The organism is Mesorhizobium sp. M0296 (assembly GCF_040321675.1).
In the GTDB taxonomy this organism is placed as follows: Bacteria; Pseudomonadota; Alphaproteobacteria; order Rhizobiales; family Rhizobiaceae; genus Mesorhizobium.
In genome coordinates, this window is the sequence record NZ_JAMYRZ010000016.1 from 1 (window position 1) to 57,671 (window position 57,671).

Sequence of the window (57,671 nt, forward strand, 5' to 3'; positions counted from 1 at the left end):
CGACCAGCATCCACGCCAGACGTGGATCGTACAATGTCCATCCCTTGGGCATGCGAATCCGGAGGATTTCGCCGTCTTCGCGACCATTGTCGGCACCCGCGGAAAGCCTGCTGCAACGGTGGTCTAGGACATTTTCTCCAGAGTTCCTCTGTTCCCCGACGCGTGTCCACGCCATTCGTCCGTGCCTACCTCAACATGCGGCAGAATAATATCAGCGGTCATGATGATTGACCGACGACATGCGCCCACCGCCTCATTCCGATTGACGTGATGGTTTCTGGATTGGCGAGGAGTTTCTGCCAGACGCTCGCACGCCGCGTCGATGATGGCGTCGTAGGTTTCGAAGACTCGGTTTGAGAGCCAGTTGGAGCGCAGGTATTGCCAGACGTTTTCCACCGGGGGATCGCGACGGCAGGAGGATCGGCGTGATGTTCTCCGGCACGTCGAGATTTGCCGTTGTATGCCATCCAGAGCGATCCATGAGCAGCACGGCATGCGCGCCCTTGGCGACATGGCGGCTGATCTCGTCGAGGTGGAGTTGCATGGCTTCGGTGTCGGCATGCGGCAAGGCCAGGGCAGCACCTTTGCCGCGTGTCGGGCAGATGGCTCCGAACAGGTAGGCGTTCTTGTAGCGCTGGTCGGCGGGCTGTCGGGGACGCGTGCGACGTCTTGCCCATTGACGGACCAAGCAGTTCTTCTGGCTGATGCGGGCTTCGTCTTGAAACCATATCTCCACCCCTGTGCCTTTCGGCAGGTGGACCAGATGGGCCTTCAGCGTGCGCGGGAGATTTTTTAAATGCTTCGACGGTGTCGGCATCCTGCGCACGCGGCCGGGCGCTCATGTGCGAGAAGCCCAGCTTCTTCAGCAGCGTCGACACATGGCGCTCGTGATACTCGACGCCGAAGCGCTCCTTGAGGACCTGCTGGAGATCGACGCGGCGCCACCGCACCACGCCGTCAACGGCAGGATCAGGGCCTGTTTCGACAATCTCGGCCAGCTCTGCCAGTCGCTTGGGCGAAAGCCGTGATGTGGGATGTGGGGCCATTCGACCACGAATCCAGAAGCCCATCCGGACCGGCTTCGTTGACCGGTGTGCCCAGTCCCGCAAGGTCTGGCAGTCCATCCCGCCGATCCTGGCGGCATCCGCACGGATCATACCGTCAAGCACCGCCGCTAAGCGAAAGCAAACGGCTGCTCTGCCGCGCGTCCTTCGAGGCCCGTGCCAACCGGCGAAGCTCCGAAGCCGAATAGTCTGTCCGCAACTGAACCGCTGATCCGATAAACGAGTCCCCCTTCGCCCCGAAAGAATCATAAATCGGGTCGCGGAGGAATCCGGGGAGCGAGTCAGAAATCGGCACCGCTGGTATAACAACCTCGCCGCGCTACCCGAGAGTCACGTTCGGCCCTGGGGGGTAGCGGTTCCGAAATACCGCGTGTGGGCGACATCCAGGATGCGATTGATCAAGCTCGAGTAGCTGTGTCCGGCCGTGTTCGCAGCCACGCAATATGACGAGGCCTTTGTGAGGGACGGATTGGCATTGATCTCTAGCACAAAAGGCTGGCCGGAGCGGTCGATCCGGACGTCGACGCGGGCATAGTCCCGGCACTGGCAAGCGCGGAATGTCGTGATCGAAATATCCCGCAGCATTGCCGCAAGCCTACTGTCGAGATGCGCCGGGCTAATCATCTGGGGCGCTCCGACGCCCATGTACTTCGCTTCATAAGTGAACAGCGAATTGCTATTGCCAAAGTCCTGCTCCACCAAAGGCAATACGTCTATTTCTCCGTTTCCAAGCAGCGGAACGCTGATTTCCCGCCCCTCGATGTATTCTTCAACGAGCGCGTCCTGCGCATACTGCTCGACAATCACTTCTACGGCCCGCTTTAGCTCAGAAGGTTCATGTACGAGCTGCAGTCCGAGGCTATCACCCTCACGGGGCGGCTTCACTACTACTGGAAATCTCAGGTCGCCAGTATTTTCAGTGCCTCGACGCATCACCAGAAAGTTCGGCGTCGGCACACCGCGGTCGCGGATGAGTATCTTGGTGACGATCTTGTCGTTGGCAAGCTCATGTCCGAGCGGGCTCGCTCCTATGTATGGAACGCCGGCCATCTCGAGCATGGCAGGAATCTGGGAGAAACGGGACTCGCCCTGAATTCCACTCGCCAAGTTGAAGACGAATCCTGAAGGGCGGGCTTGCGAATCGGGCGGCATGAACCGCTCAAGCGTAGTTAGCATGCCTTTATCGCCCTCACACAGCAGCACCTCGTGGCCGCCCTCTTGCAGGGCCGCCACCACACTTTCCCAGTCCCAGTCTGGCCAAGGCTGCGGCGGCTGCGGAAAGGGCTGGCCGAACCGGTTAATCACGCCAGTAAGATCTCTGTTCACAACAACAGCTACTCGCATGAGCTACTCCTTTGATCTTTGATAGGTGTGATGGTCAGTTTCTCGGATTTGCGCCGGTCCCCTCGAATCCCAGCACAAGCACTAGAGACCAGCCTGTCAGAAGGCTGATGAACAGTGTCATTAGCACTATGTGCAACGCGGACTGTACGTAGCTGCCGGTATAGTGCTGCGCAACATGTCGCCGGTCCCCAGGCAGCTCCAGCACCGCTGGCGCGTGCCAACGGATGGGCAGCCAGTACCGCGTGGGCGAGTGTCATGTGAACTCCTGGGTTGAAGACAGCGCGATGGCAATGTCGGAACCGCACCTGGCGACACACTCGCAATTGGCATGCCACGAAAGGTGTTGCGAGCAGGGGCACAAAGATCAGGGGGGCACCCTTTAAATGCTAGACCAAGACTAGTGGCCAGCCGCTCACATCTAGCGCGTAGGATGTCTGGTTCTGAACACGGAATGTCGTCAATCGGTACTGTTAAGAATTGCGCAGGTTGGGCGATGGGCGATCGGCGGAGCTGGTCGGGGTCACGCAGCCATGCATCCGTTGCTGCTAGGGTGCCGGCATAGGCCGCAGGTGTGAGATTGCCGAGCGCCGAACGCTGAATGCTGGCGCCGTTCGTTGTATCCGGCGACCAATCTAGAGATTACTGATCGCGCGTGATCGAGGTGGTAGAAGAGTGTCTCGTTCAATAGCTCGTCGCGCATGCGGCCGTTGAAGGCTTCGCAGATTCGGTTCTGCATTGACTTGTCTCGAGCGATAAAAAGTTCCGTTCGACGCTGACCTCCTGCCGTCCAGGCGAGCATGGCGTTCGAGATGAACCCGCTTCCGTTACGGCGCGGCGATCAAGGTGAGATCCTCCCAGGTTGATTGCCGCACCGCATGTTGCGGCGGTAGGCATAACAAACCTCTTCTCAGCGGCATGGTTAGACAGTTGTGTCGAGCCGCCTTCGCGCACGAACTGTCGGAAATCCGGCTCCAGCACCTTAGTCCGTTGGCACGAATCCGCGTGTAGCGCGACAATCAGGGAGAGAACGGAATACGAGGCAGGACTTCGTCATCGTGGCAGTTTGACCCTGTGGGTGACGCCGGAAGCCCTGTCCAGGTGGCAAGTGCCAAGACGCAAGAAGTGGCGGCCAGCACCGCTATTTTGATCTGGCGATCGACACCATCTTGACGCTGGGTCTTGTCTTTGGGCCTGCGGCTGCGCCGGGCAGCAGGCTTGCTGGAAATCGGTGCTGCAGCTGATGGGCTGGCGCTCGCTGTCCCCGGTCACACCACCCTGAGCCGTCGGGCGCGGACATGGCAATCACCCAACGGCATGATCGCCAGGTTCCGCCGGACGGATCAGTCATATTCTTGTCGACAGCACCGGTCTCCACGTCTACGCAGCGGGCAAGTGGCTGGAGGACAGTCACGGCGCCAGATCCCGTCGCAGTTGGCACAAGCTTGATCTGGCACTGGATGCCGACAGCGGCGAGATCATTGCCCATACCCTGACTGATCAGGACACTGGCAATGTCTCTCAAGTTGAGCCACTGCTCGACCACTTGGCGGTCCGATCGGACGGTTTACTGCCGATGGTGCCTATGATGGAAAGCCAACTTATAATTGCGACGCAGTCATCAATCACAGCGCGTCTGTCGCCACTTCATTCCCCCTCGCGTCAACGCGGAACCGATCGACCTTCCGACAAAAGGATTGCATATCACCGCAATCAACAGAGACGGCCGGATGAAATTGGCAGGTCTCCAAGTACGGCCAACGCTCGCTGGTTGAGACCGCCAATAGGGCAATAAAGTCCATCGTCGGGCGACGTTTGCGGGCACGCTCGCTTCCCGTTCAGCAGACCGAAGTCGCCATCGGCTGCGCCGTCCTCAACCGCATCCTTGCCCGCGCACGCCCGCAATCCGTTCAGGGGCGAAGCACAAGCTGGATATAGTTATAGATCAGTCTAGCGGACAGATGATGGCCAAGGCGCATGCCTGTTTATAAACGATCTGCGTTCATATGTTCATATGTTCATACTACGCCCCTTTCATCTTCAGCTGAGCCGGCATTTTGCACGCGTGCGGCTGCCCGATCAACGAGACGGTTCCATCGGCTGCATTGCCTTTGCGGCAGATCTGAATAATTGAGCCGCGCGGCCGCTTCCTGTTTTGTCAGCATTCCACGTTCCCGCAGGCGGTCATATCGAGAGTTACTGGTGAACGAGATTGGCCACTCGCAAGGCCGCGAAGCGGGTGTCGTGGCGACCGCGGCGCGTCGCCCCGCCCGGGGCGATATCCTTGTTGGTTGAGGAGTTCGGCGATCTCGGAATAGATGTCGTCGTCGAGGAGTTTGTCGATCAGTTCGACACTGCCGGGCTGCGTCTTGATCTGTTGCGCGGAAGATTTTGGGCTCATGGTCGTGCGTATTCCAATGATCCGGACGGAATCGCGTCCGGTTTTTGATCGGAATGCCGTCCGGTAAATCGTCGGAATCCGCATGGTCGTGAGCCTCTGGATTTTGCAGCCTTGAATCGCACGTGAACCTCGGTGGTTGCTTCCGCCGGCAGCTTGACGAGGGTGACATCCTCGACGAAGCAGTCGCTGCGTTCGCGGTTTGGTATCCGGATCTGCCCAGAGCTGGCTGAAATCCACCGTCATTGCCACCAGCCGCTCGCGGACAGCTTTGTCGAGGATGAATTGATCGGGCTTTCGGCCGCGCTCGCGCCCTTCGCGGGCATTGGCCAACATGCGGAGCTTCTCGTTCCATTCGCCCTCGAGCGTGTCGGCAAATGAGGCGGAGACGTATGCCCTTCTTCGCCGAATTTGCCCGGATTGCCATACGTTCCGACCGGTCAAGGGCTACACCACACGCTGGATCCGACCCGTCTTCGGCACGTTGAGGTTCGCAATCCCCGATGGATGCTGTGCCGGGAATGCCATCCAGGGATGGTCGGTGCCTTCGCGCCGCTGAAGGAAATTTGTCCCGATCGAGCGACACCGGAGCTGATGGAACTGACGGCGCGGCTAGGAAGCATGCTGCCCTACCGGCAGGCGGCGAAGGTGCTGGCCGATTTCCCTGCCCACTGAACCGACTGAGACGCATGCGACCGTACGCAAGCGTACCATCAGGATCGGCAAGCGGCTCGACGATCAGGTCATACAGGAAACTTGGCGCGCGAGGTCCCAAACGGATGACCGATGCAAGCTTGAGATGCAGCTGCCCGAAGATCGGCGCAAAGAGTTCGTTATTAGCATCGATACTGCTCATGTTCGCAGCGCCGAGACCAATTCAGTGCGAAACTCGACCTCGTCGTGGCCAGATGCGGTCGCGGCGGACGGGGCGAACCAGATGGCCGCTATTTCGTCACCGGCAGCAGCGGGCAGCATGCAATTCGCGATCGTGCTCTTCACGCCCCTCCAAGACGTCAGATGTCGCGGCTTCGGCGATGTGACGGTGATCTCGGACAGCGCCGAAATCCTGAAGCGGCTGCCCCGCGCCCATGCCGAAACCGACGACCCACATCATCGACTGGTTTCACATCGCCATGAAGATCCAGCCCATGCACCAGATCGCCGATTACATCGTACGATCCCAGTCCGGTCCATTGAAGCGCTTTCGACCATCGGCAGGGACATCAGAGCCGTGAAGTGGCGCCTGTGGCAATGACGTGTCGATCGTGCGATCCGCGACTTAGAGAGGCTCGTGGAAAGCGAGTTCTCGATCGCGCGGCTGCACAGCCCTCGGCGTGCAGCTCCTGACCTATATACGTTCGAACCGCGGTGGGATGGTCAACTATGGAAAGCGCTACCGGTCTGGACTGCGCGTCGCCACCACTCTCGCCGAGTCGGCGGTGAACTCGCCCTTCGGCAAACGGATGGTCAAGAAGCAGCAGATACGCTGGTCCCTCCAAGGTGCGCACATGCTCATGCAGGTCCGTACGGCTGAACTGAACGGCGAGCTTCCCGATCGACTGCGGGCACCATTCTGACAGCCTGCGCCGAACGTGCCGTCACTTTTCAAGTCCAAACCACCCCTCCTACGAGCCGCGTAACCCCAGAGGATTCACCGGTCTCGGACGACATTAACCGCGTATGCACCGATCCGGTGACGGCGCAGGTGACGATGACTTTTCGCGGCGCCATTTTCAGCCTTCGACCGGCAGGTCGAGCTCGCCGGCCAGCACTTGCAGCGAGTCACCGATGATGGCAACGATCTCACCAATCTGTTCTCTGGTGACGATCATAGGCGGCGCCACCATGAAATTGTCGCCGTCGACGCCGCCTTTGACCTTTCGGCCATAGATGATGAGCCCACGTTCATAGGCGAGGTCGAGCAGGCGCTGGGCGGCTTTCTTTGCGGGAGCGATCGGCCTCAGCGTATCAGGGTCGGCGATCATCTCGGCACCTAGGAGCAGCCCCTTGCCACGCACGTCGGCGATAAACGGAAACCGCTTGGCCAATCCCTTCAATTCAGCCATCAAAAGGTCGCCCATCTCAGCCGCATTGGCGATCAGGTCGAGGCGGTCCATCTCGCCGAGCACGGCGAGCCCGGCGGCGCAGGCGAGCGGATTGCCGGCATAGGTGTGGCCATGCTGAAAGCCGCCGGAGGCGAGCAGCGGCTGCACCAGCCGCATCGGTGCCGCCAGCGCGCCGAGCGGCGCATAACCCGAGCCCAGTCCCTTCGACAGCGCGACAATGTCGGGCTTGCAGTTCCAATGGTCACCGCCGAGGAATTTTCCGGTGCGGCCCGCACCACTCATCACTTCGTCGTGGATGAGCAGGATACCGTAGCGGTCGCAGATTTCGCGGATGCGCGGGTAATAGCTGTCCGGCGCCACCAGCGCCGCGGTGGCAGCGCCGCCGACCGGCTCCATGATGAAGGCGAGCACGCTCTGCGGTCCCTCGGCGAGGATCTTCTCCTCCAGCATGTCGGCGTAGCGGATGCCGCGCTGCTCCATTGAGAGGTTGTCGCGGTCGCGCCAGGCGGCCGGCGCCGGCACGGTGGGCATGAGCTGCATCATCGGCGCAAAAGTCTCGGCCAGCGCATCGTCGCCGGTAACGGCGAGCGCCCCGAGCGTGCCGCCATGATAGGAGGGAAAGCGCGTGATCACCTTCCAGCGGCTGGCCTGGCCAGTGGCGACAGCCCATTGCCGCGCCAGCTTGACGCAAGATTCCGTCGCTTCCGAGCCGCCGGAGACGAAAAAGATGCGGTCCATGCCTTCGGGGAGCTTGGCGGCCAGCTGCCGCGCGAACTCCTCTGCCGGCTCGTTCTCGAAATGCAGACGGTAAGCGAAGGTGGCGCGGTCCATCTGCCGTTTCATCGCGTCGAGCACCTTGCGATTGGAGTGGCCGATATTGGCGACCATCGGGCCGCTCGATCCGTCGATGAAGCGGCGGCCATCCTGCGTCCACATGTAGATGCCTTCGGCGCGGTCGATCAGCGGCCGGCGCAGACTGGACAGATAGAACAGATGCGAGGCTTCGCGGGCTTCCGGGGCAGGGGACTTCAGCATGTCATGACTTTCCGAGATAGCGGTCGAGGACATTTCTGGTAACACGCTCGACCATCGCATCCTGCCTTAGCAGGCCGGCAACCCATTCGCAGCTTCCGGCGTGAAACACCTCGCCTTTGCCGCGCGGGAAGTTGACGATCATGCCGTTGCCGCGCTTGACCTTGTCGAGATTGGCGTCGCTCGCCTCGCCGAACAGCGTCTCGGCGGTAAAGCGGCCATCCTCGTCGCCGCAACCGGCATAGACCCCGCGCGTCGCGTTGAGCCCGAGCGTCGCCGAACCTGGCCGGCCGATTTCGGGCCGCCTCCCAGGAAAAATTGGGGGCCCGGGTGATGTTGCCGCCGCGATAGGCTGGGTCCTCGGCACAGCCGCAACCCTCGGCCGAGCACTGATCGGGTGTGCCCCGCCAGCGCGCAGCGATGGACGATTTCTCGAACATCTTTGTCTCGGCGTCGCCGTCACGATAAATATCATGGCGAATGACTGAGCCGTCTGAAAGGCCGCTGGATCGATCGGATTCGGCAGAGCAGAAATGGAGGGCCAGCATTGGTACTGCTCAATCTCCTCGTACTTTGGATTAACTGGAGAGATTTCGCCCGTGAATCCTCCTTTCTCAATCATGCGCAGCATGTCGTTGCGCGGCGTTCCCGCACGAGGGCTCGCACCAACAAGGCAATGGAACGTGGAGCCAGAAGTGGCTCCAACCTGTGTGTCATTGGAAGATACCTCTATATTCTCGCTTTGGTTATGCAACGACATTGGGTGCGGCTTACGACGTGTCCGCTTCCCCAGTCGCGAGCTTAAGATAGTTATAGACAGCGGCGCGGCTGATCCCAAGTCGACCGGCAATTTCTCGCACTGTCCCGCGCATTTGGAACGCGCCCAGATCGTGCAGACGGCGCACAAGTTCAATGCGGTCTTCACGGTCGAGAAGGTGCGCTGGACGATGGCAATCCTCAAGAAAGTTCTCGATTATCTGCCTTAGGGGCAGAGAACTTGGCAAAAAGGTTTCCTGAATCTCTTTCGGATGCGGCTCTGTCCGGGTTAGTTCGGTAATCGCCCTTTGCGCCATAAGCAGGTCACCGGTAGAAAAGTTTACGGCGAGATAAGCAACCGTCTTCCCATCGACGATGATTGGCAGCAAGCTAACCCTCAACTGCCTACCGTCCGGAGCAACCGAGCTATAGTTGAACAGCGGCTCTTGAAGATTCTGCAACTCAGCCTTGCCAATCGCAATGCGGGTCATGAGGTCGCCGACACCACGACGGGTAACATGTCCATTGCCTATAGCCATAATCCGGGGCGGCGAAGCGCGATTGTCGTGCAGCACCACCTCACAATCTTTCGTTATGCTGCGTGCGATCTGAGGCACAAGCTGGGCCAGCGTATCCAGAACATCCTGCACGCGCTGTTCACGATGTCCGCTAGACTGATCCATAATAATATCCAGCTTGTGCTTCGCCCCTGACCTCAATGCCACTAGCAGCGCCGAATGCAAATGGCGATCTGAGGTTTTCCATGTTGACAAAATGGCATGTTTAGACGAAATGTCAACTCATCGCTGTTTGCATAATGGAATCATGTTATCAAAAGACATATGGTTACGAGACGGCGGCTGCTCGATGCGGCGCCGATCGCCTTCTGCCAGTTTGTGTTCGGTGATCGCGGCGAGAAAGCGAGCGGCGGGCCAACCTTCCTTGTCGGCCTGTTCGGCGAACTGCGGCCGCATCCCCTTTATGGCAGGCAGACGCAGTTCGTAGGAGGCTGAGCCTTGCGGCATCGCCGGTGCTGTTCGACTTCAGCGTCTCCCGTCATAGTGAGTTCGTGGCTGGTGCCGATCAGGCCTTCATAGGCGTCGAGCGTGGCCAGATACAGGACGACGTTCGGCAGCCGGGAAGGATCCGGGGCGAACCGTTCGCAACGCAGCCATGTCAGGCAATTGCCGTGCTTCGTTCGCGACGTTCAACTGATCGGCCAGTTCGCTCTCGCAGCCGCGCTCGTGGGCGAGGGCGAGGAGTTCGACCATGGTGCGGCAGGCCTGACGCTCCCGGCAAGCGATCCACGAGCATGTCGAAAGTTCGTCGATACGCCTCGCGGGGAAAGAGCTGGTCGCGGTAGACGAGGTCAGGAGCGCCATCGGCTTCCGGCGCAGTGAATGGATGACATGGCGATAGTTGACGACCTGGTCGTGCTTGCCGGATGGAGAGGCTCGCCCGCGCGTCAGCGTCATGAGCTGGGATGAAGATATCCAGCCGATCGCCGAAGAGCCTCACCCTCAGGCGGTGGCCGATCAGCCGCGAAGGCACGGTGTAGAACACCTTGCGCAGGGTGAAGCCGCCCGAGGAGGTGGCGCGCACGGTGACTTCCTCGTAGTCGGACGTGCGCCGCCTGGGCAGATCCTGGAGTTCTGCGCGCTCGAGGTCGATGCGCTTGGAATTGCTTGCATTACAGCGACCGACGATCTCGTCGACGAAGCGACGATAGGCGGCCAGATCGTCGAAGTCGCTCGACCCTCTCATCAGGAGCGCGTCATGGATCGCACGCTTGAGGTGGCCGTGAGAACCTTCGATGGAGCCGTTCTCGTGCGCGATGCCGGCATTGTTGCGGGTTGCGGTCATGCCGTAGTGGGCGACGAGGTCCTGGTAGCGACGCGTCAGGTCCGCGCGAGCATCCCTGTCCAGGTTGCGAAACGCTGCCGACAGGCTGTCCGAGCGGTGCTCCCGCGGGCATTTCGCCGAGCGACCAGAGCGCGTTCTGCAGGCCTTCGGGCAGCGCCACGAAGCTCTCGCCGCCGAGCACGACATGGGCATGTTCGAAGCCGGAATAGGCGAGTCGGAAATGGAGCGACTGACCGGCTATGGTGACGCCGGCGCCGCTCATGTCGATGAAGTCGACAGGCTGACGCGGCCGGGCTCGTGCACCTGCCGGAAGATCACTTCCTGTTCCTCGCCATGAACCGCGCGCGAGGATCGAACGCGGCGCTCGATCGTGCGGCGAAAGCCGGGGCCCAGTTCGGGATGGCCTCGCAGCATCTCCTCGAGGATGGTGATTGGCCGAATGCCGGGCGCCGCCTTGAGCAGCGGCACGATCTCGGCCTTGAAAATGTCGGCGAGCGGCGGCGATCCCGCGGCACCTTCCTCTGCGAAGGCAGCCTCGAATCCTTCTCCACGCGATACGCCGTGGCCGTGCTGATCGACGTCTTCGCCGCCGCGTCGGCCGTCGTGTGGGTTTGCCGGAACTTCATGAAAAGCCTTCTGTGTTGCCGCCCGTGATGCAAGAATTTTCTGAGGCAATGAGCGTGTGATCGAGTGCGGTCTTCTGTCAGGCTTCGTGTGCGCGTTTCCGAAGCCGCTGGCCGGTATGGTGATCCGCGGACCAGGTCCAAATCTCATCTCCGAGCGCGCTGGCTCTGAACGAAAGTCTTCAACGGCTTACGCCACATCCGCCAACCCACCGCGAATTTTTCGAGCTAGGCGCCAAGACCGAGAGAACGTCCCGGCTCTGTGGAACGCGATGGGCTCGCTTCTTGAACTGGAACTTTCGATCATGTGGGCCCACTCGATGGAAGCTCTGAAGAGGCGCTGCGGGGACGAACGAGCCGGGCGCGGCGAATATTCCTTGCAGGAAAACCGCTGAAAAGGTCGCGTCCCGGGACGCGACCCATCTGAAAGCACAGAGCAAAATTGCAAGGGTACGCTATGGATCCGCCGTGAAGATATCGAGCCAACTCGATATTCCACGCTAGTCTGGAAATCGCATCGTAGCGGAATTCGGATGATACTGCAGCCGCATGCGGCTGGCGATCTGCTGTGATGACCAGCCAATCTGTGATCTGCTGGATGACCGATTCGCGCACATGGGTAAAAACGGGCGGCCTTGCGCAGCTTGGCTCTGCGCCCACGTGCCATCTCATCGGTGGCACACAATGGTAGCCGCTCAGATCTGGCGTCTGGCATACTCAAAAGCATTGCACTTGAGCTCGCGGAAAACGTCGAACGGAGCCGTCCGTCCCCTCAACAGAACTCAGCGCCGATTGACTAACCCACGCACTCTTATGCTCCCTTACAACAACGTCGGGTGCCCGACATCACCTGTCGGGTTCGTCGAGTCTGCGACCCCGGCGGTGCGGCCTGGCGTCCTACCGCACTCTTCACGGAAGAATATTCTTCTTCGTCTCGATCCGCCAAATCGGCACGAGGCTTGCAAACATCGGTGCGAACAGCATGGCTCTCGAAGGCGCGGATGCGGTTCTGCATCTCGCGGCGACGGGAGGTTCGGTGCAAGACCTTGAGCTCAAGCACGTGCCGCCATCAAAGGCAGCTTGAGCTTCAATCAACTTCAGGACGAAACGATGAGCGAGTTCCTTGGCCGTTATGTTGATCACCAGATGACCTCGCCTTTCGCAATGGCGCAGCATTCGGCTAAGATAAAACCAATTGCGAACGATCTTGCAAGACGCGGAGTTCTCCTGGTCGCATCCTGCTTGCGAGTTGAGGTCTATGGTCAGGAGCACGCACTGAGAAATATCGACAGCACGATATTTTCTGGCTTTTCAGCTGAACGAATTGAAGGTGCGCCCACTATTATTAAGCGCCTCGCCGAGATTGCGTCCGGCGCTCGTTCCCAGGTCCTTGGCGATAATTATATCAGCGATCAGCTCGCGAAAGCTATCGAACTTCTTGACCAAAGCCTTCCTATTTTCCAGATGGTACGGTTGGCAATTGATATAGGTCGCGCATCGCGTGAGCGACAGCGGTTTATTGCATCGCTCAACTACTATCACATCGTTCGAGACATCATTGCTCATCGATTTCCGAATGGAGAGCTACCTGATCGCCTTTACCTGATCGGGGCGGATAGGCCGATTTGCGAGCTGATCAGAACTGGTCTTGGAGAGCGATTTCGTTCCACGACAATCGTAACGCGGAACCCCAAGAACCTTCGCAAACGTCTCCGCGCCTGGCCTGACATAGACGTCGCGCTCACGCGCCCGGCAGAGATAGGGCACGCACGCGAACCACGGTCGATCGTCGTAATCGCATGGGCCGATGTCAATGATGAATACCAAGCCATTCTCCAGCGCGCGCTTCTCCGATTAGAGCCGCGCACCATAATAGATATGGCATCAAAGCCGTTACTCTCGAAAGCAGAATTTGTTAAACTCAACTATGTTACCGTGCACGACAAAGAGTTTCTCCTGGCGTTCGAAGGAAACAACAAGAAGCTTGCTCCGAAACTGCCGATCTTGTTGTCGGATATTGACGAAACACTTCGAGCAGCGCAAACCTATCTTTCCGCAAAGGCGCCGTAGCCCCACAACAGCACACGCCGATTCGGGCGATTGGAGAATAATGATGCTCATGGCACTCAAACAGGCGAACCGGTCATGGTGGGACCGCAATGTGCCGGAGGCGCACAGCACTTTGGTGACGGCCACCTTGATGCTTTCGTGGGCGTCGGAGACGATGAGGTTGACGCCGCGCAGGCCGCGGCGGGTCAGCTTGCGCAGGACGGCCCCCGCCTCACATGCACTGGCTGTTCAGCAGGTCGGGAGGAACAAATGAAGGCCGAGGCTTTCGGCAGCCCCATTACATCGTGCAAGAGATTGCAAGTCTTGCCGAGGCCATCGATCTTCTCGATGAATGGCCGCAAGATCGCAGAGATCGTGCCCACGACGATGAGCACAAGCCTGTAGGTACGGCGCGCGACGCGCTTTACGTCTTTGCGAAGCAGGTTGGGATATTGGAGGATGCGACCTCTGCGATGCAGTGGATTGCTGCCTGCAAAGCGGGCACCGCAAAAGTCTAAATGCTATTCGCCGATGCGACTGGAGCGAGGCGCGAGTAACATTCGGTTTAGCTTTCGGCCTGTCGCCGCAGACTGGCTGTCAAGGAGGGGAGATGGCCGGCTTGAGCAAGTTCGAAAGGCCAGTCATTGTGCAGGTCGGCCGCCACGGCTCAGAGCGTATCGTGCTCGACGTCAATGACGCCGTCGCTATCTTGCTGCGGGATATCGGTCGTCAGACCGAGAAGAGTAGGATAGCAATGGACGTATGTCTGCAGGTGCTGCGTGGGAAGGCTCGGTCGCCAGTTGATCGACGCGCTTTCGTCGCGGCCGATGCTGGTTGACCTGCGACAGGCTGATCCGCAATCCCACGCCACTCGCCAATGCGATTCCGCAACTACCTGACAGAATATGGGGCTGATCGCCGCCAAAGAATGTGCAGATCGAACCGCTGCTCGAGCGTATCTTAGCAGATGGACGCTGCCGGATTGGCGGCGGGAGCTGTTCGCGCTTATGCTCAAGAAATATGCGCAGTTTGCAAACACATCTGAAAGATGTCGACGCCAGATTTGAGAGCTTAACATCGGGCCAAGGAGTGCAGACAGCGCCTGGCGCCACTCCCGGTGTCGGCCCCCGATCGGTGCGTCGCTACTGGTGATGAAGACGCCGGCATCTGAGACTTTCGATCGGCCCCCCGAGACTTTGCCGCCTGGCTCGGCCTAACGTCGAAGGATAATTCCAACCCCGGCAGGTCAGGCTCGGCAGATCACGCGTGCCCGCGACGAAGCCCTGCACAGCGCGCTGGTTGGCGCGCGCACCTGGAGATGGCCGCACTCACGGTATTTTGCGGCATTAGCCTGCATGCCTGTCGACGTCATTGAGCCGATGTCCAGCTACGAGTGCTGGCCCCGGCATTCCATCAACAACGGCGAAGCCATCCTGCTCCAAATTGCCTCTAAGCACTTCCTTTGCAGGCGCCAGCGGAGACCCAAAGAACAGGAATGATCTGCTTGTTCGGTGGCGAGGCTGCGCTCCACTAATGGTTTCTTCGAGGTTCCAACGGCTGTAATGAGGCGGATGGTCATTCGTAAAACTGATCAGAGCGTTCCTCGGACTTCGGACAACTTTCTCGCCTGCGGGCAACAACAAAGCCTTTTCGAATGATCCAGCGACCGATTTGCCTGTGCGGGGCTGACGGTAAAAGGGCGCACGAGGCGCCCTTATCTTCAACGACCCGACTTCACCTTCCCATCAGAAACGGTAGGTGATGCCTGCGCCTATCAACCACGGATCGAGCGCGGCCTTTCCCGTCAGCTTCGCGCCGTCCACCGTGACATCGAAGTCTGGCTTGAGGAAAAGCTTCTTCGCGTCGAAGTTGACGCCCCAGTGCTGATCCACCATGTAGTCGAACCCGACCTGCAGCGCGGTGCCGAACGTGTTCTTAACATGGAGAGCATCTGCGCTGCCGACGTCCTGGTTATAAAAGATCGTGTAGTTCACGCCAGCACCGAGATAGGGCTTGAACGCGCCGAAATCGGTAAAATGATACTGCAATGTGAGCGTGGGCGGCAGCAGCCAAACCTTGCCGATATTGCCCAGCGCGCCGATCGCTCCTTGGCCCTCGATGTTCGCATAGGTGGTGCCGAGGATAAGCTCGGCGGCGATGTTGTCCGTGAAGAAATAGGAGATATCGAGTTCCGGCGTCACCGTGTTTGAATAAGAAAGACCGGAGCCGGGCACTGCATTGACGTAGCCCGAATCCTCAGTGACGACCCCCAACGCACGCAGCCGGATCTGCCAAGGGCTTGGCGCTTCCGTGACCGAGGCTCTTGCCTGCGGGACGCACGCGGGGTGCGCAAGGTCCGCCGCGACGGCCTGCTGTCCCACCACCATGAGGATCACGGCCGCTGTTACTCCCGGCGCCACGCCCATTCGCTTTCTCGCCATGATATTCTCTCCTTGCTCTTCAGAAATGATGCGATGCACTATGAAAAATCCTGCTGGAATCGACGGAGCGCTCATGCGCAGTTTGCGTGGGACAGCGCACACATTATTTGCGCCGTGCTCGCAATCATCGACCTGTACTCACTTGTTGAAACGTTGCCCTTTGTCTCCGTTCCACCTATCGAACGCCCTCGGCTTGCCAGCCGATCGCGCTGCGAAGGAAATTGGTGCCCAGGGCAATGAATGCGGCCCGCTCCCGATTGTTCTTGCCGGAGCCATGCCCGCCCGCGCCGGGCTCGTAGAAGTAGGCGGGATAGCCAAGAGCCTGCAGCTTTGCGGCCATCTTACGCGCGTGGCCCGGGTGGACGCGGTCGTCCCGCTTCGTGGTGGCAAGCAGGATCGGCGGGTAGGGCTGTCCAGGTGTCGCGGCGTGATAGGCCGAGATTTCCTTTAGGAAAATCCATTCCTCCGGCTTGTCGGGATCGCCATATTCGTCAATCCAGCTCGCGCCCGCCAATAGCTTGGTGTAGCGGCGCATATCGATAAGCGGGACTGTGCAGAAGAGCGCGCCGAAATGCTCAGGATAGCGGGTAAGCATATTGGCGATCAGAAGGCCGCCATTTGAGCCGCCCTGGGCGGCAATCCGCCTCGGCAGCGTAATGCCTCTTCGCACGAGGTCGGCGGCAACGGCGGCGAAATCGTCATGGGTGAGACGCTTGCCCGCCCTGCGCCCCGCCTCGTGCCAACGGGTGCCGAACTCGCCGCCGCCCCGGATGTTCGCCACCACGCACGTGCCGCCGCGTTCGAGCCACAGTTTGCCGAGCGAGGAGTTGTAGTGGGGCAGGACCGATTTGCGGTACCCGCCGTAGGCGGTGAGGTGAACCGGGGCATCCCCGTTCCTATTCGCCGGACCGACCTGCGTATAAGGGATCATCTCACCATCGGTCGAGACTGCCTCGTGGCGCGTCATCACCAGCCCAGATGCGTCGAAATTCTCCGGGTCGCGCTTCAGGATTACTGGAGCGCCGAGAGGCGCTGCGGCATTGAGGTCTAGTAGGAGACGCTTCGGCGGCGTGATCGGGTCCTGAGCCGAAATGAGGACCTCTCCATTGGTCTCGTGAGGTTCAGCATCGAACGACCAAAGGTGAACAGTCCCTTCGGTGGGCACGGTGTCCAGCGCTCGGCGCGTCCATTCGTGGCCCTGGGGGGTGAACATCTCGAAACGTGGATCGAGGTTGACGAGGTAGGAGATAACGAGCTTCCCGTTATTCCAGAAGAATGATTGCAGGGAGCGCCTGTCGCCTGGTTCAAAGAGGATGGCAAAACTGCGCTCGCCGGCGATGAAGGAGGAAAGCGAGATGCCGATCAGCGCGTCCGCGGCATGGGTCATCCCTCCGACTGTCCAGGGCTTGCGTGGCTTTACCGCCAGCCAGTCGCCGAAGCCGCTCCACCAGGCGTCCCGAGGAAGGTCGATCCGCATCTTCGGCCCGCTCCTGTCGCCGATTCTGACGATCGTCTCAAAGAAGGTCGACCCCTCGATGAACCAGAGGCGCTCGCTCTCAGCGGTGCGGTCCAGATGGCCGGACACGCGAATGGATTCGGAACCGGTTTCGAATATTACCGGCGCGGTGAGCGGATCCGCGCCACGCTTCCACAGCCGCACGGTGCGCGCGTAGCCGGAGCGGGTGGCCATGCCATCACCAAGCGCACTGGAAAGCAGCAGCGTGTCAGGGTCGAGCCAGTTAACCTCGCCCTTGGCCTCCGCGAGGTTGAAACCATCGGCGACAAAGCTAAGAGATCCCAGATCGAGTTCGCGATGCACGACCGCGTCGCTGCCGCCGCGCGACAGGCGCAGAACGGCTCTTTCCCGTCTCTTCGGCTCAACGGACGCGCCGCCCCAGATCCAGTCCTCTCCGTCACTAGCGGCGAGGGCGTCCAGATCGAGCAGTAGCTCCCACTGAGGATCAACTTTCATATAGGCGGCAAGGGTGGTCCGGCGCCACAGTCCGCGCGGATTTCGGGCATCTTGCCAGAAATTGTAGAGGTACTGGCCGCGGCGCCTGCTCAAGGGGATCCGGTCAGGGCGATCGAAAATCGCTGTCAGGGCGTCATGGTCCCGCTCGAATTGCGGTCCACCGAACTGCTCCAGGGTCCTGGCAGACTGGCTGGCGGCCCAGTCAAGTGCCCGTTCGCCTTCTACATCTTCGAGCCAAAGATACGGATCATCGTCGGGACCATTCAGCGTTGGGCGGCAATCGAATGCGGTCATGTCCGGTTAACCCGAAGAGTGAAGTCGCCTGGAAAACAGGCGCAAAGTCTTCCGTCGGCCCGGGAAAGCTCCGCTTTCGCGGCTGCGACCGCATGTTCGGCGCGCATGATCATGTAATGATTTCTCCTCTGTCCGTGCCGCAGCGCGTTTTGCGGACAGCCTCGCAGGAGTCGTGCCAAATAAGAAAATCGTTTCAGAACAATGCGATCACCCTGATGACGCTGTGTCTCATGTCCGACATCGTCGAACATCCGACAACGAATGCAGCCGTGACCGCCTGATAGAACCTCCCGTGCCAGCTCGGTGGGCACTGCGGAATATGCAGTGAAGCTCACCGCGAAACTGGCCGAACTTCGGATCGACATCGGCGACGCGACGACCACTGCGTCGCCGATGTCGGGCGCGGCACGGCCTGAGGACACCGCGGCGCGATCATCGGATAACTGCGTTTACGTTGCCTCTATCCTGGCCCACCGGTGGGCGCGCAAAGGACTGCTTTGCGGCCTCATCCCTCCGCCTGGATTGAGTCGTAGGGACCGAACGGCGCACGTGCTTTTGGAACCGGCAGAGTGGTCATCACGCAATTGTCTTCCGGCTATCTTTCCAGAGATTCGACAATCCAGTTGGTGAAGGTCCCATATCGCCCAATCATTGATGTGCTTAGGTCTGGGCATGCCCCCATCTGCAACCATCTCATCAAGAGCATCGATCCGACACCAACATAGAGAATTGCTTCCCCATGAGAGAGGCGTCGCGGCGGACATGAGAGTGCGCCACGCTTCATGATCGCGGGCTCCGAAGATGTCCGGGATCGAGCCAGTGAACGGCACGATAGGGCGAAGGATCTGGCAGCTCTTGCAACTGCTGACCTCGATGGGAGAAGGAAATTGCGATCTGTCCGGCAGAGACACAAGGTTCTGCACTGTCCGTTCATGAAGACTTCCTGCTGGTCTCCATAAGAGAAGTATTCTGGTGCAGAAGGTGCCCCGATTAGCTATTCGGAAAAAGGCGACATCGACGTGCAAATCGGGCGCCGCAGTGAGGCGTCTCCCTCAATGTCGGATTTCCGACAGGATCGCAAATCCGCCAACCCATTGTTTAATAAAATGTTCCGTCTTTGGCACGGCCGATGCAGGGGACTCTGCATCGAAGAGAGGTCGCCCATGGTCATGTGCACCGAAAATGCCGTCGCCGCAGTGAAAACCGCGCTCTCGCCTACCATCAAGCCGCCGAAAGGCATGATGGTTGAGGCGGGGCGATTGCGCCGGCTTCAACACCTCATGGGCTTGGAAAGCGTCTCGCGTGGCGACGCGGGCATCCAGACGGGCGGATAGGACATACGTCGTTGCCCCACGTCGCCGGCATGACCCCAAACCGGTCGGGACCAAGGCTCGAAAACGTCCGCCAGGGGCCCAAAGGCTATGGCCGATATTCGCCGCGAACAAGCCGGCTAGTGGGAAGACTCTATAGGAGGAAAGCAGTGGAGTTGTCTTGCGTTGGGGTCGGTGCCGGGCCGTCTAATTTGAGCCTTGCGTGTCAGATACACGAGCAAGTTGGGCAGGGGGCACTGTTCCTGGATCGGCAGGTCGACTTCCGCTGGCATCCAGGCATCGCTTTCGATTCCTCGGAGCTCCAGGTCTGCCACTTCAAGGATCTGGTCACGCTGGTGAATCCGCGATCAGCCTACACTTTCGTAAACTTCCTGCACGAGAACGGGCGTCTGTATCACTTCCTGAACGCACAGTTCGAAGCCGTGCTCAGAGTTGAGTTCGAGCAATACCTGAACTGGGTCTTCCACAGGAACCCACTTGTGCGTGGCGGCGAGACGGTGCGTGAAATCCGCTTTGACGGCGAGTTTCGGGTGCGGACGGATAAGGCGGTTCTCGGCGCCAGAAACGTCGTGGTTGGCATTGGCAAGCAGGCGCAAATCCCGCCTCAGTTTCAGGGCTGGACTGGACGCAACCTGTTCCACTCATCTGTTTTGCTGCACATCCATCCTGAGGTGCGGAGAAAGCATGTCTGCGTGGTTGGCGGAGGGCAGTCGGGAGCCGAGGTGATGTTGCACCTTGTCGGCCTGCCGAAAGAACGGCGGCCTGCCTCGATCACTTGGGTCTCGCAGCGCGAGAACTACCTGCCTCTCGACAACAGCCCCTTCACAAACGAGTTGTTCATGCCCTGCTTTTCGGATCGTTTCGCGGCGATGAGCGAGTCGCAGCGTAAGCTGCTCCTGCGGCGTTACGTGCTTGCCTCGGACGGCATTTCGGAAAGCACGTTGCGCGCGATCTATCAGGCGCTGTACCGCCACGCATTTTTCGAGCCAAACCGATGCGACATCACACTGCGGCCGGGCTGCACCGTCTCGCACTGCATCAACGCCGGACCGGGTCACAGGCTGACCCTGCAGCACGGCATGGACGACGTCGAAGAAGTCACGGCTGACATCGTCATCCTGGCCACCGGTTACGAGAACGCGGTGCCAGACTTCTTGGAGCCCATCGCGCACCGGCTGGAGCAGATCGACAATGAATTAGCTATTCGCGAGGATTTTTCGGTGAGCTGGGACGGACCGCGTGACAGACGCATCTTCGTACAAAACGCGAGCCTCGGGCAGCGCGGCCTGGCCGATCCGAACCTAAGCCTGCTGGCCTGGCGCGCGCGCCGCATCCTCGATAGCCTTCTTGGGCGCGCGCCATGCGCGAACCCCGAGCATCCTGGCTTCATCAGCCATACCTCGATCGAGAGCTGGCCCGACCCCGCAGCCGAAGAAATGGGCAGCGGGATATGACTCGTAGACTTTTGATCATCGGCGGTGGCATCCTAGGAATGATGTCCGCCTCCGCTGCGGCGAAGGCCGGAGGCTTCTCCGAAATCATCGTGACCGAACAAGCCCTTGGACCAAGCGGCACATCGCATTATTCTGCGGGCGTGCATTTCCCCTACGGTTGTCAAGACCGTACCAGGTCGCTCACTCGAAAGAGCGCCGTGGTCTTGGCGGCCATGGCTGGGTCGGCGGTCAGCGGATGGTGCCGGCCTTTAGCGATGCGTGTCGTGGCTGGACCGGGTGAAGCGATTGATCCGGCCCAGTTTACGGAACCCCTGGACCCGGCTGAGCCTGACATAGGCAGTCTCGCGCCGAGCTTCTGCGGACAATATCCGCCGGAGCGGAACGCACTTAGCATCGCCGTCCCACATGACGTGAGTCCGTCTCAGTGGACCCCGCAACTTGACCAGCACCCGACTGCCCTAATTGGGATGTCCGACCAACCAGTCTTTCCAACAGGAGGCTTTTCGCATGTTGACTGATGCACAAAGAGAAAAGTGGCAGAAAGACGGATACGTCAGGCTCGAAAGGTTCTTCGCTCCAGCGGCTCAGGAAGATATCTCTACTTTTGTCGAAGATATGTCACGCTGGGATGTCAGCGATGATAAATGGCTCATGTGGTTCGAGAAGACGACGGACAATCGAAAGATCATCTCCAAGATCGAGAATTTTCTCGACTTCCATGATCCATTGCGTCGTTTGCTCTTAGAAGATCAGCGCATAAAGTCAGCGGTCGAGGATTTGCTTGGCGAAGATTCGCGCAGGCTCAAGGAGTTGCTGATTTTCCACTACCCCGACAGCGGCGGCTATCTCCCGCATCAGGACATTTATCACATTCCACACAAACTCCCCGACCGGATGGTCCATGCGGTAGTTGCCATAGGCATCGACGACTCCGACCCGGAAAACGGCGGGCTTTTCTTCAGCCCCGGCAACCACAAGAAGGGGGTGTTTCCCATGGATGCCGGTGGGGTGATCGATCCTCAAGTCGCCGAAATGTTCTCCTGGGAACCCGTAGTATGGAAGGCTGGCGACATCTTCATCTTCGACGATTACGCACCGCACTACTCACGACCGAACAAAAGCAATCGGTCGCGGCGGACACTCTACTTGGTGTTCCAGCGTGCTTCAACCGGTGGCCCGACCCGCGCTGAATATAACGTGCTTAAGCGCGCCCTTAACCCGCCCGAGGGCAAAGTGGCCGATCTCGACAAACTCAAGCCCCCAAATGGCATTTTCTATCGCGATTGAGCTCACGCAGCCAGGCGGAGGCATGCACACGAAACTGATCGACCGCTCAAAAATGCGCGGAGAGTATGGCGTTCTGATTTGCGGGCTCGCGGAGCATCGACCGCAGCCCGTTACGACGGTTCGGCACGTGGATTGTGGAGGTGGTCGCAGGGCGGTCTTCTATGACGCCTACAGCCCGACTGGCGCCCCCCTCGTCGCCCGCCTGGTGGCCCAGAGCTGCATTATCCTGGCCGGGGCCGCCAACGGGTCGGGCCGTTTCTCTCCGCGAATCGCACGGGAGGCTGTTGCGTTGGCAGCCGAAGATCCCACGGCTTCAACAGCTTAGGTTCGTTGTCATGCGCAAACACACGTTTTCTCGAACGGAGCTGTCGCGGGCGTTCGGTATCGACATGGCCACGCTCGGAACGGGAAGCGTCGGCACGGGTTTTTCGTTCGGTAGGCTGGCGCCGGGCGCTACATCCGAGCCCCATCGGCACGACGAAATCGAGGCCTTTGTGGTCCTTTCTGGCGCGGGCAAAGTCACTACCGACCGTGGGGAAATCTCGGTCGAGGCGGGCGATGTCGTTCTGTTCCACCCTTTTGAAGCGCATGTGCTGCGCAACGACGGAAACGAAGACCTAGATTTCGTCGATGTCTACTGGCGAGACGGCGACGCCGCCCTTGATGCCGCTGCAAAGACCACGGCTCCACGCGGGCCGATCTTCGTCTTCTCCACGCCGCCAACGCCAAATGGCGATCTGCATCTGGGGCATCTTTCTGGCCCCTATTTCGGCGCCGACGTCTATACTCGTTTCCTGCGCATGAAAGGAGTCGAAGCATATCACCTCACTGGAAGCGATGACAACCAGAGCTACGTCACGACACGCGCCGATGCCGATCAATCGACGCCTGCAAACGTGGCGCGCTACTACGCCGACGAGATTCGCGCCACGCTTGCACTTCTCGATTGTGACGTCCACAGTTTCCAACCCACAATGGGCGATGACGGTTACGGCGAGTTTCAAGCCGCGTGTTTCCGCAGTCTTCTGAGCAGCACGGCGGTAGATCTGCGCCAGAGCCCTGCGCTTTTCGATGCTGTGACAGGCCACTATCTTTACGAGCCGGATGTTAGCGGCCTCTGCCCCGATTGCGGCGGCTCCGCCGGTGGCAACATCTGCGAGGAATGCGGCGCCCCAAACCTTTGCCACGACTTGGGTGCAGCCCGGTCACGGCAGTCCGCCGAGGCGCCGCTGGTCGGCTCCGTCCGTCGCCCGGAACTTGCCTTGGACCGATGCTACGACAATATCGACCGGCATCTAAGGGCATCGGGCGTCCCGCTACGGATCTTGGATCTCTTCGCGCGCCTACGCCGACGCGGCAACTTTTCAGTGCCCATTACCCACCCCTCGGACTGGGGCCTGCCGGCCGAAGGGTTCCCGGGGCAAGTGATCTGGGTGTGGCCGGAGATGGCATTCGGTTTTCTGTACAACATCCAGGCGCTCGGCCGCTCGATGGGTCGCGACTGGAAGGCGGAGATGCCCGGCAACGACTGGCAGATTGTCCATTTCTTCGGCTTCGACAATTCGTTCTACCACGCGTTACTCTACCCCGCTCTTTACGCCGAGGTCTTCTCCCACTGGACGCCACGCATCCGATATCACCTCAACGAGTTCTACCTGCTCGACGGCAAGAAGTTCTCAACCAGCTGCCGCCATGCAGTCTGGGGCAAGGAGGTTCTGAGCCCAAAGACAGTCGACGTCGTGCGCCTCCATTTGGGCCTGACACGCCCGGAAGGTGAGCGGACCGATTTCACGCTGGACGCGCTGCGCCGCACCGAGAGCGAGGTGTTCCAAGGGATTTGGCTGAACTGGCTTGATGCGTTGAACCAGGAAATCAAGCAGGATTTTAGCGGCCGTGTACCCGATGCAGGCGACTGGAGCCCGGCCGACCGCGCCTTCTTTGCTCGGATAGAGATCTATCGCGCGGCGATGGAGAGCGCCTATTCGGACGAAGGCTTCTCGGTCCGGCGCGCGGCCGCTCAGGTCTGCGATTTCGTGCGCGATTGCGTGATCTACCGTCGGGCGCAAGACTATGCGGCGGCGCGACGTTCCTATCCCGCCCGCAATCGGACTTCGCTAGCCCTTCAGACGACGGCCGCTGCGATCCTGGCGCCGACACTCGCTCCGCTGATGCCCCGATTCGCCAGAACGCTGGCGCGAGGCATCGATGGCGTCTCAATCGAAACATGGCCCCGGTCCGTCCAGCGCCTTGCGCCCGGGACGCGCTTTGATCTCGGACCCGTGTTGGTGTTCTACGCCAAATCCGGCAATCCTCATCTCGATGAGGAGGAAGCACTATGAGCCCAAAGGTGCACCAGTGAGCTATCCCAATCTCGACCAGATCTGCGCGGCAATCAAAGCCGATGATGCCAAATATCTTTACTCGCTGTCACTGGCGACCGAAGCCGCTATCAGACGGTAGAGACCAGATTGGCGGACCTGAACTAACGCATCGTCGACACCCTGGCCCGCGCCTTCGAGGACCGCTCGGCCGATCGCTTCCCAGCCCTTGCTGTTTCGTGCCGCAAATGCCGTGTGGGCTCGACTGCGCTGACCAACCTCTTCGGCATCGCGGGATTTCCGTCCTCCAGCCGGTCAAGACTGTCATGCCGTTCGAGGCGCTTGGTCAACCTGGCGCGCCCTGGATCGTGCGCCGACACCGGAAATCTCGAATGCGAATGCCTGCCTGATGGTATCTTCGATTCTGGCCGAGCCTGTACTGGCGCCGCAGTCGGCCGAAGAACAACTGAGCTACTGACAATCGGAAGGTAGCAGGTTCAAAATTCTGCCCCAGAAACCGGATATTGCGCACAACCAGCGTTCACGATCGCGATGGTGCACAAGCCTCCAACCAGACCCGCGCAAAGACAGCCCGTCGCCTGAAGATAGTCGGCGAGGGTCGCCAAATCCCTCGCAAGCGTAATCCTCCGTCACATGCACGCCGTTTTCGCCGACAATGCAGACGCTTGTCTCGTCGAGAGATAAGTCCAGCCAGGGTGCTCCTTCAGGATTGCGTGTTTGCTTGGGTACGGAGCCGCCCCTCAGTTCCCAATCGAGGAGCGATCAATTCACATATTTGGAGATCGCTCGCTAGGTTACCCGGTCTGTGAACCCTGCAAGCCGAAAATTCAGATGCCGCCTATGCAGAGATATTTCATTTCGAGGTAGTCCTCGAGGCCATGGCGGGATCCCTCCCGCCCGATGCCGGACTGTTTTATCCCACCGAACGGCGCCGCTTCTGAAGACATCCGGCCGGTATTTACCCCGACCATTCCATATTCCAAGGCCTCGGCCACACGCCAGACACGCTTCAGGTTGGAGGCATAAAAGTAGGCCGCGAGGCCGTAGATCGTGTCGTTGGCCTCACGCACGACCTGATCCGCATCTTTGAAGCGAATAATCGGTGCCAGCGGCCCGAATGTCTCTTCTTGCGCGACGGTCATCTCGCTGGAGACACCGGTCAGGACTGTCGGTTGGAAAAACGTGCCATTCGTGCCGATGCGTTTGCCCCCGCATCGAATTGCGCCGCCTTTGGCGAGGCTGCGCGACATAGGCCTTGTCGATCGCAGCGCATGTCTCCTCGACACCCATGTCGGGTAGTTCTGCCAGCACTTCGCCAGTCGACGGGTTGAGGACCTCGAATGTCCGCTCGCTAATCCGCGTGCCAAGTGCCGGCAGGCGATCAATGGGCCCAAACAGATCGGGGGATCTCAGGTGACGGATCATCGGCAGGCACAGGGGCAATACCGGATTCCTCCTCGACGCAGCAGGTATATATAGCAGGTGCGGTGTGTACTCCGCGACGTCCGGGTTCCTTATAGGGCCTCGGCCAGACAGCTGGTAGACCACGGTACCCGACTGGAAAGGGAGAATACCTGAATACCTAGAAGATGCCTCGCGGTTCTACGAGTCGAACGATTGAACAACGGACATCGGCTTCGCCAGCCGCGCGGAGTGGATGCTGGTGGCCTGCGCTTACAATCTGCGGACCACGAATCGGCGACTCTATCCACTCGAAGAGAGGCTGGCCTGAGGAGGAGCGCACCCCAATAATGACGCCTGAACCGGCAAATGCCTGGCAAGGCCCGCGAAAACCGCTCCTCGCGGCTTTAAACAGATCCCGTTTACCCGGCGAGAAAGAGGATGGAGAGGAACAGGGTGGCGAAGGCGCGCCGAGGGAAGACCGGCCGGCGCATTTGCATGGGGATGGAGCTCATGATCAATTCCCCGCCTGTTGCTGCGGCAAAAGATAGCCTGTCGTCGAATGGTCGAGCACCAGATAACGCGCGGCGACCGCCTTGACCTCGTCGGTGGTGACCTTGCGGACGCGGTCCGGCCTCTCGAGCACGTCCTTCACATTGCCACCGGTGGTGAGCGTCTTGCCATAAATGTTGGCGATGTGGTCCAGCTCGTCGTGCGCAAAAATCACCGAGCGGATATAGCGGTCTTTGGCCTTGTCCAGCTCGTCGCTGGTGACGCCATCCTTGGCGATCCGGGCGACTTCGGCAACGGCCGCCGCTTCGAGATCGACGAGCTTTGCATCGCCGCGCGGCGAGCCGGAGATGGTGAAATTGGTGTCGTCTAGCATGGTGCCCTGGAAGGAGGCGCCTGCCGCCGAGGCTATGCCTTGCTTGACGACAAGTTCCTGATATAGCCGGCTGCGGTTACCGCCGCCGAGGATCTCGGCCAGCAGGTCGAGCGCCTCGGCCTCGCCGGGCTCTGCCGTATGATAGGACGGCACCACCCATTGAGTGGAAAAGCTCGGCACCGAAACGCGCGCATCGGTCAGCGTCACTGTGCGCCTGGTGTTCTGCTCCGGCTCGACCGAACGGTTGCGCGGGGGCAGGTCCGGCCCGCGCACAACCTTGCCATAGGTCTTCTCGGCCAGCGCCTTCACCGTCTCAGGCTCTACGTCGCCGGCCACCACCAGCACGGCGTTGTTCGGTCGGTAGTATTTGTTGTAGATGGTGAATGCGTCCGTGCCGTTCAGCTTCTCCATCTCCTGCATCCAGCCGATGACCGGAATGCGGTAGGGCTGGTTCTGCCGCAACGTCGCGTTGACCTCCTCGTCCAGCAGAGCCTGCGGGTTCGTCTCTCTGTGCCAACGGCGCTCCTCCAGGATCACGTCGCGCTCGGTCTTGATATCATCGTCGTTGAGGATGAGGTTGAACATGCGATCGGCCTCGAAGCCCATCATCTCACCCAACGCCGAGGGCGCCACCGTCTCGAGGAAGGTGGTGTAGTCATAGGCGGTGAAGGCGTTATTGTAGCCGCCAATGGCTGAGACGGCTCGGTTGAACTCGCCGGCGGGGTGGTTGATCGTCGCCTTGAACATCAGATGCTTGAGGAAATGGGCAAGGCCGGATTTGCCGGGTGGCTCGTCGGCGCTGCCGATCTTGTACCAGACCATATGAGTGACGATCGGCGCGCGGTGATCGGGGATGACGACCACTTCCATGCCGTTGTCGAGCAGGAAATCGGTCACCTTGCCGCCGTCGGTGGCGGCCAGAGCCGGAGCGGTCGTCACCAGGGCCAGCGCGGTGGCGTTGCGCAGCCAGGCGGACGATCGATGGCTCCGGTTGTGGTGGCTGGTCGAAAGGCAAGGTTCGAGGCAACGTGATTTGTTCCTCATTTTGATGAAGGCGCTGCGTCCCCGTCTCCCTGCGTGGGAGGATCGGCGGGCAGCGCCGAGCCAGATGAATAAGCTCTTCATGGTGCCAGGCCTTACTCGAGCCTCATCTTTGGATAGACCCAGGAGACCTGCGGCCGTATTTCTTGGTGAAGTGATCATTGACGGATTCTCCTTGGTCCGCGACGGCCTTGCGAAGACCAAGCATGCACCGTGCCAGATCAGAAAACCGTTCGAGGCATGTGGACAAATCGGGCTCTGCCATGTTGCGCATCCGACATTGTCGGACATCGGACAGGGCCGAACGCGACGCGCGCGCGGCTGAGAATATCTTCTTCGTTCGGAAGACGATTGGGCGCGCTGCCGGGGGAGGGGTATAGGATGCGCTTCGAATGGCCGCTGCACTGACGGTGAGAATGGAGATGTTGGTCGCCCCAGCGGAACCCTGTCCTCGACAGCCAGACCGGGTCGATGCTGAAGGGCAGAGGCGTGAGCAGCCCAGCCAACTCGAGCGCGGAGCCTGCTCGCGCGCGAAGACGGATCTGATCAAAGATCGGCGAGTTGGGCGATATCCGCGAGGCGCTGGAAAACGAAGATCGTAGGACTCGGGCCGGAAAAAACGATTCGGTTGCGCGCTTCTGGCGTAATGCGCCTGCCGCGAGGCCGTTGAGCCTGATGAGTTGCTGCGTGAAAGGGGAGTGTTTGCGCGGGACCTTGGTCAAACGTAAGAAACAACCGTCGAGCTCGCCGTGGATGGGGGCATGCAGGCACGTTTGTCGCTGGAGGACAGCAGCACGGAAGGTGTCCGCGCTTGCCGTCGTCGCTGGGTACCAAACAGGAGAATTTGGCGGTCGCGATCGAATTCATCTGGGTAAATACCGCCTGGCTGTGCTCGGTTTGCCGGCGAACAGATTTTGCCTTCTTTGCGGCTGCAAACGCATTGCTGGCGGCGTGGTCCCTTAGGTCAAGAGCATCGGGTGAGTAACAGCCTGATCCTGCTCAATCTGATACGCGCCAACCGCCTCGCCGGATTGTGGAACCGCTCGCGGGTAGCTTCTACCACAAACAGCAAGGTCATGAAATCAAGTAGGAAGTCATCGATCGCTTGGGCGATTGTTTCTGACTTGCCCTTGAACTGGTCCAGCAAAACGCGCGCGTTATCGATCGCTTCCACGCTGGTGGCATCGATTAACTCCTCGAACCCTCTTGAAACAATCCAATTCGAAACTCCTTCAAGCGCTTGCCAAGCGGTTATGCACGAAGGTAGCTCCGTGAACCACCCGGCCTTTGACCTGGCGGCACGAGCAGCGGTCGGCCTTACGTCCCGTGCCTCCAAGCACCAGCCATAGACGTGGCGCTGAGGAGCGTTGGAAGGATCGGGCGCTTCCGGCCATGCTCGAGCGGTAGTGAAGGACACTGCTTGCTGGCGACTACGGCCAAAATGGAGTGCGCCAGCTGATCGGGGCTTAACAATTTTTCGCTTTTTGCTGCGCCCAAGTCTCGGCTATGAGTCGGGCAGGCCTAATGGCCTGCCCACGTTGCAATTGTTAAGGAGGAACACGTATATGCCTACTGGAACGGTAAAGTGGTTCAACAGCACCAAGGGGTTTGGATTTATCCAGCCCGACAATGGCGGTCCGGATGTTTTCGTCCACATTTCGGCTGTCGAACGTGCGGGCCTCTCGACCCTCGCTGACGGCCAGAAGATCAACTATGAGATCGAGCAGGATCGCCGCACCGGCAAATCCTCCGCTGGCAGCCTCAGCAAAGCTGGTTGAAACGTCCTGGCAAGAGTGGGCGCGTAGGTCCGGAGGTCCTCACGGCCGATAGGAGCGAGCAAAAACTGAGGGCAGCAGATTGCTGCAGGCGTCGCGAATTCCTCATGAAACAAAGTTGTTTGAAAGGAAGGCGGGGTTGGCCCCGCCTTTTTATATGACGCGCAGATTAAGCCGATGGCTGCAACGCTCCAGAACGAATCTCCATTGCCGAAATCAAGCCGCGACCTTCTTGCGGGTTCGCTTCGTCGGCGCCGGCTCCGGCGCTTCCGGCGCTTTCGGTTTGCGGCCGAGCCCCATTGTCTTGGCCAATGACGAGCGCGCCGCGGCGTAGTTCGGCGCGACCATGGGATAATCCGCCGGTAGGCCCCATTTGGCCCGATATCCATCCGGCGTCAGTCCATAGTGGGTCGACAGATGGCGCTTTAGCGATTTGAATTTCTTCCCGTCTTCAAGGGAGATGATGTAGTCCGGTGTCACCGACTTCCTGATCGGGACTGCAGGCGTAAGGGCAACCGGCTCTTTTGCAGAGACACCTTCCGCCGTCCCTTTCAGAGCCGCGTGCACTTGGCCGATGAGGGCAGGGAGATCCCCCACCGGGATCGGATTGTTGGAGACATAGGCTGAGACGACATCGGCCGTGAGCTCGATGAGGGTGTCGATGTTTTTTTCGGCTTCTTCTGTCATGAAACTCTCCAGGCGGCGTGAAACACAGTCGGCGAAGCGTCGCTTCATAGTGGCGGTCGCCGCTGAAAGCAACCAAGGTCTCGACAGGGTTATTGCGATGCTCGTCCAGCAGCGAGATCTATAGCGCGGTATCGCGCCGTCATGACCGTTGATGCGTTCCGTTGTTGGCGACCTGCCGCGGTGCTTGCGCATTTTCAGGCGCGTCTCGGCCGTAAGCTTTGCGCCAGACGACCAGTAATCTCGAAACGAAGCGGGCTGTTTCTGTTCGCCATCCTCTCTTTGGCTGTGAAATCGGTGGCAGAGCAGTGGCCGCTGATTTTCTCAACGAATTGCCAGAAGATCGCAGAGACCGGATCTACGAAGCCGCCCTCACGGCGTGCTTTGATGCATAGAACGGACGAAAACCTGCGAGCGCAGCGCGCAAGACTCTTTTCCGCTTTGCGAAACAGGTCGTCATATTGGAAGATGCAACCTCCGCGATGCAATGGCTCGCTGCCTGCATGTCGGGCAGTGGAAAAGCGCAAGTATAGGCGTCGCAGTCGTATCTGAAGCCGGAGCGGGAACGCCGACGAGGTTATTGTATCGAGATTTCGCCGGCATCTGGAGCGTACTATAGCGAACAAACAATATTTTGCGCCCTATGGCGATGTTAATCATCTTGTTGTATTTGTAAATCGGCTTCTCGCGGCAGGACTGCAATGTTTCTGATGTGAAACCACTGCCTGGGACTTGGTTCTCTCAAATTCGTGACGGTAAATTGCCGTGTAGTTATTGCAAAGAAGTTGTCCCATTGAAGCAAGATGATAAACGAAGCCAAAATTGTGCTCCGTCGTCTGCCAATATTCGCTCGATGGAGGCTATAGGCCTCACAAGCCAATCAAAACAGCTACTCGGGCGCCCTTTGAAATTTGTGTAATTTGCTCACGCGAAACGGCCCTCTACAGTCGAAATAAGATCGTCCCGCAAAGGTGCTACGAGACACTATCGCGGATCGATTTGGGCCCACGTCGATCTGACGAAGGCAGGCGGAAGTCGAGCAGGACCTGCTGCGGAACAGATAACCGGCCCCAAACCGAATCTGACACGGTGGCGGCCCCGATTTCTTCATAGTTGAAGGCGCAGAGAGAACCGAAGCACGGCTCCGGCGCCGCCGCTTGCCGAGCAGCGATCCTCCGCCTCCCTGAAATCCGGTCGAGAAGAGCGTTCATTCCGGGACGGTCCAAGCTCTGCCGCGAAAACAGGTGTCAGACCACCCGGTCCTCTCCCGCAACTGATTTAGCGCAGGGCGTTCACGAGCCGCATATCCCAGAGTGGCTGCGTGCACGACGCAGCGAGATCATTTATGAAAATCCTATTCAGTACGATGGCTGTCCCCTTGCTGACAGCCACCGCTTTTGCTGCGGATTCGATCCCCGCAGACCTCAGAGAAACGGCACTGGCCACTTTCAAGGCTTTGCCACCCACCACGCGGGCAGTCACCAATAACCCGATCACCCCGGAGAAGATCGCTCTCGGCAAGGCACTGTTCTTCGATCCACGCGTCTCGGCGTCAGGCGTCTTGTCGTGCAACTCGTGCCACAACTTGGCCACCGGCGGCGACGACAATCATGAAACCTCGATCGGCCATGGTTGGCAGAAGGGACAGCGCAACGCGCCGACTGTACTGAACGCTGTCTTCAACATCGCCCAGTTCTGGGATGGTCGTGCCGCAGACCTGAAGGCTCAGGCGAAGGGACCGGTCCAAGCCGGCATCGAAATGGCCAATACACCGGGCCAAGTCATCGCCACGCTCAAGTCCATGCCGCAATATGTCGAGTGGTTCGATGCAGCTTTTCCGGCTGAAGCCGATCGGGTCACCTTCGACAACTTCGCCAAGGCAATCGAAGCCTTCGAGGCGACACTGGTCACGCCGGCCCCCTTCGACAGCTTCCTGAATGGTGATGAGCTTGCCATGACTTCCGAACAGAAACAGGGCCTGGCGCTTTTTATGGACAAAGGTTGCTCGTCCTGCCATGCCGGCATCAACGTTGGTGGGGAAGCCTATTACCCATTCGGCCTCGTGGAACAGCCCAGCGCCGAGGTCCTGCCGGAAAAAGACCAGGGCCGATTTGCGGTCACCAATGCAGCCGACGATTCTTATGTTTTCCGCGTGGCGCCGCTGCGCAACGTTGCACTCACCGCGCCATACTTTCATTCGGGCAAGGTTTGGGATCTGAAACAGGCCGTTGCCATCATGGGAACCACCCAGCTTGGCGTGGTACTGGCGGACGAAGAAGTCGACCTGCTTGTTGCCTTCCTCAACTCGCTGACCGGAAAGGCACCCGAGGTCGCCTATCCCATCTTACCCGCCGAAACAGCGACAACACCCCGGCCTATAACGCAGATCTTAGGAAAATAAACGGCCAGCTGACTGCGGAACATCGCAATTGACAATGATTGCGACTTTTACTGGACGAGACGAGTCGCGACGTCCATGAGAACGCAAATGGCTCGTTTCCAAAGTGCAGACACTGCTTCCGTCACCAGCTCGTTGCGATGGAATCATGTTTGGGATCTGGCGTGCGACATGCCAAGGAAGGCGTCTGACGCATGAGGCTCGCGCGCTGGCGATACCGCGCGGCGGCCGGCCATCGCGCTGGCGGCCGAATTGCCGCGCGCCGAAGTGATCGGCCCCCTTAGGGCGAAGGGGCAGCCACTCCGTCCTCCATGTCCAGCGATTCTTCGACTGCTTCCGGATTCCGGGCGATGGTCCAAAGGAGAGTATTCGCCGCTGCATCCGGTTTCGAGCGACCTTGCTCCCAGTTTCGAAGCGTTGCCAGATCGAGGCCATACCTCACGGAGAATGCCTCCTGAGAGAGCTTCGTGCGATCCCGGACTTCGCGAACACTTATCGGCCGCGGCGCATGAACCTTCGCGATCACGCCTGCGGACGACAGTTCATTCTTCAGTGCCAACAGGTCGTCGACGCAAGGAACCGTCACGAACGCCTTGCCGTGATCGACCACCTCCGTGAGTATCGCGTGGGCCGTCCTGAGCGGCAGCTGTCTCTTAACGAGAATGCGGGCGGCCTCAGGAGTATTCGCGCCGTGAAGAAAACCGAGGCTCAGTCGGACGGGAGAGCCTGACGACACCGGCACGACGTCCCGGGTTCGCACCCGTTGTCCGAACCGCTCCATGAATTTCGATGTAGTCGACATTAAGCTTCTCCGCGATCACTCGACCGAGCTTGCGTAATTTGGACCATCCAACACTGGAGGGCATCGCGATAAAAGTACGCCAAACAACGCTAAGGGAGAACAAGCGGTGATCTGATTTCGTTCGACGCTCGTTTTCGAGAGCCGTTCTGGGTCGTTCGCAATCAACTGTGTAGGCCAGCGGAGCGAGCAAGGAGCGCCAGATCCGGACAGGGCTGAGTGGGGTGTTTCTCCGAAAGGTGGGGCCATGCCCTAAGGAACACGAGATGTAGTGGACTCGTCGATTCGCGCGGTTTCGATTCGCGCACCCGGGCACAACGCTTGGATAAGTCCCATCAAATGCTCTCCGGTGGCCGTCATCTGTTTAGCTGACATTGGGCCGAGGGCTTCCAGCACGAGCCACATGGCGCGGGTATTGACCGTGACATGGTGCGCCGCCCCTGCCGCCAGTTCCAGCGGCGGCACGTGACACCGGCATCATCGCACCAGATGACTTCGCCCGGTTCGGGATGCTCGGTTACCATTTCACCTTGCTGGATCGTGTCGAATGGCTCCGCTCCCTTCGCAATTAAAAGTCCCGGAACCCCCTGGTAGAGATCGAGATCCTCCCCGCCAATCGGAACGCCATACAACACGCTGACGGCATTGTAGGCATCAACCAGTGGGGATATCCGCGGGAGAGAGCCATCTTTCCGCACCCGCTTGAGAAGCGCGGCGGCCGAGCACGGCGTTCGATTGGCCTTTGTGCCGAAAGCCTCGTAGGCAACGGCCCACGCCGCAAGATGCGCGTCCCTTTGGGCGTCATCGCGAAGCGCCGCCTGTTCCGCCGCCGCAATCGTGTCGTTCAACGCCTGTGCATCCGGCACGTCGATTTCGGCGTTCCGCACCACAATGCTGATCAGATGAAAATCCGGGTAGCGGGCCTTGATCTCGGGGGCAATCAATGGCGTGAAAGACATGGATGCTCTTTTCTCATGGGGAGGCTTTGCGCTGCGGGTCGTTCGGGAAATATTTGAAAAAAGGTGCTTGTCGAGCGTCCAGATCTTCTAGCATCGGCGTGGTGCATGCCGCACCATGCGCTGGATAATTCCATCATTCGGCCGTGGAGAGGCCTGATAGAGATCGTCGATTATGTCTTGCGGGTGCTCGAGCCCGCTCGGCCGGCAACAAGCTACGCCTCCGCCAAATCCTCCATTTCATAAAAGGCAGCGGGCGCGATATGGATGTGAAGCAGTTTTCCTTGCCGCATGCATCGCTCTCGGAAATTCGTCTCGCACGAAAATCTGCCGCCAAACTGGCCTGATCAACAGCACCAGTTGCATGGCGTATTCCCAGTCCAGTTGGCTTTGCAACGAAATGCGGTTCAGCCCAAGGGTCGGTTTCCTCGCCAGCACGCCACGTCCCGCCGTTTTAGCCACCGTGTCCCGGCAACGCGTCTTGCACCTGCCTGACAACCGCTCGCAGGATCTCAACGCCCTTCTCGATTTGCCGAATGCTCAAAGCGGCATAGCCCATGACAAGCCCCACGCGATCGATGTGGCCTTCGTCCGACTGCCGCTCGTAAAGGGGCGAGATCAGGTGAAGCCCCAGGCCCGCGCCTCGGGCGGCTTCGACCAGGGTCGTTTCCCGCGATCGCGGCAGTTCGTCGAACCAAACGACGACGTGCAGACCGGCCTCTGCTCCCTGGACAGCGATGCGATCTCCGAAGCTGCGCCGCAAGGCGCCCAACAATGTCCCCCGACGCTCGCCGTTCAGCCTGCGCACGCGCCGCACATGGCTTTCGTAGCCGCCACTCTCGATCAAAGAGGCCAGAGCCTCCTGTTCAGCCACCGGCGAATGCCGGTCCGCGAATTGTTTGGCGGTTGCGAAGACCTCCTGCAATTCCGGCGGGACGACGAGGTAGCCGATACGCAGCATCGGCGAGAGCGTTTTGGAGATCGTGCCGAGGTAGATGACAGCCCCGTGGTCCTGGAGACTGTGCAGCGGAGGGACCGGATTGATGTCGTAGCGATATTCACTGTCGTAGTCGTCCTCGATCACATAGGCGTTGTTGTGCCGCGCCCATTCCAGAAGCTGATGGCGGCGCGCGATCGGCATGACGCCGCCCAGCGGAAACTGATGCGATGGCGTGACATAGGCCAGTCGCGCCCCGATCCCCGCCAGCAACTCTGTCTTCATCCCGTCCTCGTCGACGGTGACGGGGACGGGCAAGGCACCCGTACTGGCAAAGACCTGACGCGCCATCCTGTAGCACGGGTCCTCGATGACGAAGCGGTCGGCACGATCGAGAAGCAGGCGAGCGCACAGATCGAGGCCCTGCTGCGAACCGTTGACGATGATTATCTGCTCGAGGTCGCAGCTCAGGGTTCGGGCGCGCCAGAGATAGCCCTGGAGCGCCTGGCGCAGCCGGCGCGAGCCGCGCGGATCGTCATAGGCAAGACGCAACGGGCGCTGCCCCATCGCCTTGCTCATCGCACGTTTCCAGACCAATGGGGGGAAGTCTGACGGCGCCAGGTCGCCATAGCGGAAATCGACCTTCAGCCCAGTCGGCAGATAATCCGGCCAGGGCCGCGTGACGCGCAGTCGTTCGCCATAGGCGGACAGATGAACCGGGCCGACTCGTTTCGCGACAGTGCGGCTCGTCTCAGGACCGATCAGCGAAGATGCAACGCGAGGTCGTGCGCCTTGACGGACTTCGATGAAACCTTCCGCAGCCAGTTGCTCATAGGCGACCGTCACCGTCGTTCGCGAAACCCCAAGGTCATTTGCGAGGCCTCGGGAGGACGGCAGCTGACTGCCGGTTTCGTAGACACTTCCGAGGATCTGCTCGCGAAGAGCCTCGTAGATCTGGCGTGCACCCATCGCGTGCGTGCGACCTGCAGAACCGGCACTTGAAGACTGGACCATTTCATTCATCGCCAACTGGATATTTCACATTGGCCAGTTTGCCGTCAATCTTTCGGAAACCCAAGAAAGATCTCAGAGGCCGAATGACCCGCTCCTATCAATCGGAAACCGATGCTCTCACGCGGTCGCTCAACGACACCGGTCCCGGATTCGCCACTCGGGCGATCCATCATGGCTACGATCCCGCCGGCTTTTCCAATGCCGTTCAGCCGCCAGTCTTCTTGACCTCGACCTATGGATTCGAAAGCGTGGCAGCGAACGAGGCCGCCGCCGCGCTTGGCGGAAGGCTCTATGCGCGCGAATACAATCCGACGACGGAGATCCTCGAGCAACGGCTCGCCAATCTGGAAGGAGCCGAGGCAGGTTTGGTCGTTGCCTCGGGGATGGCGGCTTTCGGCACACTGATCCTGTCGCTCCTGTCCCAAGGCGATGAACTCATCGTCCACAGGACGCTTTATGCGAACACGCTTGCCATGGTCGAACAGGCGGTCCCCCGCTTCGGCATCAAGGTCGTCGCGGTCGACCTGTCCGATCCTCAAAATCTCGATGCCGCGATTACCGAGCGGACCCGGCTTGTTTTTTTCGAGACGCCGGTGAATCCGCTGAGCCGCATCCTTGATCTCGCTGCCATTGCCGAGCGCGCCCACGCGCGCGGTGTAAAGATTGCAGTCGACAGCACCTTCGCTTCCCCCGCGCTCCAGCGGCCGCTCGAACATGGGGCAGACCTCGTGCTCCACTCGCTGACCAAGTACATCAATGGGCACGGCGATGCCCTTGGGGGCGCGCTTCTGGGCGACGCGCCAACGCTCCGCACGCTGCACGAAACGGGCCTGCGCTACATCACCGGCGCAGCGCTCTCGCCCATGTCAGCCTTCCTGATCCTGCGCGGTCTGAAGACGCTCACGCTGCGCATGGAACGGCACAGCGGCACGGCCCTTGCGGTGGCTCGGGCGCTCGAGGCGCACCCGGCGGTGGCATGGGTGAGTTATCCCTTCCTCGACTCGCACCCTGATCAGGTGACGGCGCGAAAGCAGATGTCCAACGGGTCGGGCATGTTGGCCTTTGGCCTTCGCGCTGGATACGAAGGCGCGTGCCGGATGATGGACCGGCTCAACCTGATCACCCGGGCTGTCAGCCTCGGCGATACCGACAGCCTCATCTATCATCCAGCAAGCCTCACACGTGCTCGGCAGCCGATCCGCAAGGATGCCCATTTGGCCGACGGAGTCGGCGAGGACCTCATGCGTCTCTCGGTGGGGCTCGAAGACGCCGATGACCTGATCGCCGATCTGCGGCGGGCTTTGGACGTCTTGTGATGACTTGGCGTGCGGCCACCTCTGCGCTCACACATAGATCTGGAGCCTTGCCATGGCATTCCTGAGCGGTCTTTCCGCGTTCCCCATCACCCCGAGCAATCGTGACGGCCGCGTCGATAACGTTGCCCTGCGCAGGCTGATTGCTCGGCTTGGCACCGCTCAGGTCGATTCCATCGGTCTTCTCGGCAGCACCGGCACCTACATGTATCTGTCGCGCGAGGAACGGCGACGGACGCTCGCCGAGACCTTGGACGAAACCGCGGGGCGAATGCCGGTCCTGGTGGGTGTAGGCGGGCTGCGCACCGATGAAGCCGTGGGGCTCGCGCAAGACGCCAAGGCCCTTGGAGCTGCTGCGGGTTTGCTTGCCGCCGCCTCCTACACCCCGCTTACTGATGACGAGGTGTTCGAACATTTCTCCACTGTGGCGCGCGAAAGTGGCCTGCCGATCGTCGTCTACGACAATCCAGGAACGACGCATTTCCATTTCAGTCCACCCCTTGTCAGCCGCCTGGCAAAGGTGGCTGGGATTGTCGCCATCAAGAATCCGACAGACAAGGGCGATGCGATCAAGAGCCATCTGGCCGACCAGAGGCGCACTGTGCCGGAAGGGTTCTCGATCGGCTACAGCGGCGACTGGAACGCCGCAGAGGCCATGATCGCCGGGGCCGACACATGGTACAGCGTCCTCGCCGGCATCCTGCCCGAGGTCTGCGTGAAGATCGTCACGGCGGCGCAACAGGGCGATGCGGCCGAAGCGCGACGGATCGATGCCACGCTTGCGCCGCTCTGGAGCCTCTTCAAGGAGTTCTCGAGCCTTCGCGTCGTCTATGCACTTGCCGAATTGCTCGACATTTGCCGTGCCGACCCCCCGCGTCCCATCCTGCCTCTGCCCTCAGCAGCGAAGCGCCAGATCGCCGCCGCGTTGGAACGCTTGCCATCGGATGTCAACCGGTGAATAGCGAACCCGGCGGCCAGTGAAGGAACCTGTCATGTATGTACCCGCGCATTTCGATGAACCGAGCCGAGAAGTCCGCTACGAACTGATCGAGAACAGTGCACTTGGCATGCTGGTCTCGACGCCAATCACATCCCCTTCGAACTCGACACGTCACAGGGAGAAAACGGTACCCTTTACTCCTGCGCGATTAATACACGTGCCGAAGGAAAGTGCACATTTCGCTCGAGTGACTTATTTCAAAGGATGTGATCGCGTTTTGGCACATTCACAGCCGACATGCGGCAGCTGGCAACTCACCACATGGTGAGCAACCAGGAAACCCTCAGGCCTACACTTTCTCCCGGAGCGCACGTGCTGCAGCGACCATGTTCATGAGGGCAGGGCGGACCTCCTCCCATTTGCGTGTTTTGAGGCCACAGTCCGGGTTTACCCACAGTTGGGCATCCGACAGTCGGTCGCGGGCAAGCATGACGAGGTCCGAAATCTCCCCGACTTCCGGGACACGTGGTGAGTGAATGTCGTAGACTCCGGGCCCGATTTCGTTCGGATATTTGGAGCTCGTGAAGGCGTCCAGCAGTTCCATTTTCGAGCGCGACGTCTCAATCGAAATGACATCCGCATCCATTTCAGCGATCGCGTCGATGATCTCGTTGAACTCCGAGTAGCACATGTGGGTATGGATTTGAGTCGCGTCCTTTACACCCGTTGAAGCGATCCGGAAGCATTCGACAGCCCAGTCGAGATAGTCGTTCCAATCAGACTGGCGCAGTGGCAATCCTTCGCGAAACGCGGCCTCATCGATCTGGATCATCCTTGCGCCGGACCATTCGAGATCCGTCACCTCGTCGCGGATGGCGAGCGCGATCTGGCGGCATGCTTCGGAGCGGGGTACGTCGTCGCGAACAAAAGACCAGTTGAGAATGGTCACCGGGCCTGTGAGCATTGCCTTCACAGGGTTTTCCGTAAGCGACTGGGCGAATTGCCACCAGCGCAGCGTGATCGGATTGGGCCTCGATACGTCGCCGAAGATGATGGGGGGGCGCACGTAACGCGACCCATAGCTCTGCACCCAGGCATGCTGGGTGAAGGCGAAGCCGGACAGCTGCTCGCCGAAATGCTGTACCATGTCGTTTCGTTCGAACTCACCGTGCACCAGCACGTCCAGCCCGATCTCTTCCTGCCAGCGAATTGCAGCCTCGATCTCCTTCTTCAGGAAGGTCTCGTAGTCGACATAGCTCAGCTGGCCCTTCGCATGAGCGGCCCGCGCCCTGCGTACCTGCGGCGTCTGCGGGAAGGACCCGATGGTCGTCGTCGGGAACGGCGGCAGCCCGAGCGTGCCGGCCTGGACTCTGGAGCGCTCGGCAAAAGCGCTCTCTCGTCGCTTCATGCTGTCGTCAATGCTGGCGATCCGCCCCTCAACAAGCGGGTCATGGATCTTCGTGGATGTCACGCGAGTGGCGGCAGCCTCGGCAGACGCTTTCAACGCGCCTGCCACCGCATCCCTGCCTTGGGACAGGGCCCGGGCAAGCAACACCAACTCGTCGGTCTTCTGGGCCGCGAAGGCGAGCCACGACCTGATGTCGGCGTCGAGTTCTGTCTCCATGCGCAGGTCGATCGGCACATGCAGCATCGAGCACGAAGGCGCGATCTCGACGCGGTCCAAGGGCCAGCCGGCGACGATCGGTTTGATGCGGTCGAGAATGGCGGGCAGGTTCGCACGCCAGACGTTGCGGCCATCGATCAAGCCAAGCGAGAGCACCAGATCCTTCGGTGCGAGCCGACCCACCGTTTCCAGCTGCTCGGGAGCGCGCACGAGATCAATATGCAGCCCGGCCAGGGGCAGAGAAACCGCGGTTTCGAGATTGTCTCCCAGGGGCCCGAAATAGGTAGCCAGCATGATTTTCAACTCGGGCGCGGCTTTTGACAGGTGGCCATAGGCGAATTCGAACGCAGCTCGTTCGTTCGGGTTCAGATCGAGGACAAGCGCTGGCTCATCGATCTGCACCCAATCGGCACCCGACAGCTTCAAGCTCCGCAGGAGTTGCTCGTAGACGGGCAGAAGCCGTGGTAGGAGCGCGATGGGATCGAAGCCTTCGGCAGGCGATTTCGCCAGCTTGAGGAAGGTGACCGGTCCAAGGATGACTGGGCGTGTGTGAATGCCCAGGGCTTTAGCCTCGAGGAAGTAATCAACCGGCTTCGTCGACGAAAGGGCGAGCGTCTGATCATCGTCTAGTTCCGGCACAATGTAATGATAGTTGGTGTCAAACCACTTGGTCATTTCCATCGCGGTTACACCAGGCCGATAAGCCGCATGCTGGTGACCACCGTGCCCGCAATCCTCCGTCTGACCTTGGTTGCCGCGCGCCATGGCGAAGTAGATGTCGAGTGGGATCTCGCCGCCATTCCAGGCGTAACGGGACGGAAGGGCGCCGACCATGGCTGCGGTGTCGAGCACATGGTCGTAAAGCGAGAAGTCGTTCGACGGGATTTTCGACACGCCGCGATCGCGCTGCTCCTCCCAGCTAGCGGCACGGAGCGCCTTCGCCGTCGTGAGAAGGTCGGCAGCGGACGATTTTCCGGACCAGTAGCTTTCAAGCGCGAATTTCAGTTCTCGCCGACGACCGAAGCGCGGCACGCCGAGCGTTGCTACAGGAATTTGCTGAGAGACAGTCATGCCATACCCCGATGGTTGGGGCGTCGGTGACAAGGAAGGCGCTAGCAGGTCGGCACGAACGCCAGGCTGCAGCGGCCACCGAGACACCCCGCCCGTGGACGTAATTCGCCGTGGCAGGTCTCCTGGCTCGCGGGGTCATAGCCTCTACCCGTCTTCCCAAGGCTATTCGCCTCAGTGACATGAGTGGGGTTGGCTTGCCGCTAACAGTTGCGGGGGCAGCGCCGGCATCGCACCGGCTTCCCTCTTAGCTCCGCTGCGGCAGCGCCGTACGGAGAACCACGACACGGGAGACAATTACAGCAGTTCGCTTCTTAGTCAATGCCGCATAAAGAAATGTTTATGTCGTTATGTTAAATTTCCGTTGGTATGTTCCCAAAAGTCGCCTCGAAAGCGAAAACTGTGGAAGCCTTGAGCGGCCGGTAAATCAAAGCAATGACGCACAGCGGTCCAGGAGGATAGGAGTTCGTCGGCTGCCGGCGGCAAACATACCGGCAAGGCCGTGGTGCTGCTTGCCGCATCATGCGAACGCCATCTCGGCATCGAACTTCGGCTCCAAGGTTCCGACCGCCTCTTTGGTGATCTGCTCGCGACCACATTCGACTCAATGGCGAGGCTGTTGCCCATTTGGAACGGGTTGGCCGTAATGCCCTCGGTGACACGACACAACGATTTTGAGGGGAGCACCCGAGGCCCGGTGCAGCGCCGTGTTGCGGAGGATCGAGGCCGACGTCTCGAACTGCTCGTTCGCAGCCACCGGCTCAAGGTAACCGCGCGCAAACCATCGGGCCAGCTCAAGTCCTGTCCCGAGTGAGGCCTGAGCGGCAAATCGTCGTGCACGCGCACGGTTTGGCGTTCGATCTTGTAATGCGTCTTGGGCGGGCAATCGCCACGGTGCAGCGCTTCCAGGCGCGCAACGATTTCGGCGTCATCCTGGGTCTGCCTGTTGTTGTGGCGAACATATTCGACCCAGGTTGGCACGTGATAACACTCGGTCCATAGTTCGGGCTTTTCCAGGTCACGCAGCAACGCCCATTGTCTGGTGCCATCTCGCAGCCGGGCTTTTCGCCACGATGTCATCACACCGAGAAGTTTCAATCCTCTCCCGCAACACCAGCTTACTCCCTTTGATAGGGAACAACTATCTGACTTTCTTGGTCTTTTTGCCGCCTGTCTGGTACACAGGGGTGGTACACATGAGCTTGAGAATGCCCGGACCTTGGCAGCATAAGAAGACTGGCTTGTATTACTCTTCGGCAACGCGCGCCTGCCGATTTGAAGGATATTCCACTCGATGGAAGGGTGACAATTCCCGTTGGCGGCACCATCAGAACGGTGAAAGCGGTCACAACCGTCAAGGTCAGCCTCGATACCAAAGACCCCGCGAGGCCAAGAGGCGGCATCGCGAGACGGACGCTGCGCTCCATGAGTTCTGGCAGCGGTTCAGGCAAGGCCCTCAGCCGCTCACCAACAAGCATTTCCAGGCCCTCGCGGGCATCCTCTACGCTCGCTTGGTCGGCATGATGGACAGCGAACCGGGGGGAAGGCATCTGGAAAGCGGTCCAGCGGCTAAACAAGGGCAAAGAGGAGGGCTTGACCGCTGGTTCGGTCCTACAGTCGATGAACTGTTCGTTGAGCGGGGCGTGAACACCGATCCCCTCACGAACCGGCGTGTTCACGCTGCCTTCAAGGCAATCCAGCTTGCGGCTGAAACGAATCTCAGGAAGCCGGAGGCGACTATTCACCCGATGAGGCGCAGAAGCGGTTCCCAATTGGGAAGCCGAGGGCGGTGAGGGCAAGCCAGCGCCACGGGCGGAGGGGGACTTGGACCTGTTTGCCCTGCTGGACCACAAGTTCGCGACACAGGGCCTCGAGGAGAAGACCAAGAGTGATTATGCGCGGGACCTCGCCAATTTCATCAAAAGCAGCGGGCAGTCAAAGTTCGGCGCCGATTGACATGGAGATAACCATCGCGGCGGACCGCCCAGGCGGACCGCAAGCCGGAATACAAGCGGGTGCAGGCGGCCAAGCTCGTCCACAAGATGGCGTCGGGCACACACCGGCGATGGGAGAGCGGACCGTGGAGTGCAGGAACTTCACGTCTATCCACGCTCCCGTGGGCGTGTCCTGCGGCACATCGGCAGCGATATTGAGGAGGCAGTTGAGCTTCTGGTCGAGCACTCTTACCTGCCACTACCTACGATTAACGTCATCTCGTACTGAAAACGCAGCACGCAAGGTCGATATGTAACATGCGCCCTTCGTGGATGATTCTAAGCTTCCTCGGGCGCGGTCAATCTGTGATAACGGTCGCTTGGAACCTCCATCACCGCGACGCGATCAAGGTTGGCGTATCGCGCTCGGTAGTAACCTTCTTCCTCCACTTCGGCGAAACTACACTGGGGAACGTCAAAGGTCGCAGCTTCCAATCCGAAGAAAGTCGTAGTGGTTTCTTCATCCAAGAAGTTCCACTCATCTTCTCCGTCGTCATACGTGACGCGAACATAGGAGGCCATGCGCACGGCTTCCTGATCACCCATCTCTGCGATGATGGCATCGCATTCTTTCTTCAGCTTTCCTGAAGCCTCACCCTTATCCCAGTCATCCAAAGCCCGATAGATTTCTGGATGATAATACTCTGGCATCTCCTCTACATCGTCACCGATAAGCTCAATGGTGCGGACATATTGCGGATTGATCAAGAGTATTTTGTTGTCAAGGCTCCAACAATACAGCCATGGCCTGCTTGTGTTATTTCTACGAAGATTATGAAGTTCCTTCAACTGATGTAAGATCGATTCACGCGCCTTTTCATCGATAGGATATTGGCGGCTGCCAACAGTCATCTTGATTCTGAGCGTGCCGTATCGCGTTTCGGCATCGGCAATTGCAAACGGGCTCGTGCGCCACTCCTCGACATCAATCTTCCAGCCCAGCAGCTCCTCGACTGTGCATTTCAACGTGAGACAAAGGTCCTTGATCTGCTCGACGTTCAACTGCGTTTTGCCTGTTTCCCAACGGGCCACAGTCTGTTGCGTCGTTGCCATCTGCTCTGCCAAATCTTTTTGAGTCATGCCCAGTCGAACCCTAAGTTCTTTTATGTTCATAACTCACCTCGCGTGTTCAATACACGCATTGTGGATGAATTAATCTAACACGTCAAGCGTGTTCAAAAATCGCAGCATGTGTTTTTAGGGCGTCTTCGAGGCTCCGGCAGCCGTTCGTGACCACTTGCGCAAGACACAGGGCTGGTACACAGCACGAATGGGCGATCAAAAATTAGTCCTGAAATTCAGATAATTATTGTGGGCGAGTCTGGATCTCTCTGATCGACACGATAGTCGAACCATCACCATGATCGGACCGCTTCGTGGCCGCAGGTCAAGTTGCAGCGTCGGTTCGGTGAACTTGTTGGTCGGATCCAGATTGAGCGTTTCAAAATCCGGCTGACGCAGAAGGATGCCCATCAGTCCCCCAATCACAAGAACCAGCTGGCGGACGAGCAAGGCTCCCGAAACACCTTGGACATCCGCCAGTTCGCCCCAAAGCCAGCTTCCCGCCGCCATGCCGCCGTATGTGGCCGTCTGATAGAGAGACAGGGCGCGTCCAACCACCCACCGTGGCGCCGAAAGCTGCACTGTGACGTTAAACAGCGAGAATGATTGAATCCAGGCCGCACCGGCTGGCATGAAGAGCAGACAGCTCAGCCCAACGTGCTCGCTCCATGCCCGAAAGAAGCAGCTGATCGCCAATATAAAGAACGCACCGCGAATGACCCATTCGTTGGAGAGAACTTCTCGGACCCGCCCGATGAGGAGCGCGCCGCAAATCGCTCCCAGGCCGAAGAAGCCAAGCGTCACGCCGTAGATGACCGCGGTCCCTTTGACCTGTTCGCGAGCAACCAACGGCAGGAGAGCCAAAATGACAACGACGGTGAGGCCGAAAATGAAACTCCGGCACATCACCTTGAGAAGGTTCGGCGACAAGAGCACGTAACGGAAGCCGGCCGCCATCGCACTGCCGAAAGCCTCCCGCGGCAGCGCTTGTCGTGCCCGTACGGCTTTCCACCGCAACAGCGCAGCGATCAGAGCGAAGTAGCAAAAGACGTTGAAGAGGAACGCGAAGGCCGCACCGGCTGTGGCCACGATTATGCCGCCAATCGCCGGCCCGATGCTGCGCATTAGATTGTAGCTCATGCCGTTGAGCGCAACCGCGCTAGGCAGGTGTTCGCGAGGCAGGATATCCCCCATCGAGGCTTGCCAAGAGGGATCGTGCAATGCCCAACCACAGCCGATCAGAAAGGTGAGACCCAGAAGGGTCCAGGGTGTCATTTCCCCCGCATAGGTCAGGAACGCCAGGAAGGCGGATACGCAGACCATCAGCAGTTGCGCAGTCAACATGATCCGGCGACGGTCAAAGTTGTCCGCGAGCGCTCCCGCCGCGAGCGAAAAGATCATGTAGGGGAGGGTGGTCGATGACTGGACGAGCGCCACCATTCCATGGGAGGCGCGATGCTCGTCATCAGCCAAGCCGCCGCCACACCGTCCACTAGGGTGCCAAGGTTCGAAACGAGTGCAGCCGACCATAGCGAACGGAAGGTCTTGTGCTGAAAAGGAACGAGTGAAGATGTTCTCTTCGGCATTGTGGGAAGCTTCGGGATCGAGCGCGGGGCTGGATTTGGTTCGCCTCCCTCAACCGTGGCCTCGCCGTACAAGCCAAGCTGCCACAGTGGCGCGCCTGCTAACCCAGAAAACTTGGCTTACAGGCATGCGCAGGACGCGCGAAGCCGCTCAAATCTCCCCAGATGGCCATCGAAGACCGGCATCACTTGCCCGTTGAGCGGCTATACGATAATGCTCCGCGCTAAGCAGGAAGCGCCAAAAATTCGAGCGGCGACTTCATTCTCCTATTCAGGAAGGAACTATGAGGCGGCAGACGCGACCATTCACTGTGGAAGTCAAACAAAAGCGCAATTATCAAGAATCCGCACGTTCCATCTGGGGCAATTTCGACATCGCCGCGGCGATGGCCGAGACAACAAAGGAAGTCGAGCCGTTAAATCGTCAGCTTGTTGACTCTACTGTAGTGGCCCTTGATGCTGAACCTTTGCACAAACCGCGAGTGGAGCATTTCATGGCCAATCCCCTGGAAACCGAGTCAGCAGTAGTTCCTAGCGAACCGGCAGACAAAGCGGAAACGCCAAAACCGAAGACGAGAGCGCGGCGGTCGAGGAAGCCAGAAGCTGAGGCGAGCGCGCCTGCCGGCAAGAAGGGCGCCAAGCCGATATCTGCGACTACTGAAGCACCGCCGTCAGCGCGAACAGGCCGAAAGAGCTACTCCGCGAAGGATCGTGCCCAGAAGCTGGCGCAGATCGAGGCCTCGATCGGCGGCGGCGCTACTCTCAAGAGCGCGGTGAAGCAAGCCGGCATCTCGGAACAGACATATTATCTTTGGAAGAAGGCGGCGGCGCCTGCGGCGGACAGTGACGGGCTGAAGGATCTCGTCGCGCTCGAGGAAGAAAACAAGCGGCTAAAGAGCCTGCTTGCCGATCGTCTCCGCAAGGAGAATGCGGAACTGAAGAAAAGGCTCGGGCTGGATTAAGGAGGGTGGGCAGCTGGTTCTTGGCTCGCCACCTACAGCAATCCCGCCTGCTCGGCCTCGCGGCGCAGATTCTGCCGTGGCCTTGGGCCGATCTGCTGGATGACCAGCCCGGCCGCCAGCGAGCCGAGATCGCCGCAATCCTTGAGGCTGCGGCCTTGCGTGTAGCCGTAGAGGAAGCCGGCGGCATAGAGGTCGCCGGCGCCGGTGGTGTCGACCAGCTCGCGGATCCTGGTCGCATTGATGGTCACGGTCTCGTCGCCGCGCACGATGACCGAGCCCTTTTCCGAGCGGGTGACGGCGGCGATCTTGCAATCCTTGCGGATCTGGGCCAGCGCCTCGTCGAAGGACGCGGTCTGGTAGAGCGACTTGATCTCGTGGCTGTTGGCAAAGACGATGTCAACGGTGCCTGAGCGCATCAGGTCGAGGAACTCGTCGCGGTAGCGGTCGACGCAGAACGAGTCCGACAAGGTCATCGACACTTCGCGCCCGGCGGCGTGGGCGAGCTTCGCGGTCTGCCGGATCGCTTCCTTGGCGCGCGGCGGGTCCCACAGATAGCCCTCGAAATAGGTGACCGCCGCGCCCGACGCCTTGTCGGCCTCGACGTCCTCCGGGCCGAGCTCGATGCAAGCGCCGAGATAGGTGTTCATCGAGCGCTCGCCGTCCGGCGTGACGAAGATCATCGAGCGCGCCGTCGGCGGTTCGCCGTTGAGCGGCCTGGTGTCGAAGGCGACGCCCTGGGCATGGATGTCATGCGCGTAGATTTCGCCGAGCGCGTCGTTGGAGACCTTGCCGAAGAAAGCGGCGCGGCCGCCGAAGGAGGCGACGCCCGCCGCCGTGTTGCCGGCGCTGCCGCCCGAGGCTTCGATGGCCGGGCCCATGCGGCTGTAGAGCAGTTCGGCGCGCCGCGTGTCGATCAAATTCATCGCGCCCTTGATGATGCCGTTGGTCTCCAGGAACGCCTCGTCGCACTGGGCGATGATGTCGACGATGGCATTTCCGATACAAAGCACGTCATAGTCCGGCATCAATTCATGTCTCCGCCAAAAACCCACCGGCTTTCTGGCATGCCGGCGCGGGCGGGTCTGGCCAGTGGGAATGGGCTTTCCGCTTGCCAATCGGTTCGGCGCCAGCCCTCACGGGGCGGCAAGTCCTGCCTCGCGACGCAATTCGTCGGCCCTGTCTGTCTTCTCCCAGGTGAAGTCAGGCTCTTCACGGCCGAAATGGCCATAGGTCGCGGTCTTGCGGTATATAGGGCGTAAGAGATCAAGCATCTTGATAATGCCCTTCGGTCTGAGATCGAACAACTCAAGAATGAGGCGCTCGATCCTTCTTTCCTCAACCCTCGCTGTTCCGAACGTGTTGACCATGACAGAAACCGGACTGGCCACGCCGATTGCGTAAGCAAGCTGCACCTCGCAGACGTCCGCAAGTCCGCTAGCGACGATATTCTTTGCGACATACCGGGCCGCATAGGCAGCTGAGCGGTCAACCTTGGACGGGTCTTTGCCCGAAAAGGCGCCGCCGCCGTGACGACCCATCCCACCATAAGAATCGACGATGATCTTGCGTCCAGTGAGACCGCAGTCGCCGCGCGGCCCGCCGACTACGAACCTCCCCGTCGGGTTGACCAGAATTCTGATGCCTTCCGTCTCCAGGTGGGTCGGCAGGACAGGCTTTATGATTTCCTCAATGACGCCCTCGCGGACCGTCTCTTGCGAGACCTGCTCGTCATGTTGGGTCGATACGACGATGGTATCCAGGGCGACAGGGCGCAACCCCTCATAGCGCACTGAGACTTGGGATTTCATGTCAGGACGCAACCAGCCAAGCTGTCGTGCTTTCCGGACATCTGCCTGTCGTTTCGTCAAGCGATGAGCGAGCTGGATCGGCAAAGGCATCAGAGTATCGGTTTCGCGGCATGCGTAGCCGAACATGAGGCCCTGATCTCCCGCTCCCTGTTGGAGGTCCTGCCCTCGTCCCTCGTCAACGCCCTGGCTGATGTCGGGCGACTGCTCGGTGAGTGCATGAACGACGGAGCAACGCCGGCCGTCAAAGCCGACGGCCTCGTCGTCGTATCCAATATCGAGAATCGTATCGCGCGCAACTTGGCTATAATCCACCTGCGCATCGCTGGTAATCTCGCCAGCCAGAACGACCATCCCTGATTTTACCAACGCTTCACAGGCGACGCGCGCCTTGGGATCGGTGCGGAGGATGGCATCGAGGATGGCATCCGAGATGTTGTCGGCCAACTTATCCGGGTGTCCCGCGCCAACCGATTCGGAAGAGAACACGAACTGCCTAGCCATGAAATGCCTCGCTTCGGGTGTTGGAGTTGTATGGGGCATTTTGCTTAGCCCACCTTACCTGTCGGTGAGGCCCGGGACCTCGAACGCAGCGCACAAGTCGGCAACGTCTCTTCGCACGCAGGCATGGAGATCTTCGTCTTCTGGCTCGCCGGAGGACGGAGTCCATGAAGCCAGCAATTTGCACGGTTTCCACATCGCGCAAGCCCATTGACGTCACTGCTGGCGCCCCCAGGCGAATTCCGCTTGTGACCGCAGGATGGCGCGGGTCGCCCGGCACCATATTAAAGCTCGTAATGATGCCTGCCTTCGCTAACCGCTTGGCATAGGCCTTGCCTGATAGTGGTCGATCGCGAAGATCAAGGATCAGCATGTGATTGTCAGTGCCCCCGGTGACCAGGTCATAACCTCGGTCCAGAAGCGCCTGGGCCAGAGCCTTGGCATTTTTGACAATCTGTTGGCCGTAACTGCGGAAGGACGGGTCCGCGGCTTCCCGCAAAGCGACAGCTAGCGCCGCGATAACATTCATATGGGGGCCGCCTTGCAGTTGAGGGAAGACAGCGCGATCTATTCGTCTGGCGAGATTGTATTTGCCCTTCGAATGATACAGCGCTTGATAGCGATCTTCATTCCTTGACAAAATGAAGCCACCGCGGGGGCCGCGGATCGACTTGTGAGACGTGCTGCTGACGACGTCGCAATGGGGTACGGGATTCGGATGCACTCCAGCGACAATCAGGCCACTGATGTGCGCGATGTCGGCCACGAGGTAGGAGTTCGCCTCCAGAGCGATTTCTGCCATTGCCGCGTAGTCGACGATACGGGGATAAGCAGTACCGCCAGCCCAAATGAGCCGAGGCCGTTCGCGTTTTGCTGTTTCGCGCAAACGGTCATAGTCAATTTGCTGCGTCTTTTCGTGCAGCCCATAGGGGACGCGCTTATAGTCTGTTCCGGAAAAATTGATGGCCCAACCATGAGTGAGGTGGCCCCCTTCCGGAATTGGCAAACCCATCACCTTGTCACCGGGGCTTAAAAGCGCTCGATAGACAGCCTGGTTGGCCGGCGAGCCGGAATAAGGCTGGACGTTGGCGTGTTCGCTGCCGAATAACGTGTTCAAGCGCTCAATGGCGAGGTTCTCAAGCTCATCGACGATCTCGTTTCCCGCGTAGTAGCGCGCAGCGGGGTACCTCTCGGCGTACTTGTTCATGAAAATCGAACCGGTTGCTTCCAGCACGGCCGAGGAGGCAAAGTTCTCAGATGCGATCAGTTTGAGCGTCGTCGGCTCCTGTCTTAGAAGCAGTTCGTGAACGCGGCAATCAACCGTCGCCAAGCGAGACCGTCCATAAGTGTCGGGCTGCGCGATGGCGCTGTCGGCGGAGTTGTCCATGGTAGCTTCGCGCTCCAATTGGATTGATCTATTTCACGGTCAAGCATGCGGTCCCCTTCGGCCGCGTGTCTCGTACCGCTTCGAGCCGTTGAAGGTCTCGTTTGTGATAGCCATCGCCGTGGGGCAGGAGATCAACCAACAGTTGAACCAGCCCGCCGTCCTTACCTCCTGTTTTGAGATTGTACGAGCACCACGGACGTTGTTCGTTGCAGTAAAGAAAGTCGGCTCTGGCCAGCAGCCGGACGTGTCGTACAACGTGCTCACGACGCAGACCCAGAATCTCCGCTAGCTGGCAGACAGTTAGGTCCGCGTGCGCGCAAAGGCCTAGAATTCGAAGGCGATCTAAATGCGCTGCCGTCCGTAGGCGACTGACCAGTGTCAGCATTGGTCACGACCAAGCCACTTGGAAAGCCTGGGCACTCGTCCTACTGAATTTGTCATTTCACGTTCTCCACAGATGTTGCAGCTTTCGAAACAAATAATATGGTTGCTTGTCCACCGACCGGACAATCTCGGTGGCCGTGAAGATACTGTTTTGAGCCGATATGGCTGTGTCGAACAAACAAGATGGGCGCTCTTCTTGCCATTGCCTTTAGCCGAAATTGCACGCAGTTCGGCGGGTCGAAGAATAAGCCACGGTTCGGACCCCACTGACTCAAACGTTGCAATAAGCCTACCATTCACAGCGAACCGGAGTTGCTAAGAGTCTATGAATTTCCTTGAAGGATCTGTTGCAACGTTTGCGCAGCCCGGTCTTGCTCCCGGCTTGCAGCGGTCAATCTCGTGCAGACTGACCGTGATGCAAAGATGACAAGGAAGGTTCGCTTTCAATCCGATCTTCTTCCTGGCCAAGTAGTTCGTAGTCTCATAACTGTGGCCTAGACAAAAGCTGGGCTAATCAGCGAGGTATGATGTCGTTAGCGTGGTTGGGCCACCAGCAGGTCGACGCCAAGATCGACACGCGCAATTTCCCGCGCTCCGAGAATGTCAGTGACTGCGCGCTCTTCCTCGGGCGGTCTGGCTGCGCCGTCTAGAATCTGAATGCGTCTCGCGCCGACCCGTTCAGCAATGAGCTGTTCGGCTTGCCGCATTGACGGCGAAGCAAGCTCAAGTACGTTTTCGCGCATCTCACGCGCCGCCTCGCCGACTTCCGAAAAACGCTTCTCGGCGAACTGCTCCTTAAAGAGCGCAGCGAGATCATCAAATGTTTGAACTTTGGTGGGCTTGGGTTTCGACAAAATATCCAGTTGCCAGTCCAGCTTTATAGGCAAGGCTGTTCGCTTTGTCGTCTGGCAAGGGGCCCAATATCCCCTGGTGAGACGAAAATGGACTGCCGTGCTACGGTTGCTCCATTATAAGGGCGGTCAAAATCGCTGATGTTTGCAATACAAGGAGCCGCATAGAAGACGTTTGACGGATAGCGCGCCTCAAGCCGAAGAAGCAGTTTATGCTGACGCGACACATCCCTGCGCATCATCGCAATCCGAAAAAATGGTATCGACAAACCGGGACAATGTCCGCTCGCAATCTCAAACGCAGTTCCTCGCTTCATCAGCTCCGGAAGCTTGTACTGGAAAAACAGCGGAACCCCTGGGAAATTGATGCGGATGTCAACGCCAGAATGCCCCTCCTGTATGAGGTTTGGAAAGACCGGCGCGCCTACAGGTGCGGCTGACGATGACCGGATAAGGTTTTCGGTGAAGGCATACCCAAATGAGAACTCCGTGTAGCCCACCTTCATTCAATTCTGCTTTCGTGCTGAAGTTTATCCGGGGCTCTTTGCCTGCAGCCGAGCAGACCATATAACAGAAAAAACTATGCATACTTGCGATAGTCTGAGCTTATCGATTCCTCGGATAGATATTTAAAGAGCTCACCCACTCTTCTGGCTGCTAGAATGGGAATGGGAAGCTTCTGATTGATCTGGGTCGAGTTCCAGTTGATTTTGGTAAGCGACAAAACCTCCTGCGCTATCTCAGCGATTCCCGGCGCAGATCGCCGATAAGTTTCGGGCTTCGCGAACAGCGCCAGAGTGCGTAGCCGATATCTTCAACCGGGGCGGCGGCTTCTCCCTCGCCAGTGCCGAGCGCGATCATATGCGTTGCGCATTCGGCCAGCGCGCCGTCAAGGCGCCCCGCTTCCGTCGCGCTGCCGTAAAGGTCCAGGAACCACGCCAGCGAATAAGACCAGTCGGCAGGCAAGTCCTGCCCATTGTGATCCCTTGCGACGACGGCCACGACGGCGTTGCGGCCTTCGGGCGTGCGGGGCTCTATCCCAAGGATCGGGTATAATTCGGGTGTCGGCTGCTGAAGGATACGCGCCGGCACGAGCGACAGTGCTTTCTCCAGCGAGGGAGGAAAATCCTCCAGGTCTTCGGCCAGTTCGGCAGCTTCTCTCCTTCGTCCCTCGCGGCGCGCTTCTACATATTCTGCCGCAACCACGGCAACGGTGCGCTGCGCCCGTTCAGCGGTGCTGGTGGCAATCAGCTCGGCCGGAATGTCACCATCCTTGATCGCCCAGTGCGTACGGTGCTGTTCGAACTGTTGAATGCCCAGCCGGTCCGCAATTCTCAACACCGCTGACCGGTCGAGAAAGGCATGTTTCGGATCGGGCTCGAAGGTGAAGCCAGTTCGTGTCCGCGCCGAACGATATTGCGTATGCGGCTGTGCCGGACCACGCGCGCGTGCGGGCCTCCCGCCCCGACTTCGTACATCAAAAAGCGCCGGGATTTCCTCCAGCCGGCGCAATGTTTCAGGGCGCGAGGTCGATAGCCTCGGCCTCGGCGCCGCTAGATTCCTTGAACCGGTCAATGGTTGACGTGAACGGCGGCGTTTCCCACCACTCGCCGTGGCCCGAGACAAGCAAGTTAAACATGGCACACCACCGACCTCACGCCGCCTTCTCCATAGACCACTTCACCCGTTCGCCGAGAAAGGCGGCGAACGTTTTCACATTCATATTGCCGCTCGCATCCTCCAGCCCTGCGAGGTAGGCCTTCCGGTCATCGACTCTGACGACTGTCCAGGGATAACCGCCTGAAGCCAGCATCGCGTTCATGAGGAACCGCGCCATTCGTCCGTTGCCGTCCGGATAGGGGTGCACATAGCCCACAAGCCAATGCCCCAGCACGGCACGCACGGAGGCCTCCTTCTCTGCCTCCAGCAGGTCGAACAGCTCATTCATACCATCGGCCACCGCTTCGGTACGCGGCGGCACGTGCTGCGAGCCGCGCAGGTACACAGGGTGATTGCGATATCCCGCAAGCGCGCTGGCTTTGAGGATGCCGGCGGTCACTGACGGCGCGAACAGCTCCCGGTACCACTCCCGGTGAGTGTCCCGCGTCAACGCGCCGGCTGGCTTGCCGTTGATGATCGCGGCAACAGAGTCTTTGACCTTCTGGAATGCGAGGTAGTAGCCACGCGCGGCAAGCGCATCTCGGTTCTTGCGGTCCTCTTCATCAATCTCCGGATTCCAGCTCCCCTCGCGCACCCGGTCGATGAGTTCCGGGGTGACGCTGTACCCTTCTATCGACAGCGAATGGTAGGCGTCGCTTTCGTAGATATCCTCGACGAACTTCATATAGGCGTCTTTGTCGGACGGCAGTCCGGGTGCCTTCGGGAATATCTCGATGATGGCTTCGCGCTGCGATTGCCAGATCGCGCGCAGGCGGGCGACCAACGGCGGTACGCCCGCCGCAATAGTTGTCACTCCAATTTGTCCCGCGAACGGATCGGATTCGCGCACGTCATAGCCGGTGGCTTTGAAGGCGGCCACGATTTCATCGGCAAAGGAGTCGCGTCCTACGCGACGGAAGGCCCCCGCAAGCCGTCCCGCCACGGCGGAATGGCCGCCATCAAGCAGCAGGGCCAGAACGGTTGATACGTCGCGCACCGACGCCATGGCGATCTGCATCTCGATAGGGGCGCGCTGGAAGAACGCTTCCGGCACCCGGGTAAGGGCGGCCTCGACAGTGAACACGCGCTGGCCGTTTTTCTCTGTCAGTTCGGCCGGCATCTCCTTGACCTTGAGGTCATAGAGCGAAGTGCCGAACAGCAGGTCGATTTTGTTATTCGTGCCTTTGGGGGTGTTCACCACCACCTGAGGCGGAATAGTGGGCGCTTCCGCGTGCAGAAGCAGCGACTGCTCCGGTGAGAGGAACCAGTCCTTGCCGAACCGGTCATTGCAGTAAAGGGAGCAGAACTCCCAGAAGCTCGCGTACCAAGGGGTGGTGTCTTGCTGCCGTGCCTGCGGGCCGGTCGACATGAGCCAGCCTTTGATAACATCGCGCAGGAACCCGTTCTGCAGCAGCCGCTCCCGGTGGACGCGGGTCAGCTCATCTGATTTGAATATGCGCCGCCCGCCCTCCTGCAGCTCTTTGAGGACGGCCAGTGATACAGCGAGTTTTTCATGGGGCTTGGCCATGGCCGTGCCTTTGCAAGTTTTTAGAGCTGTGCGATTACAAGTATATAGTGCTGATAGGCGACAAGTCAATGATGCTGTGGAGTTGCAAGTTTTTTTTGTCGTGCGATAACAAGTTTTTTATGCGATAATCGGCAAATGCGATCGTTTCCATAGCCGCGCGAAGGATCGTTACCCCGATGGGCCGAGACCCAGCTCCCCCGCAGGCTACGCAGGGGCTCGGGGCGAGCCTAGAGCCTGGCCCTCCGAAGCGCTTCGAAGGAGGACGCGCCTCTTTGAAAAACTCGCCCGTTGTGCATCGTGGGTACCCGTAAACGCGAATTCTCAAAGGAAAGACGCTCCTTACCTCTCCCTCCCGCCACGATCATCACGGCCGCGCCCGCGCTCACTGCGCCGCGACGCCCGCGAGATCGCTGCACGCATCTGATCGGCCACCAGACCGGGTTGCAGATGTAGGATGTCCGTGACGCTGTCGTGTGTTTGCACCGTCACCGCAGTGACGGCAAGGCAGCTGCGCACGCCCATGGAGGAGAGCGTCTCGATATCGCGCGCGATTCCGGCACCCCCACTGGAGTCCGATCCGCCGACGACAAGTACATGCGATGCCTGCCTCAGCGCCCTTTCATCCGTTAGAATGAGCGTTCGAAACGCAGGATTCCGCCGACACTGCTCTTCTTGTTGGCGTTGGTCCAATTCATATTGGAAGCGCCGTCCACCTTGCCGACGGCGAAGTTACCGTATCGGCCATAGTCGAGTTCCGCCGTAACTGTGAAATCTGGAAGAAACGCATAGGCGACGTTTGCAGCGACACTATGGTTCTTGAGCTGATCACCGGAGAGCTGAAGGTTGAACGAAGTTGTCTCGTTGAGCTTGTAAGTGGCGCCAGCCCAGAAAGCCCAGTTCCCGCCCCAACTCTTATAGAAGCCGCGACCATGAGCGTCGATGGCGTTCGTGGAGTCGTCGTTGAGCTTGCCGTTGGAACCGTAGCCGAGCATTCCGAACAGCAACAGTTCGTTGGTGACATTGATGTCGACACGGACCTTGGCGGCCACCGATTCGTAGTTGCTATCATAAGCGGCAACGCCGGTGATCGCGCCCCAGCCATGTGTGTATTTCAAGCCGCCGACTACGTGCGGTGCGTAGCTGTCGATTGTGCCGACCACGCCCGAGCCTTCTTCGAGCGAAACCACGGCCGAAAAGCCGTTCCCGGCGTCGAAGTAGTACTGAACCACATTGGTATCGAAAGCGCCGTACGGAACCGGCGTCTGGTTGAGTACGTCACCCGCGCCGCCAATAAACATGTCGAAGGCCGACCAGTCCTTACCAACTCGGAGGCTACCCAGCTGAATCCAGGCGAAAGTCAAAGTGCTGTCTCCGTTGAAGGCATAGGACCGAGAACTGTCCGAAACCGAAGTGTGGCGGTTACCGAAGTTCATGCGGGTTTCGGTGTAGGTCTTCAACGTGCCGAGTTCGGTCTCCTGGCCGGTCCAAGTTTTCAATGTGAAGCGCGTGTTGTTTTGCCATGTGCCCTGATGCTCACCAGTCCTCACATCCGAGGTTCTTGCGTGATCAACCAATCCGACATGGCCCAAGCCGACGTCGTAACGGACATAGCCGCCGATGCGCACGCAGGTCTCAGTGCCTGAAATGTAGACGTAGCCCGAGCCGTAGACGTCGCAGACTTTAACGTACTCAGTCGGGTCAGGCTCGGCAACGGCGGTCACGGCGCGAGCGTCGGAAACGGCAATCAGTGCCGCAGTTGAGCCGAGGAGGAGGCTCCTAATGTTCATTGTTGATCTCCGTTCAAAGAGTAAAAGGAATGGACGTCAGTGATGAACTCTTGCTAAGGAAACAGTCGATAACGATGCGCATTGAGTTGAATTTGAGCAGCTTGATGCGCTCGTCACGCCAGATATTCATCAGAAATTGAGAATATGATGGCGCGTTATTGTTACAAATATGCGATTGTTATTACAAATATAATAATCGCCGAAACGACGCCGTCCAACATTTCTGTACAAATCATCCCCGTCATCTCCGCTAGTTGTGGGCGGGCCGTCACAAAGGCTTCTACTGCAAATGACGTGCCATCCTGACGACGCAGCTGCGGCTTGAAGCTCAAGTGTGCCGGCGGACCTTGGTTCGCTCTTCCTTCCTTTTTGCCTTGCGGATCAACCCAAGCACGAACGGCAAACGTTTCGGCTACGGTTCGTCTGTTCGCTTCGCGACAGTTTCGTTCAATGGCGACAGCTTTGTTTGCTGTGAGCCCCGACGTTGAGACATCATGCGGCGGCACCGCTCGGTACGACGCCGTCATTTTGGCGAGCGCGATGATCGGTAATCACGCGCTGACGCGCAGCCTTGCCTCCACCACGGAGTCAGTAGGCGCGCCGGCCTTGGCATTGCGGCCGACCTGACGGTCGCGTCGAGCAGCCTCTCGTCCTGATAGACGGCGCGCCACAGCTAATGCTTCTTGCCAGCAATTCACACAACGAGCTCATCGAGATGCCAGAGATCACTATGGGGCTGCGCTAGCTGGCGAGCAAAGTCTGGTCCCAACGCCGTGTTATCTCGTTGGATGCGGCAGCCGCGCTCAGCAGAATCTACTCGACCAGGCGCAGGCTGAAGGGAAGGGATGGTGGAACCAAACGGTGCGCGTGAGGGTCGCGGCGGGAACAGCCATGGCCAGTCGCTGACCGTCCAGCCAAGACTGAACGGCCGCTATTGCTGAGAAATACAAGTTTCGAGCCCAAAGCGGAACGGACTGACATAGCGCAAAGACACAGGCGAGCGCAGCGGTAAGGTTGGCGGT

At 59.4% G+C, this 57,671-nt stretch carries 40 protein-coding genes, 13 pseudogenes and 1 riboswitch; of the genes and pseudogenes, 18 read left to right on the forward strand and 35 right to left on the reverse strand.

The genetic code is table 11. From position 1 onward, the window contains the following. Nucleotides 1-218: 218 nt before the first annotated feature. From NKI97_RS16940 to NKI97_RS16950, 3 genes and pseudogenes are all read right to left on the reverse strand, one after another. Nucleotides 219-1,281: pseudogene (locus NKI97_RS16940) on the reverse strand (IS630 family transposase). Nucleotides 1,282-1,394: 113 nt separating this feature from the next. Continuing rightward, entirely contained in the window at nt 1,395-2,408 is a 1,014-nt protein-coding gene (locus NKI97_RS16945; protein WP_352835396.1) for a D-alanine--D-alanine ligase family protein, read from the reverse strand. 480 nt (nt 2,409-2,888) lie between these two features. Continuing rightward, nucleotides 2,889-3,234 (reverse strand): annotated as a pseudogene (locus tag NKI97_RS16950) (integrase core domain-containing protein); the annotation flags it as partial. 189 nt (nt 3,235-3,423) lie between these two features. Between NKI97_RS16950 and NKI97_RS16955 the strand changes: the two are divergent. Beyond that, a pseudogene (locus tag NKI97_RS16955) lies at nt 3,424-4,343 on the forward strand (IS5 family transposase). A gap of 220 nt (nt 4,344-4,563) precedes the next feature. Here NKI97_RS16955 and NKI97_RS16960 read toward each other — a convergent pair. After that, on the reverse strand, nt 4,564-5,139 hold the full coding sequence (locus NKI97_RS16960) for a hypothetical protein (RefSeq protein WP_352835399.1): 576 nt from the start codon (nt 5,137-5,139) through the stop codon (nt 4,564-4,566). A 198-nt stretch (nt 5,140-5,337) separates the two neighbouring features. On the opposite strand from NKI97_RS16960, the gene NKI97_RS16965 reads away from it, so the two are divergent. The 3 genes from NKI97_RS16965 (at nt 5,338) to NKI97_RS16975 (ending at nt 6,380) form a co-directional block, all read left to right on the forward strand. Further along, nucleotides 5,338-5,478 (forward strand): hypothetical protein, encoded by a 141-nt coding sequence (locus tag NKI97_RS16965; protein WP_352835402.1) that lies wholly within the window; start codon nt 5,338-5,340, stop codon nt 5,476-5,478. A 124-nt stretch (nt 5,479-5,602) separates the two neighbouring features. Then, nucleotides 5,603-6,058: a hypothetical protein gene (locus tag NKI97_RS16970; RefSeq protein WP_352835405.1), complete on the forward strand. Its 456-nt coding sequence runs from the start codon at nt 5,603-5,605 to the stop codon at nt 6,056-6,058. A gap of 118 nt (nt 6,059-6,176) precedes the next feature. Beyond that, on the forward strand, nt 6,177-6,380 hold the full coding sequence (locus NKI97_RS16975) for a hypothetical protein (RefSeq protein ID WP_352835408.1): 204 nt from the start codon (nt 6,177-6,179) through the stop codon (nt 6,378-6,380). A gap of 156 nt (nt 6,381-6,536) precedes the next feature. On the opposite strand, the gene NKI97_RS16980 is transcribed toward NKI97_RS16975, so the two are convergent. The 6 genes and pseudogenes from NKI97_RS16980 to istA all read right to left on the reverse strand — a co-directional run. Further along, entirely contained in the window at nt 6,537-7,904 is a 1,368-nt protein-coding gene (locus NKI97_RS16980; protein ID WP_352835411.1) for an aminotransferase family protein, read from the reverse strand. A 1-nt stretch (nt 7,905) separates the two neighbouring features. Next, nucleotides 7,906-8,130: pseudogene (locus tag NKI97_RS35495) on the reverse strand (N,N-dimethylformamidase beta subunit family domain-containing protein); the annotation flags it as partial. A gap of 303 nt (nt 8,131-8,433) precedes the next feature. Next, a pseudogene (locus NKI97_RS16990) lies at nt 8,434-8,661 on the reverse strand (CoA-binding protein); the annotation flags it as partial. Between the two features lie 10 nt (nt 8,662-8,671). Further along, nucleotides 8,672-9,340, reverse strand: a complete 669-nt coding sequence (locus tag NKI97_RS16995) for a helix-turn-helix transcriptional regulator (protein ID WP_352835414.1) — start codon at nt 9,338-9,340, stop codon at nt 8,672-8,674. Between the two features lie 156 nt (nt 9,341-9,496). Further along, nucleotides 9,497-9,704, reverse strand: a pseudogene (locus tag NKI97_RS17000) (hypothetical protein); the annotation flags it as partial. Between the two features lie 13 nt (nt 9,705-9,717). Then, nucleotides 9,718-11,146: pseudogene (istA, locus tag NKI97_RS17005) on the reverse strand (IS21 family transposase); the annotation flags it as partial. Between the two features lie 1,107 nt (nt 11,147-12,253). Between istA and NKI97_RS17010 the strand changes: the two are divergent. Further along, nucleotides 12,254-13,213 carry a hypothetical protein gene (locus NKI97_RS17010; protein WP_352835417.1) on the forward strand — a complete coding sequence of 320 codons (960 nt, stop codon included), beginning with the start codon at nt 12,254-12,256 and terminating at the stop codon, nt 13,211-13,213. Nucleotides 13,214-13,309: 96 nt separating this feature from the next. Here NKI97_RS17010 and NKI97_RS17015 read toward each other — a convergent pair. Further along, a pseudogene (locus NKI97_RS17015) lies at nt 13,310-13,411 on the reverse strand (transposase); the annotation flags it as partial. 17 nt (nt 13,412-13,428) lie between these two features. Here NKI97_RS17015 and NKI97_RS17020 point away from each other — a divergent pair. The 3 genes and pseudogenes from NKI97_RS17020 to NKI97_RS17030 all read left to right on the forward strand — a co-directional run. Then, on the forward strand, nt 13,429-13,710 hold the full coding sequence (locus tag NKI97_RS17020; RefSeq protein WP_352835420.1) for a DUF982 domain-containing protein: 282 nt from the start codon (nt 13,429-13,431) through the stop codon (nt 13,708-13,710). A gap of 92 nt (nt 13,711-13,802) precedes the next feature. Beyond that, complete coding sequence (locus NKI97_RS17025; protein ID WP_352835423.1) at nt 13,803-14,030, forward strand: DUF982 domain-containing protein; 228 nt, start codon at nt 13,803-13,805, stop codon at nt 14,028-14,030. Between the two features lie 5 nt (nt 14,031-14,035). Further along, nucleotides 14,036-14,505, forward strand: a pseudogene (locus NKI97_RS17030) (transposase); the annotation flags it as partial. A 432-nt stretch (nt 14,506-14,937) separates the two neighbouring features. Here NKI97_RS17030 and NKI97_RS17035 read toward each other — a convergent pair. Then, the gene (locus NKI97_RS17035) at nt 14,938-15,633 is read right to left on the reverse strand and encodes an OmpW/AlkL family protein (RefSeq protein WP_502907110.1); all 696 of its coding nucleotides are present in this window, start codon (nt 15,631-15,633) and stop codon (nt 14,938-14,940) included. A 175-nt stretch (nt 15,634-15,808) separates the two neighbouring features. Continuing rightward, nucleotides 15,809-17,899 (reverse strand): prolyl oligopeptidase family serine peptidase, encoded by a 2,091-nt coding sequence (locus NKI97_RS17040; protein WP_352835426.1) that lies wholly within the window; start codon nt 17,897-17,899, stop codon nt 15,809-15,811. Nucleotides 17,900-19,062: 1,163 nt separating this feature from the next. Between NKI97_RS17040 and NKI97_RS17045 the strand changes: the two genes are divergently transcribed. The 4 genes from NKI97_RS17045 (at nt 19,063) to NKI97_RS17060 (ending at nt 24,310) form a co-directional block, all read left to right on the forward strand. After that, nucleotides 19,063-19,233 carry a hypothetical protein gene (locus NKI97_RS17045; protein ID WP_352835428.1) on the forward strand — a complete coding sequence of 57 codons (171 nt, stop codon included), beginning with the start codon at nt 19,063-19,065 and terminating at the stop codon, nt 19,231-19,233. A gap of 146 nt (nt 19,234-19,379) precedes the next feature. Further along, on the forward strand, nt 19,380-20,684 hold the full coding sequence (locus NKI97_RS17050) for a lysine N(6)-hydroxylase/L-ornithine N(5)-oxygenase family protein (RefSeq protein ID WP_352835431.1): 1,305 nt from the start codon (nt 19,380-19,382) through the stop codon (nt 20,682-20,684). Between the two features lie 507 nt (nt 20,685-21,191). After that, nucleotides 21,192-21,971 (forward strand): phytanoyl-CoA dioxygenase family protein, encoded by a 780-nt coding sequence (locus NKI97_RS17055; protein WP_352621179.1) that lies wholly within the window; start codon nt 21,192-21,194, stop codon nt 21,969-21,971. Between the two features lie 335 nt (nt 21,972-22,306). Further along, nucleotides 22,307-24,310, forward strand: a complete 2,004-nt coding sequence (locus NKI97_RS17060; RefSeq protein ID WP_352835433.1) for a class I tRNA ligase family protein — start codon at nt 22,307-22,309, stop codon at nt 24,308-24,310. An 827-nt stretch (nt 24,311-25,137) separates the two neighbouring features. Here NKI97_RS17060 and NKI97_RS17065 read toward each other — a convergent pair. The 3 genes from NKI97_RS17065 to NKI97_RS17075 form a co-directional block, all read right to left on the reverse strand. Beyond that, nucleotides 25,138-25,704: an aldehyde dehydrogenase family protein gene (locus tag NKI97_RS17065; protein ID WP_502907108.1), complete on the reverse strand. Its 567-nt coding sequence runs from the start codon at nt 25,702-25,704 to the stop codon at nt 25,138-25,140. A 524-nt stretch (nt 25,705-26,228) separates the two neighbouring features. After that, nucleotides 26,229-27,641, reverse strand: a complete 1,413-nt coding sequence (locus tag NKI97_RS17070) for a M16 family metallopeptidase (RefSeq protein ID WP_352835435.1) — start codon at nt 27,639-27,641, stop codon at nt 26,229-26,231. Between the two features lie 961 nt (nt 27,642-28,602). After that, on the reverse strand, nt 28,603-28,812 hold the full coding sequence (locus NKI97_RS17075) for a hypothetical protein (RefSeq protein ID WP_352835436.1): 210 nt from the start codon (nt 28,810-28,812) through the stop codon (nt 28,603-28,605). Nucleotides 28,813-29,203: 391 nt separating this feature from the next. Between NKI97_RS17075 and NKI97_RS17080 the strand changes: the two genes are divergently transcribed. Beyond that, nucleotides 29,204-29,416, forward strand: a complete 213-nt coding sequence (locus NKI97_RS17080) for a cold-shock protein (RefSeq protein WP_023679670.1) — start codon at nt 29,204-29,206, stop codon at nt 29,414-29,416. A 213-nt stretch (nt 29,417-29,629) separates the two neighbouring features. On the opposite strand, the gene NKI97_RS17085 is transcribed toward NKI97_RS17080, so the two are convergent. Then, the gene (locus NKI97_RS17085; protein WP_023679671.1) at nt 29,630-30,100 is read right to left on the reverse strand and encodes a Ros/MucR family transcriptional regulator; all 471 of its coding nucleotides are present in this window, start codon (nt 30,098-30,100) and stop codon (nt 29,630-29,632) included. Nucleotides 30,101-31,442: 1,342 nt separating this feature from the next. Between NKI97_RS17085 and NKI97_RS17090 the strand changes: the two genes are divergently transcribed. Beyond that, a complete protein-coding gene (locus NKI97_RS17090; protein WP_352835439.1) occupies nt 31,443-32,498 on the forward strand; it encodes a cytochrome-c peroxidase in 1,056 nt (351 codons plus the stop codon). Between the two features lie 277 nt (nt 32,499-32,775). On the opposite strand, the gene NKI97_RS17095 is transcribed toward NKI97_RS17090, so the two are convergent. The 3 genes from NKI97_RS17095 to pdxR all read right to left on the reverse strand — a co-directional run bounded on the left by NKI97_RS17095 (nt 32,776) and on the right by pdxR (nt 36,201). Then, nucleotides 32,776-33,297, reverse strand: a complete 522-nt coding sequence (locus tag NKI97_RS17095) for a helix-turn-helix domain-containing protein (RefSeq protein ID WP_352835442.1) — start codon at nt 33,295-33,297, stop codon at nt 32,776-32,778. A gap of 353 nt (nt 33,298-33,650) precedes the next feature. Continuing rightward, complete coding sequence (locus NKI97_RS17100) at nt 33,651-34,253, reverse strand: B3/B4 domain-containing protein (RefSeq protein ID WP_352835444.1); 603 nt, start codon at nt 34,251-34,253, stop codon at nt 33,651-33,653. A gap of 451 nt (nt 34,254-34,704) precedes the next feature. After that, a complete protein-coding gene (gene pdxR, locus NKI97_RS17110) occupies nt 34,705-36,201 on the reverse strand; it encodes a MocR-like pyridoxine biosynthesis transcription factor PdxR (RefSeq protein WP_502907109.1) in 1,497 nt (498 codons plus the stop codon). 83 nt (nt 36,202-36,284) lie between these two features. On the opposite strand from pdxR, the gene NKI97_RS17115 reads away from it, so the two are divergent. Next, nucleotides 36,285-37,517 (forward strand): trans-sulfuration enzyme family protein, encoded by a 1,233-nt coding sequence (locus NKI97_RS17115; RefSeq protein ID WP_352835446.1) that lies wholly within the window; start codon nt 36,285-36,287, stop codon nt 37,515-37,517. Nucleotides 37,518-37,569: 52 nt separating this feature from the next. After that, nucleotides 37,570-38,472: a dihydrodipicolinate synthase family protein gene (locus NKI97_RS17120; RefSeq protein WP_352835449.1), complete on the forward strand. Its 903-nt coding sequence runs from the start codon at nt 37,570-37,572 to the stop codon at nt 38,470-38,472. A gap of 331 nt (nt 38,473-38,803) precedes the next feature. On the opposite strand, the gene metE is transcribed toward NKI97_RS17120, so the two are convergent. Together metE and NKI97_RS17130 are read right to left on the reverse strand one after the other, a co-directional pair. Next, the gene (gene metE, locus NKI97_RS17125) at nt 38,804-41,149 is read right to left on the reverse strand and encodes a 5-methyltetrahydropteroyltriglutamate--homocysteine S-methyltransferase (protein WP_352835451.1); all 2,346 of its coding nucleotides are present in this window, start codon (nt 41,147-41,149) and stop codon (nt 38,804-38,806) included. 95 nt (nt 41,150-41,244) lie between these two features. After that, a riboswitch (cobalamin riboswitch) is annotated at nt 41,245-41,445 on the reverse strand. A gap of 511 nt (nt 41,446-41,956) precedes the next feature. Then, nucleotides 41,957-42,235: pseudogene (locus NKI97_RS17130) on the reverse strand (MFS transporter); the annotation flags it as partial. A gap of 735 nt (nt 42,236-42,970) precedes the next feature. Here NKI97_RS17130 and NKI97_RS17135 point away from each other — a divergent pair. Beyond that, nucleotides 42,971-43,102, forward strand: coding sequence for a hypothetical protein (locus tag NKI97_RS17135; protein ID WP_023721421.1), 132 nt, complete (start codon nt 42,971-42,973; stop codon nt 43,100-43,102). Between the two features lie 317 nt (nt 43,103-43,419). On the opposite strand, the gene NKI97_RS17140 is transcribed toward NKI97_RS17135, so the two are convergent. Both NKI97_RS17140 and NKI97_RS17145 read right to left on the reverse strand, forming a co-directional pair. Beyond that, a complete protein-coding gene (locus NKI97_RS17140) occupies nt 43,420-44,253 on the reverse strand; it encodes a helix-turn-helix transcriptional regulator (protein WP_036245509.1) in 834 nt (277 codons plus the stop codon). A 212-nt stretch (nt 44,254-44,465) separates the two neighbouring features. Next, nucleotides 44,466-45,788 (reverse strand): annotated as a pseudogene (locus NKI97_RS17145) (MFS transporter); the annotation flags it as partial. Nucleotides 45,789-46,069: 281 nt separating this feature from the next. On the opposite strand from NKI97_RS17145, the gene NKI97_RS17150 reads away from it, so the two are divergent. Then, a complete protein-coding gene (locus NKI97_RS17150; RefSeq protein WP_245278687.1) occupies nt 46,070-46,747 on the forward strand; it encodes a transposase in 678 nt (225 codons plus the stop codon). Between the two features lie 32 nt (nt 46,748-46,779). On the opposite strand, the gene NKI97_RS17155 is transcribed toward NKI97_RS17150, so the two are convergent. The 11 genes and pseudogenes from NKI97_RS17155 to NKI97_RS17205 form a co-directional block, all read right to left on the reverse strand. Next, entirely contained in the window at nt 46,780-47,772 is a 993-nt protein-coding gene (locus NKI97_RS17155) for an adenosine kinase (RefSeq protein WP_352835456.1), read from the reverse strand. 108 nt (nt 47,773-47,880) lie between these two features. Further along, on the reverse strand, nt 47,881-49,056 hold the full coding sequence (gene metK, locus NKI97_RS17160; protein ID WP_023721418.1) for a methionine adenosyltransferase: 1,176 nt from the start codon (nt 49,054-49,056) through the stop codon (nt 47,881-47,883). Nucleotides 49,057-49,110: 54 nt separating this feature from the next. Beyond that, nucleotides 49,111-50,440, reverse strand: a pseudogene (glyA, locus tag NKI97_RS17165) (serine hydroxymethyltransferase). Between the two features lie 917 nt (nt 50,441-51,357). Further along, nucleotides 51,358-51,711: a hypothetical protein gene (locus NKI97_RS17170; protein WP_352835459.1), complete on the reverse strand. Its 354-nt coding sequence runs from the start codon at nt 51,709-51,711 to the stop codon at nt 51,358-51,360. Continuing rightward, the gene (locus NKI97_RS17175) at nt 51,702-52,181 is read right to left on the reverse strand and encodes a hypothetical protein (RefSeq protein ID WP_352835462.1); all 480 of its coding nucleotides are present in this window, start codon (nt 52,179-52,181) and stop codon (nt 51,702-51,704) included. The genes NKI97_RS17170 and NKI97_RS17175 overlap by 10 nt, the downstream gene beginning before the upstream one ends. Nucleotides 52,182-52,410: 229 nt before the next feature. After that, entirely contained in the window at nt 52,411-53,187 is a 777-nt protein-coding gene (locus NKI97_RS17180; RefSeq protein WP_352835465.1) for a hypothetical protein, read from the reverse strand. A 4-nt stretch (nt 53,188-53,191) separates the two neighbouring features. Beyond that, nucleotides 53,192-53,314: a hypothetical protein gene (locus tag NKI97_RS17185; protein ID WP_023679689.1), complete on the reverse strand. Its 123-nt coding sequence runs from the start codon at nt 53,312-53,314 to the stop codon at nt 53,192-53,194. 15 nt (nt 53,315-53,329) lie between these two features. Beyond that, entirely contained in the window at nt 53,330-54,862 is a 1,533-nt protein-coding gene (locus NKI97_RS17190; protein WP_352835468.1) for a Fic family protein, read from the reverse strand. A 402-nt stretch (nt 54,863-55,264) separates the two neighbouring features. Then, nucleotides 55,265-55,474: pseudogene (locus tag NKI97_RS17195) on the reverse strand (bifunctional hydroxymethylpyrimidine kinase/phosphomethylpyrimidine kinase); the annotation flags it as partial. Nucleotides 55,475-55,488: 14 nt separating this feature from the next. Further along, nucleotides 55,489-56,649, reverse strand: coding sequence for a porin (locus tag NKI97_RS17200; RefSeq protein ID WP_352835471.1), 1,161 nt, complete (start codon nt 56,647-56,649; stop codon nt 55,489-55,491). Nucleotides 56,650-56,810: 161 nt separating this feature from the next. Further along, the gene (locus tag NKI97_RS17205; RefSeq protein WP_352474850.1) at nt 56,811-57,176 is read right to left on the reverse strand and encodes a hypothetical protein; all 366 of its coding nucleotides are present in this window, start codon (nt 57,174-57,176) and stop codon (nt 56,811-56,813) included. Nucleotides 57,177-57,671: the final 495 nt, after the last annotated feature.

Excerpts from the sequence above, each read along its gene's own strand:
- NKI97_RS16945 (WP_352835396.1), bottom strand. The coding sequence starts at position 2,408 with ATGCGAGTAGCTGTTGTTGTGAACAGAGATCTTACTGGCGTGATTAAC.
- NKI97_RS16960 (WP_352835399.1), bottom strand. The coding sequence starts at position 5,139 with ATGTTGGCCAATGCCCGCGAAGGGCGCGAGCGCGGCCGAAAGCCCGAT.
- NKI97_RS16965 (WP_352835402.1), top strand. The coding sequence starts at position 5,338 with ATGGTCGGTGCCTTCGCGCCGCTGAAGGAAATTTGTCCCGATCGAGCG.
- NKI97_RS16970 (WP_352835405.1), top strand. The coding sequence starts at position 5,603 with ATGCAGCTGCCCGAAGATCGGCGCAAAGAGTTCGTTATTAGCATCGAT.
- NKI97_RS16975 (WP_352835408.1), top strand. The coding sequence starts at position 6,177 with ATGGTCAACTATGGAAAGCGCTACCGGTCTGGACTGCGCGTCGCCACC.
- NKI97_RS16980 (WP_352835411.1), bottom strand. The coding sequence starts at position 7,904 with ATGCTGAAGTCCCCTGCCCCGGAAGCCCGCGAAGCCTCGCATCTGTTC.
- NKI97_RS16995 (WP_352835414.1), bottom strand. The coding sequence starts at position 9,340 with ATGGATCAGTCTAGCGGACATCGTGAACAGCGCGTGCAGGATGTTCTG.
- NKI97_RS17010 (WP_352835417.1), top strand. The coding sequence starts at position 12,254 with ATGAGCGAGTTCCTTGGCCGTTATGTTGATCACCAGATGACCTCGCCT.
- NKI97_RS17020 (WP_352835420.1), top strand. The coding sequence starts at position 13,429 with ATGCACTGGCTGTTCAGCAGGTCGGGAGGAACAAATGAAGGCCGAGGC.
- NKI97_RS17025 (WP_352835423.1), top strand. The coding sequence starts at position 13,803 with ATGGCCGGCTTGAGCAAGTTCGAAAGGCCAGTCATTGTGCAGGTCGGC.
- NKI97_RS17035 (WP_502907110.1), bottom strand. The coding sequence starts at position 15,633 with ATGGCGAGAAAGCGAATGGGCGTGGCGCCGGGAGTAACAGCGGCCGTG.
- NKI97_RS17040 (WP_352835426.1), bottom strand. The coding sequence starts at position 17,899 with ATGACCGCATTCGATTGCCGCCCAACGCTGAATGGTCCCGACGATGAT.
- NKI97_RS17045 (WP_352835428.1), top strand. The coding sequence starts at position 19,063 with ATGGTCATGTGCACCGAAAATGCCGTCGCCGCAGTGAAAACCGCGCTC.
- NKI97_RS17055 (WP_352621179.1), top strand. The coding sequence starts at position 21,192 with ATGTTGACTGATGCACAAAGAGAAAAGTGGCAGAAAGACGGATACGTC.
- NKI97_RS17060 (WP_352835433.1), top strand. The coding sequence starts at position 22,307 with ATGCGCAAACACACGTTTTCTCGAACGGAGCTGTCGCGGGCGTTCGGT.
- NKI97_RS17070 (WP_352835435.1), bottom strand. The coding sequence starts at position 27,641 with ATGAGGAACAAATCACGTTGCCTCGAACCTTGCCTTTCGACCAGCCAC.
- NKI97_RS17080 (WP_023679670.1), top strand. The coding sequence starts at position 29,204 with ATGCCTACTGGAACGGTAAAGTGGTTCAACAGCACCAAGGGGTTTGGA.
- NKI97_RS17085 (WP_023679671.1), bottom strand. The coding sequence starts at position 30,100 with ATGACAGAAGAAGCCGAAAAAAACATCGACACCCTCATCGAGCTCACG.
- NKI97_RS17090 (WP_352835439.1), top strand. The coding sequence starts at position 31,443 with ATGAAAATCCTATTCAGTACGATGGCTGTCCCCTTGCTGACAGCCACC.
- NKI97_RS17095 (WP_352835442.1), bottom strand. The coding sequence starts at position 33,297 with ATGTCGACTACATCGAAATTCATGGAGCGGTTCGGACAACGGGTGCGA.
- NKI97_RS17100 (WP_352835444.1), bottom strand. The coding sequence starts at position 34,253 with ATGTCTTTCACGCCATTGATTGCCCCCGAGATCAAGGCCCGCTACCCG.
- pdxR (WP_502907109.1), bottom strand. The coding sequence starts at position 36,201 with ATGGTCCAGTCTTCAAGTGCCGGTTCTGCAGGTCGCACGCACGCGATG.
- NKI97_RS17115 (WP_352835446.1), top strand. The coding sequence starts at position 36,285 with ATGACCCGCTCCTATCAATCGGAAACCGATGCTCTCACGCGGTCGCTC.
- NKI97_RS17120 (WP_352835449.1), top strand. The coding sequence starts at position 37,570 with ATGGCATTCCTGAGCGGTCTTTCCGCGTTCCCCATCACCCCGAGCAAT.
- metE (WP_352835451.1), bottom strand. The coding sequence starts at position 41,149 with ATGACTGTCTCTCAGCAAATTCCTGTAGCAACGCTCGGCGTGCCGCGC.
- NKI97_RS17140 (WP_036245509.1), bottom strand. The coding sequence starts at position 44,253 with ATGAACATAAAAGAACTTAGGGTTCGACTGGGCATGACTCAAAAAGAT.
- NKI97_RS17150 (WP_245278687.1), top strand. The coding sequence starts at position 46,070 with ATGAGGCGGCAGACGCGACCATTCACTGTGGAAGTCAAACAAAAGCGC.
- NKI97_RS17155 (WP_352835456.1), bottom strand. The coding sequence starts at position 47,772 with ATGCCGGACTATGACGTGCTTTGTATCGGAAATGCCATCGTCGACATC.
- metK (WP_023721418.1), bottom strand. The coding sequence starts at position 49,056 with ATGGCTAGGCAGTTCGTGTTCTCTTCCGAATCGGTTGGCGCGGGACAC.
- NKI97_RS17175 (WP_352835462.1), bottom strand. The coding sequence starts at position 52,181 with ATGAAGGTGGGCTACACGGAGTTCTCATTTGGGTATGCCTTCACCGAA.
- NKI97_RS17185 (WP_023679689.1), bottom strand. The coding sequence starts at position 53,314 with ATGTTTAACTTGCTTGTCTCGGGCCACGGCGAGTGGTGGGAAACGCCG.
- NKI97_RS17190 (WP_352835468.1), bottom strand. The coding sequence starts at position 54,862 with ATGGCCAAGCCCCATGAAAAACTCGCTGTATCACTGGCCGTCCTCAAA.
- NKI97_RS17200 (WP_352835471.1), bottom strand. The coding sequence starts at position 56,649 with ATGAACATTAGGAGCCTCCTCCTCGGCTCAACTGCGGCACTGATTGCC.
- NKI97_RS17205 (WP_352474850.1), bottom strand. The coding sequence starts at position 57,176 with ATGACGGCGTCGTACCGAGCGGTGCCGCCGCATGATGTCTCAACGTCG.